Source organism: Bartonella sp. CL436QHHD (assembly GCF_042195105.1).
Lineage (GTDB): Bacteria > Pseudomonadota > Alphaproteobacteria > Rhizobiales > Rhizobiaceae > Bartonella.
Map to the genome: position 1 here is coordinate 1 of NZ_JBHINR010000004.1, position 57,671 is coordinate 57,671.

45 protein-coding genes, 2 tRNA genes and 1 pseudogene (1 of these 48 running past the window's edge) are annotated in these 57,671 nt (G+C 36.1%); 39 read left to right on the top strand and 9 right to left on the bottom strand.

Going from position 1 to position 57,671, the window contains the following annotated elements; all coding sequences use genetic code 11:
• From ACFIKN_RS00930 to ACFIKN_RS00940, 3 genes are all read left to right on the top strand, one after another.
• Window positions 1–202, top strand: a 202-nt coding sequence (locus ACFIKN_RS00930; RefSeq protein WP_375657765.1) for a hypothetical protein, incomplete at its 5' end; no start/stop codon positions are given.
• A gap of 24 nt (window positions 203–226) precedes the next feature.
• On the top strand, window positions 227–1,012 hold the full coding sequence (locus tag ACFIKN_RS00935) for a DNA adenine methylase (protein WP_375643812.1): 786 nt from the start codon (window positions 227–229) through the stop codon (window positions 1,010–1,012).
• A gap of 65 nt (window positions 1,013–1,077) precedes the next feature.
• On the top strand, window positions 1,078–1,470 hold the full coding sequence (locus ACFIKN_RS00940) for a helix-turn-helix domain-containing protein (RefSeq protein WP_375657766.1): 393 nt from the start codon (window positions 1,078–1,080) through the stop codon (window positions 1,468–1,470).
• A 181-nt stretch (window positions 1,471–1,651) separates the two neighbouring features.
• Here the strand turns inward: ACFIKN_RS00940 and ACFIKN_RS00945 are convergent.
• Window positions 1,652–1,727 (bottom strand) — tRNA-Val (locus tag ACFIKN_RS00945).
• Window positions 1,728–1,902: 175 nt separating this feature from the next.
• Between ACFIKN_RS00945 and ACFIKN_RS00950 the strand changes: the two genes are divergently transcribed.
• From ACFIKN_RS00950 to ACFIKN_RS01065, 24 genes and pseudogenes are all read left to right on the top strand, one after another.
• A tRNA-Asp gene (locus tag ACFIKN_RS00950) sits at window positions 1,903–1,979 on the top strand.
• A gap of 298 nt (window positions 1,980–2,277) precedes the next feature.
• On the top strand, window positions 2,278–2,643 hold the full coding sequence (locus ACFIKN_RS00955; RefSeq protein WP_005773599.1) for an NADH-quinone oxidoreductase subunit A: 366 nt from the start codon (window positions 2,278–2,280) through the stop codon (window positions 2,641–2,643).
• Window positions 2,634–3,215 carry an NADH-quinone oxidoreductase subunit B family protein gene (locus ACFIKN_RS00960; RefSeq protein WP_273791282.1) on the top strand — a complete coding sequence of 194 codons (582 nt, stop codon included), beginning with the start codon at window positions 2,634–2,636 and terminating at the stop codon, window positions 3,213–3,215. Before ACFIKN_RS00955 ends, ACFIKN_RS00960 begins: the two co-directional genes overlap by 10 nt.
• Window positions 3,216–3,229: 14 nt before the next feature.
• Window positions 3,230–3,841 (top strand): NADH-quinone oxidoreductase subunit C, encoded by a 612-nt coding sequence (locus ACFIKN_RS00965; RefSeq protein WP_273791281.1) that lies wholly within the window; start codon window positions 3,230–3,232, stop codon window positions 3,839–3,841.
• Between the two features lie 121 nt (window positions 3,842–3,962).
• Window positions 3,963–5,153 (top strand): NADH-quinone oxidoreductase subunit D, encoded by a 1,191-nt coding sequence (locus ACFIKN_RS00970; RefSeq protein WP_375654461.1) that lies wholly within the window; start codon window positions 3,963–3,965, stop codon window positions 5,151–5,153.
• A pseudogene (nuoE, locus tag ACFIKN_RS00975) lies at window positions 5,153–5,825 on the top strand (NADH-quinone oxidoreductase subunit NuoE). The gene ACFIKN_RS00970 and the pseudogene nuoE overlap by 1 nt, the downstream one beginning before the upstream one ends.
• A gap of 145 nt (window positions 5,826–5,970) precedes the next feature.
• Entirely contained in the window at window positions 5,971–7,275 is a 1,305-nt protein-coding gene (gene nuoF / locus ACFIKN_RS00980; protein ID WP_273791278.1) for an NADH-quinone oxidoreductase subunit NuoF, read from the top strand.
• 68 nt (window positions 7,276–7,343) lie between these two features.
• On the top strand, window positions 7,344–9,413 hold the full coding sequence (gene nuoG / locus ACFIKN_RS00985; RefSeq protein WP_375657767.1) for an NADH-quinone oxidoreductase subunit NuoG: 2,070 nt from the start codon (window positions 7,344–7,346) through the stop codon (window positions 9,411–9,413).
• Between the two features lie 27 nt (window positions 9,414–9,440).
• Window positions 9,441–10,487, top strand: coding sequence for an NADH-quinone oxidoreductase subunit NuoH (nuoH, locus tag ACFIKN_RS00990; RefSeq protein WP_375637643.1), 1,047 nt, complete (start codon window positions 9,441–9,443; stop codon window positions 10,485–10,487).
• A 14-nt stretch (window positions 10,488–10,501) separates the two neighbouring features.
• Entirely contained in the window at window positions 10,502–10,993 is a 492-nt protein-coding gene (gene nuoI / locus ACFIKN_RS00995; protein WP_273723184.1) for an NADH-quinone oxidoreductase subunit NuoI, read from the top strand.
• Between the two features lie 94 nt (window positions 10,994–11,087).
• Window positions 11,088–11,708 (top strand): NADH-quinone oxidoreductase subunit J, encoded by a 621-nt coding sequence (locus ACFIKN_RS01000; RefSeq protein WP_375657768.1) that lies wholly within the window; start codon window positions 11,088–11,090, stop codon window positions 11,706–11,708.
• Window positions 11,709–11,721: 13 nt separating this feature from the next.
• Window positions 11,722–12,030 carry an NADH-quinone oxidoreductase subunit NuoK gene (nuoK, locus tag ACFIKN_RS01005; RefSeq protein ID WP_273791275.1) on the top strand — a complete coding sequence of 103 codons (309 nt, stop codon included), beginning with the start codon at window positions 11,722–11,724 and terminating at the stop codon, window positions 12,028–12,030.
• Between the two features lie 6 nt (window positions 12,031–12,036).
• On the top strand, window positions 12,037–14,001 hold the full coding sequence (gene nuoL, locus ACFIKN_RS01010) for an NADH-quinone oxidoreductase subunit L (RefSeq protein ID WP_375631157.1): 1,965 nt from the start codon (window positions 12,037–12,039) through the stop codon (window positions 13,999–14,001).
• Entirely contained in the window at window positions 14,001–15,470 is a 1,470-nt protein-coding gene (locus tag ACFIKN_RS01015; RefSeq protein ID WP_273791287.1) for an NADH-quinone oxidoreductase subunit M, read from the top strand. The genes nuoL and ACFIKN_RS01015 overlap by 1 nt, the downstream gene beginning before the upstream one ends.
• Before the next feature lie 17 nt (window positions 15,471–15,487).
• Window positions 15,488–16,942, top strand: coding sequence for an NADH-quinone oxidoreductase subunit NuoN (gene nuoN / locus ACFIKN_RS01020; RefSeq protein WP_375637640.1), 1,455 nt, complete (start codon window positions 15,488–15,490; stop codon window positions 16,940–16,942).
• Complete coding sequence (locus ACFIKN_RS01025) at window positions 16,942–17,751, top strand: biotin--[acetyl-CoA-carboxylase] ligase (protein WP_375631153.1); 810 nt, start codon at window positions 16,942–16,944, stop codon at window positions 17,749–17,751. Before nuoN ends, ACFIKN_RS01025 begins: the two co-directional genes overlap by 1 nt.
• Window positions 17,752–17,796: 45 nt before the next feature.
• Window positions 17,797–19,473, top strand: a complete 1,677-nt coding sequence (locus ACFIKN_RS01030; protein ID WP_273791272.1) for a ribonuclease J — start codon at window positions 17,797–17,799, stop codon at window positions 19,471–19,473.
• 203 nt (window positions 19,474–19,676) lie between these two features.
• Window positions 19,677–21,002, top strand: coding sequence for a proline--tRNA ligase (gene proS / locus ACFIKN_RS01035; protein WP_375657769.1), 1,326 nt, complete (start codon window positions 19,677–19,679; stop codon window positions 21,000–21,002).
• Window positions 21,003–21,013: 11 nt separating this feature from the next.
• Window positions 21,014–22,282 carry a lipoprotein-releasing ABC transporter permease subunit gene (locus ACFIKN_RS01040; protein ID WP_273791270.1) on the top strand — a complete coding sequence of 423 codons (1,269 nt, stop codon included), beginning with the start codon at window positions 21,014–21,016 and terminating at the stop codon, window positions 22,280–22,282.
• Complete coding sequence (locus tag ACFIKN_RS01045) at window positions 22,282–22,962, top strand: ABC transporter ATP-binding protein (protein ID WP_273791269.1); 681 nt, start codon at window positions 22,282–22,284, stop codon at window positions 22,960–22,962. Before ACFIKN_RS01040 ends, ACFIKN_RS01045 begins: the two co-directional genes overlap by 1 nt.
• A 65-nt stretch (window positions 22,963–23,027) precedes the next feature.
• Window positions 23,028–23,315, top strand: a complete 288-nt coding sequence (locus ACFIKN_RS01050; protein ID WP_273791268.1) for a succinate dehydrogenase assembly factor 2 — start codon at window positions 23,028–23,030, stop codon at window positions 23,313–23,315.
• A 5-nt stretch (window positions 23,316–23,320) separates the two neighbouring features.
• On the top strand, window positions 23,321–26,821 hold the full coding sequence (gene mfd / locus ACFIKN_RS01055) for a transcription-repair coupling factor (protein ID WP_375657770.1): 3,501 nt from the start codon (window positions 23,321–23,323) through the stop codon (window positions 26,819–26,821).
• Between the two features lie 261 nt (window positions 26,822–27,082).
• Window positions 27,083–27,922: a hypothetical protein gene (locus tag ACFIKN_RS01060; protein WP_375631150.1), complete on the top strand. Its 840-nt coding sequence runs from the start codon at window positions 27,083–27,085 to the stop codon at window positions 27,920–27,922.
• A 1,668-nt stretch (window positions 27,923–29,590) separates the two neighbouring features.
• Window positions 29,591–30,202: an invasion associated locus B family protein gene (locus ACFIKN_RS01065; RefSeq protein WP_273791265.1), complete on the top strand. Its 612-nt coding sequence runs from the start codon at window positions 29,591–29,593 to the stop codon at window positions 30,200–30,202.
• A gap of 87 nt (window positions 30,203–30,289) precedes the next feature.
• Here ACFIKN_RS01065 and ACFIKN_RS01070 read toward each other — a convergent pair whose 3' ends face one another.
• Window positions 30,290–32,917: an Rne/Rng family ribonuclease gene (locus ACFIKN_RS01070; protein WP_375643435.1), complete on the bottom strand. Its 2,628-nt coding sequence runs from the start codon at window positions 32,915–32,917 to the stop codon at window positions 30,290–30,292.
• 586 nt (window positions 32,918–33,503) lie between these two features.
• Here ACFIKN_RS01070 and ACFIKN_RS01075 point away from each other — a divergent pair.
• The 3 genes from ACFIKN_RS01075 (at window position 33,504) to prfB (ending at window position 38,666) form a co-directional block, all read left to right on the top strand.
• Window positions 33,504–34,733 carry an N-acetylmuramoyl-L-alanine amidase gene (locus tag ACFIKN_RS01075; protein ID WP_375657771.1) on the top strand — a complete coding sequence of 410 codons (1,230 nt, stop codon included), beginning with the start codon at window positions 33,504–33,506 and terminating at the stop codon, window positions 34,731–34,733.
• Window positions 34,734–34,900: 167 nt separating this feature from the next.
• Window positions 34,901–37,366 (top strand): penicillin-binding protein 1A, encoded by a 2,466-nt coding sequence (locus tag ACFIKN_RS01080; protein ID WP_375657772.1) that lies wholly within the window; start codon window positions 34,901–34,903, stop codon window positions 37,364–37,366.
• Window positions 37,367–37,537: 171 nt separating this feature from the next.
• Window positions 37,538–38,666 (top strand): peptide chain release factor 2 gene (prfB, locus tag ACFIKN_RS01085; RefSeq protein ID WP_375637636.1). Its coding sequence is split into 2 segments (ribosomal slippage): window positions 37,538–37,606 and window positions 37,608–38,666, totalling 1,128 coding nucleotides; the frame shifts between segments, so codons are not numbered across the junction.
• 340 nt (window positions 38,667–39,006) lie between these two features.
• Here the strand turns inward: prfB and ACFIKN_RS01090 are convergent.
• From ACFIKN_RS01090 to ACFIKN_RS01100, 3 genes are all read right to left on the bottom strand, one after another.
• Window positions 39,007–39,492 (bottom strand): peroxiredoxin, encoded by a 486-nt coding sequence (locus ACFIKN_RS01090; RefSeq protein WP_273791260.1) that lies wholly within the window; start codon window positions 39,490–39,492, stop codon window positions 39,007–39,009.
• Window positions 39,493–39,675: 183 nt separating this feature from the next.
• Window positions 39,676–40,929, bottom strand: coding sequence for a tyrosine--tRNA ligase (gene tyrS, locus ACFIKN_RS01095; protein WP_375631146.1), 1,254 nt, complete (start codon window positions 40,927–40,929; stop codon window positions 39,676–39,678).
• 321 nt (window positions 40,930–41,250) lie between these two features.
• Window positions 41,251–41,931, bottom strand: coding sequence for an alpha/beta hydrolase (locus tag ACFIKN_RS01100; RefSeq protein ID WP_273791258.1), 681 nt, complete (start codon window positions 41,929–41,931; stop codon window positions 41,251–41,253).
• 161 nt (window positions 41,932–42,092) lie between these two features.
• Between ACFIKN_RS01100 and ACFIKN_RS01105 the strand changes: the two genes are divergently transcribed.
• The 9 genes from ACFIKN_RS01105 (at window position 42,093) to ACFIKN_RS01145 (ending at window position 54,572) form a co-directional block, all read left to right on the top strand.
• On the top strand, window positions 42,093–43,268 hold the full coding sequence (locus ACFIKN_RS01105) for a cysteine desulfurase family protein (protein WP_375657773.1): 1,176 nt from the start codon (window positions 42,093–42,095) through the stop codon (window positions 43,266–43,268).
• 138 nt (window positions 43,269–43,406) lie between these two features.
• Window positions 43,407–44,918 carry a Fe-S cluster assembly protein SufB gene (sufB, locus tag ACFIKN_RS01110; protein ID WP_375657774.1) on the top strand — a complete coding sequence of 504 codons (1,512 nt, stop codon included), beginning with the start codon at window positions 43,407–43,409 and terminating at the stop codon, window positions 44,916–44,918.
• Between the two features lie 160 nt (window positions 44,919–45,078).
• Complete coding sequence (gene sufC / locus ACFIKN_RS01115; RefSeq protein ID WP_273791255.1) at window positions 45,079–45,834, top strand: Fe-S cluster assembly ATPase SufC; 756 nt, start codon at window positions 45,079–45,081, stop codon at window positions 45,832–45,834.
• Window positions 45,835–45,845: 11 nt separating this feature from the next.
• Window positions 45,846–47,108: a Fe-S cluster assembly protein SufD gene (gene sufD, locus ACFIKN_RS01120; RefSeq protein ID WP_273791286.1), complete on the top strand. Its 1,263-nt coding sequence runs from the start codon at window positions 45,846–45,848 to the stop codon at window positions 47,106–47,108.
• Between the two features lie 10 nt (window positions 47,109–47,118).
• Window positions 47,119–48,363: a cysteine desulfurase gene (locus tag ACFIKN_RS01125; protein WP_273791254.1), complete on the top strand. Its 1,245-nt coding sequence runs from the start codon at window positions 47,119–47,121 to the stop codon at window positions 48,361–48,363.
• Window positions 48,356–48,757, top strand: coding sequence for an SUF system Fe-S cluster assembly protein (locus tag ACFIKN_RS01130; RefSeq protein WP_273791253.1), 402 nt, complete (start codon window positions 48,356–48,358; stop codon window positions 48,755–48,757). The genes ACFIKN_RS01125 and ACFIKN_RS01130 overlap by 8 nt, the downstream gene beginning before the upstream one ends.
• An 83-nt stretch (window positions 48,758–48,840) precedes the next feature.
• Window positions 48,841–50,481, top strand: a complete 1,641-nt coding sequence (locus ACFIKN_RS01135; RefSeq protein WP_375657775.1) for a site-specific DNA-methyltransferase — start codon at window positions 48,841–48,843, stop codon at window positions 50,479–50,481.
• A gap of 22 nt (window positions 50,482–50,503) precedes the next feature.
• Window positions 50,504–53,257 (top strand): DEAD/DEAH box helicase, encoded by a 2,754-nt coding sequence (locus ACFIKN_RS01140; protein WP_375657776.1) that lies wholly within the window; start codon window positions 50,504–50,506, stop codon window positions 53,255–53,257.
• Between the two features lie 376 nt (window positions 53,258–53,633).
• Window positions 53,634–54,572, top strand: a complete 939-nt coding sequence (locus tag ACFIKN_RS01145; RefSeq protein ID WP_375657777.1) for a COG2958 family protein — start codon at window positions 53,634–53,636, stop codon at window positions 54,570–54,572.
• Window positions 54,573–55,114: 542 nt separating this feature from the next.
• Here ACFIKN_RS01145 and sodC read toward each other — a convergent pair.
• The 4 genes from sodC to ACFIKN_RS01165 form a co-directional block, all read right to left on the bottom strand.
• Window positions 55,115–55,642, bottom strand: a complete 528-nt coding sequence (gene sodC / locus ACFIKN_RS01150) for a superoxide dismutase [Cu-Zn] SodC (protein WP_273791249.1) — start codon at window positions 55,640–55,642, stop codon at window positions 55,115–55,117.
• Window positions 55,643–56,051: 409 nt separating this feature from the next.
• Complete coding sequence (locus ACFIKN_RS01155; RefSeq protein WP_375657778.1) at window positions 56,052–56,408, bottom strand: hypothetical protein; 357 nt, start codon at window positions 56,406–56,408, stop codon at window positions 56,052–56,054.
• On the bottom strand, window positions 56,386–56,730 hold the full coding sequence (locus ACFIKN_RS01160; RefSeq protein WP_273791056.1) for a hypothetical protein: 345 nt from the start codon (window positions 56,728–56,730) through the stop codon (window positions 56,386–56,388). The genes ACFIKN_RS01155 and ACFIKN_RS01160 overlap by 23 nt, the downstream gene beginning before the upstream one ends.
• A gap of 427 nt (window positions 56,731–57,157) precedes the next feature.
• A protein-coding gene (locus tag ACFIKN_RS01165) for a UbiH/UbiF family hydroxylase (protein ID WP_375657779.1) crosses the window boundary here: on the bottom strand, window positions 57,158–57,671 show its 3' portion. The gene runs 713 nt beyond the window's last position; the window shows 514 of its 1,227 coding nt (coding positions 714–1,227); the start codon falls outside the window, past its right edge — the gene reads right to left on this strand; the stop codon is at window positions 57,158–57,160.

Sequence of the window (57,671 nt, forward strand, 5' to 3'; positions counted from 1 at the left end):
CAGCAAAGATAAAGATCTTACAGAAAAAGAACAACAGCTCCTTCACGAGATGATAGAGACCTATCAAGGCTTAAAGATGATGTCACGCATCATGAAATTGATAGCCTTTATTGTCTTTATGTTTGTAATAGATTTTTCCCGTTTTGTGGACGCCATAGAGAATAGCTTCTCACATCTTAAAAGATGGTTAACCAAAAGTTAAATATCAAATCTCTCCTTTAAAAATATGATGAAACAAGAATTTACACAAACATTGTTTGCGTGGATGGGTGGTAAACACTATCTGCGTAAGAAAATTATACCGATTTTAAATAATATTGACCATGAAACCTATGTTGAACCGTTTTTAGGCTCTGGTGTTATTTTCCTAAATAAAAGACCAGCAAAATATTCCGTTATTAATGATTTGAATGGAGAGATCACGAACCTGTTTCAATGTGTTCAAAATAACTTTGATGATTTAGCCAAACGACTAGAATGGTTTGTTTGTTCAAGACAGTTGTTTTTTGAACTTGCGGCGATTGATCCAGAAAGCCTTTCCAAAGTTGAAAGAGCCGCACGTTTTTTGTTTCTCCAACGTTGTGTGATGTATGGGAAAAAAGAGTATGTCTCTTTTAGTTTTGGAAGGAAAAGAACGGCAGAGTTTAATCCCGAAAAGCTGTTATCAAGGATGAGGCGTGTTAGACAGAAGCTTCTTGATACGACAATCTTAAATTTGTCGTGGGAACGGGTTATCGAGCTATTTGATGCACCCGACAGTTTATTTTACCTAGACCCGCCTTATCTAGTGAAGAAGAAGTGTTACAGCTCTGGGAATTTTGTTGAAGATGATTTTGTGAGTATGGCAAAAGTTCTCAAAAGCATACAAGGCAAATTTGTCTTGAGTCTAAATGATTGTGATGCGGTTCGAGAGATCTTTAAGGATTTTGACTTTTTAGAATTAGAGACCCTTTGGACCTCTGGTTTTGCTAAAAAACCACCCCGAAAAGAACTCTTGATTCGTAATAATTGAAGAAAATCATAAAAAGATTTGTTAGAATCAGAAGAAAATATTTCTTCTCTAATAGGACTTTTTATATGGTTACATCTTTTGGTAAAATTTTACGGAAACTTCGCATTGATCACTCCGAACGCCTTTTAGATATGGCTAAGAAATTAGACATATCTGTATCATTTTTATCTGCTGTAGAAATTGGCAAAAAATCTGTTCCTGTAGGACTGGAGGAAAAGATAATTGAACTCTATGCTTTAGATCAAGAGGTAGCAGAAATTTTGAGAAGAGAATCGGATGCTTGTCGCAAAAGTTTTACAATCAAGACTTCTGATCCGTTGAGAGGTGAAGCTGTTGGCATGTTTTTTAGAACTTTAAAAGATTTTTCACAAGAGGATTTAGAAGCATTCAAAACATTATTAGAGATGATTAGCGAAGCGCAAAGAAAAGAAAATGCTACTGTTGTAGAGAAATGTTAGAAAATCCTATTCCCTAACTTTTATTTACGCGTCCCTCACTTAAAAAAACATATGAAGAATCAACAGCTTAATAGGAATATAAAGCTATATGGTGGGCGATGAGAGANAACTTTTATTTACGCGTCCCTCACTTAAAAAAACATATGAAGAATCAACAGCTTAATAGGAATATAAAGCTATATGGTGGGCGATGAGAGACTCGAACTCCCGACATCCTCGGTGTAAACGAGGCGCTCTACCAGCTGAGCTAATCGCCCAATGCAATGATCAGCAATTGAATGGAGACTCTTTAAGGAAAAATTTTTCTAAACGCAAGAATAAAGATGGTATTTGATAATTTTTTTTAAAAATGCATAATCCTTCTTGACATAAACGCGTGAACCCCTTACACGACCGCTTGTACCAAATTAAATTGGTTCGAAAAAAAAATGCGCGGGTGTAGCTCAGTTGGTTAGAGTGCTGGCCTGTCACGCCGGAGGTCGCGGGTTCGAGCCCCGTCACTCGCGCCATTTCTTGATTCCTTATGAAATTTCCTTTTTTTAAGTATCCATATGCTATAAGTGAGGTGGTGGAGTATTTGATTGGGGGATAAATATGTTTTTTCTTTCTTTTTATATGGTTTATAAGAATAGGGCTTGCGTCTTTCTTTGCTCTGCGTTACCTATGCCGATAAGAAAAGTATCGCTCTGTATGCCTTTGAAGCAGTATGAATAGAGTTAATAGAGCGATTGTTAAATTTGTCTGTTTGGTCTCGCAATATTGAATCATTGTGTTAACTCAGGCATTTCGTTACGATGGAAGAGGGTTATGGCTTATTTATTGAGCTCTTACTTACCAGTCTTGATTTTCATTATTGTGTCAGCGGTTATTGCTGGAGTTTTGTTGATTACACCTTACATTGTAGCATATCGTTCCCCCGATCCTGAAAAGTTATCGGCTTATGAATGTGGGTTTAATTCATTTAGTGATGCACGCATGAAGTTTGATATTCGTTTCTATTTGGTATCAATTTTATTTATTATTTTTGATCTTGAAGTTGCTTTTCTTTTTCCTTGGGCTGTTTCATTCGAATCAATAGGTATGTTTGGCTTTTGGTCGATGATTGTGTTTTTAGCGATTTTGACTATTGGATTTATATATGAATGGAAAAAAGGAGCTCTTGAATGGAATTAAGATCTAATAATTCAACGATTACAGCTCCAAAACCAAAAGGAATCATTGATCCAAATACTGGTGGGCTGATAGGATCTGATGATAAGTTTTTTCGTGATATCAATGCTGAATTATCAGATAAGGGTTTTTTAGTTACCTCGGCAGATGCTTTGATTACTTGGGCACGTACCGGTTCTTTAATGTGGATGAGTTTTGGTTTGGCTTGTTGTGCTATCGAAATGATGCAATGCTCAATGCCTCATTATGATAATGAGCGTTTTGGATATGCACCACGAGCTTCACCCCGCCAGTCCGATGTGATGGTGGTTGCTGGTACGCTCACAAATAAGATGGCGCCTGCTTTAAGGAAGGTTTATGATCAGATGCCTGAGCCACGTTATGTGATTTCTATGGGATCATGTGCAAACGGTGGGGGATATTATCATTATTCCTATTCAGTAGTGCGGGGATGTGATCGTATCGTGCCTGTCGATATATATGTTCCAGGGTGTCCACCTACAGCAGAGGCATTATTATACGGCATATTGTTGTTACAGAAAAAAATCCGTCGTACCGGATCCATAGAGCGATAGAGAGTTTTCTTGTCATGGTGGATGAAACATTGGTTGAACTTGCTGCTTATTTGGAAAACAAGTTAAAAAATAAGCTTGAAGAGACTGTTCTTGCTTTTGGTGAATTGACCATTGTGGCACGTCTTGATGCAATTATCGATGTCTTAATGTTTGTTCGAGATGATTCTCGCTGTCAATTTATTAATCTTACAGACATTAGTGGTGTGGATTATCCTTCTCGCGATAAGCGCTTTGATGTTTCTTACCAATTGTTATCTCCTCGTGAGAATTTACGCTTACGTGTAAAGGTTCGTACTGATGAAAATACTCCTGTTGCTTCAGCTTGTACGGTTTATCCTGGTGCAGAGTGGTATGAACGAGAAACGTATGATATGTATGGGATTTTATTTTCAGGACATCCGGATTTGAGACGGATTTTAACAGATTATGGGTTTGAAGGATATCCTTTACGCAAAGACTTTCCTGTGACAGGATTTGTTGAATGCCGTTATGATAATGAAGCAAAGAGGGTGATTTATGAGCCTGTTGTTTTGCGCCAAGAGATGCGTAATTTTGATTTTCTGTCTCCTTGGGAAGGAGGACAGTATACTTTGCCACGTGATGGAAAAGCAGATGAAAAAAAATAATATTGGTTTTGATAAGGCATTATATTAGAGTACTGTATTTCTTAAATAATTAAATATTTTTTAGCGTGATAGATTTTTTTGATATTTGATATGAAGTTTTTTAAAAAGCAAGGGGTTGATTGTGGCTGAGGTCAATGTTCGAAACTTTAATATCAATTTTGGTCCGCAGCATCCTGCCGCGCATGGGGTTTTGCGCATGGTTCTGGAGTTGGACGGTGAAGTTGTTGAGCGTGTAGATCCACATATTGGGTTGTTGCATCGCGGTACTGAAAAATTAATGGAAACAAAGACTTATCTTCAAGCGGGTCCTTATCTGGATCGTTTGGATTATGTTGCTCCTATGAATCAGGAACATGCCTTTGTTCTTGCTATTGAAAAGTTATTAGATATTAAAGTTCCTAAAAGAGGGCAATTAATACGTGTTTTGTTTTCTGAAATTGGGCGTATTCTTAATCATTTGCTTAATGTAACGACACAGGCAATGGATGTTGGCGCTTTAACACCACCGCTTTGGGGGTTTGAGCAACGTGAAAGGTTGATGATTTTTTATGAGCGTGCCTGTGGTGCTCGTCTTCATGCAAATTATTTTCGTCCCGGTGGCGTGCATCAAGATTTACCAGAATCTTTAGTTGAAGATATTGGTGATTTTATTGATCCATTTCTTGTTTCTCTCGGAAAACTTGATGCGCTTGTGACCCCAAATCGGATTTTTAAGCAGCGTAATGTGGATATTGGCGTTGTAAGTATTGATGAAGCTTGGGCACGCGGTTTTTCTGGGGTTATGATTCGTGGAGCTGGTGTTCCATGGGATTTGCGTAAAAGTCAGCCTTATGAATGTTACGATGAAATGGAATTCGATATTCCTGTAGGTAAAAATAGCGATTGTTATGATCGCTATCTTATTCGTATGGAAGAAATGCGTCAATCAGCGAAAATCATGCGCCAATGTGTGGAGCGTTTACTGAGTACTGAAAAAAATGGACCGGTTTCGAGCTTGGATCGCAAAATCGTACCACCGACGCGGAGTGAAATGAAAAGCTCGATGGAAGCACTGATTCATCACTTTAAACTCTATACGGAAGGTTTTCATACACCTCCTGGAGAAGTATATGTTGCTGTGGAAGCTCCGAAGGGTGAGTTTGGTGTTTATCTTGTTTCTGATGGGACCAATAAGCCTTATCGTGTCAAGTTGCGTGCTCCTGGGTTTGCTCATCTCCAAGCTATGGATTTTTTAACCAGAGGTCATATGTTGGCAGATGCTACAGCTATTTTGGGTTCGATTGATATTGTTTTTGGGGAGGTTGATCGCTAATGTCCGTACGCCGTCTTGCAGATGATGTTTATCAGCCGGCTGAGTTTTCTTTTACAAAAGAAAATCAGATATGGGTACAAAATACCATAAAAAAATATCCTGTAGGGCGTCAGCAGTCTGCTGTAATTCCATTATTAATGCGCGCTCAAGAGCAAGATGGTTGGGTGACACGTGCTGCGATTGAGCATATTGCTCAGATTCTTTCCATGGCTTATATCCGTGTCTTAGAAGTTGCTACTTTTTATACTCAGTTTCAGCTTAAGCCTGTTGGAACAAAAGCGCATATTCAAGTTTGTGGTACAACGCCTTGTATGTTACGTGGTTCTGATGAATTGATTAAAGTTTGTCAGAAAAAAATTCATCATGAACCTTTTGCGACCAATCAGGATGGAACCTTATCATGGGAAGAGGTAGAGTGTCTTGGTGCTTGTGTTAATGCTCCGATGGTTATGATTTTTAAAGATACTTATGAAGATCTTACAGCTGAACGCCTTGAAGAAATTATTGATGCATTTGAAGCGGGTGAAAGTTCTGAGATAGCGGTTGGTCCACAAAATAGTCGTAAATCGTCGGAACCGATTAGTGGTTTAACTTCTCTTATTGATGATGAGAAAGAAAAAAAGATCTCTCAAGTCTTCACCAAAAAAGGATAAGGAAAGAATGGGAACATAATTAAGTATTTTTCTTGAAAAAATATTTTATTATTCTACCCATGATGGCAACATTTAACGAAAAGTAAGAAGTCTTGAAAAGATATTTAAAAATTGCATTTGAGGAAAAGCGGAAAATGCTATGGGTAATAGAAAAAAGGTGAGGTATGCTAGCTGATAAAGATCGTATCTTCACCAATATTTATGGCTTAAAAGACAAATCATTAAAGGCTGCGATGTTGCGTGGGCATTGGAATGGTCTGAAAGAGATGATTGACAAAGGTCGTGATTGGATCATTGACGAAGTGAAGGCATCGGGTTTACGCGGTCGTGGTGGTGCTGGTTTTCCTACTGGAATGAAGTGGTCCTTTATGCCAAAGCAGAATGATGGGCGTCCTCATTATTTGGTTGTCAATGCCGATGAATCTGAACCTGGAACTTGTAAAGACCGTGATATTTTACGTCATGACCCCCATACTTTGATTGAAGGATGTGTAATCGCTACTTTTGCTATGGGAGCCAATGTTGCTTTTATTTATATTCGTGGTGAATATATTCGTGAACGTGAAGCGCTTCAAGCTGCCGTTGATGAGTGCTATGATGCGGGGTTACTTGGCAAAAAAACGAAATATGGGCATGCTTGTGATATTGTTATTCATCATGGAGCTGGTGCTTATATTTGTGGTGAAGAAACGGCTCTTCTTGAAAGTCTTGAAGGAAAAAAGGGGCAACCTCGGCTTAAGCCACCATTTCCTGCCAATATGGGGGTTTATGGCTGTCCAACAACAGTAAATAATGTAGAGTCTATTGCCGTTGTTCCAACGATTTTGCGGCGGGGTGCTTCGTGGTTTTCATCAATTGGACGAGCAAATAATGTTGGAACGAAATTATTTATGGTTTCAGGGCATGTTAATGCACCTTGTACATTTGAAGACGCTCTTGGTGTTTCATTCCGTGAATTAATTGAAAAACATACGGGTGGTGTTCGTGGTGGATGGAATAATCTTTTGGCGGTTATTCCAGGGGGGGCTTCTTGTCCAGTCGTTCGTGGTGAGGATATGATCGATGCGATCATGGATTTTGATGGGATGAGAGATGTCGGGTCTTCTTTTGGCACAGGGGGAATGATTGTTATGGATAAATCAACCGATATTATCAAGGCAATTTGGCGTATAGCTGCTTTTTTCAAGCACGAGAGTTGTGGACAGTGTACACCGTGTCGTGAGGGGACGGGGTGGATGATGCGTCTTTTAGGGCGTATGGTTGAAGGAAGAGCGCAAAAACGCGAGATTGATCTTTTGTTTGAAGTGTCTAAACAGGTTGAAGGACACACTATTTGTGCGCTTGGTGATGCTGCCGCATGGCCTGTACAGGGGTTGATACGTAATTTTCGTCCGGAAATCGAGCGTAGAATTGATGAATACACGCGAAATGTAGTCCAAAGCAAAAATATTGCTTTAGAAGCGGTTTAATAACGGATTTTGTTCTAAGAGCAACCGAATGCAAATTTTAAGTGGGTTATCCGCAGGTTGGATGGGTGATGATAAATATCAAAGTTGATGGCAAAGAGATTGAAGTTCCTGATTACTACACGTTGCTTCAGGCTGCTGAGGCGGCGGGTGTTGAAGTGCCACGTTTTTGTTTTCATGAATCTTTATCAATTGCTGGAAATTGTCGTATGTGTTTAGTTGAGGTTAAGGGTGGTCCTCCAAAACCTCAGGCTTCTTGTGCTATGGGGGTTCGTGATTTACGAGTAGGGCCTAACGGTGAAGCACCTGAAATTTTTACCAATACGGCGATGGTAAAAAAAGCACGTGAAGGTGTTATGGAATTTCTTCTCATTAATCATCCTTTGGATTGTCCAGTGTGTGATCAAGGGGGAGAGTGTGATCTTCAAGATCAAGCAATGCTTTATGGACGAGATTGTTCTCGTTATACAGAAAATAAACGTGCTGTAGAAGATAAATATATTGGACCTCTTGTCAAAACTGTTATGACACGATGTATTCATTGTACACGGTGTGTGCGTTTTACAACGGAAGTTGCAGGTATTTCTGAGCTTGGTTTGATCGGTCGTGGTGAAGATGCTGAAATTACGACGTATCTTGAAAAAGCTATGACATCTGAGTTACAGGGAAATGTTATTGATCTTTGTCCAGTGGGAGCTTTAACTTCAAAACCTTATGCGTTTCATGCACGTCCGTGGGAATTGGTAAAAACGGAATCGATTGATGTGATGGATGCGCTCGGTAGTGCTATCCGTATTGATAGCCGCGGCCGTGAAGTTATGCGGATTATGCCGCGTACGAATGAAGATGTAAATGAGGAATGGATCTCTGATAAAACGCGTTTTATTTGGGATGGATTACGGACTCAGCGGCTTGATAAGCCATATGTACGCAAAGATGGAAAGCTTCAACCTGTCAGTTGGACAGAAGCTTTTGCAAAAATTAAAATGGTGATCTCTAAAATTTTTCCAGAAAAAATTGGAGCCATTGCTGGAGATCTTGCTTCTGTTGAAGAAATGTATGCCCTTAAAACATTATTGAGCTCTTTGGGCTCAACGCTTTTTGATTGTCGTCAAAGAGGGGGGGTTTTATCGCCAGAGTTTGGACGCTCGAGTTATATTTTTAATCCTACAATTGTAGGTATTGAACAGGCTGATGCACTGCTTATTGTGGGATCTAATCCACGTCATGAAGCAGCTGTTTTAAATGCGCGTATTTTAAAGCGCCAACGGATGGGCAATTTTCCTATTGCATTAATTGGAGAGAAAGTCGATTTACGTTATCCTTATTCTTACCTTGGATCTGGGAGTGATACATTAACGGCACTTATTCGTGGAGAGGATGTTTTTTTTAATGTCTTAAAAGAAGCGAAGAGGCCCCTTATTCTTATCGGAGAGGGGGCTGTTTCAGGAAGTGAAGGTTTATCTGTTTTAAAAAGTCTTGCTAAATTAGCTGATAATATTGGTGCTCTTAGTGAGACATGGAATGGGTTTGGGGTTCTTCATAATGCAGCATCGATTGTTGGAGGGTTAGACATAGGCTTTACTTCTAAGCTTGGGGTTGCAAATATACTTAAAACCTGTGAAGTTCTATTTTTGCTTGGTGCTGATGAAGTAGAATTAGCCAATACAAAAGCTTTTACAGTTTATATTGGGAGCCATGGTGATAATGGTGCACATGCTGCTGATGTTATTTTGCCTGCATCTGCTTACACTGAAAAATCAGGGCTTTATGTGAATACAGAAGGACGTGTTCAAATGACAAATCGGGCTGGTTTTGCTCCAGGTGAAGCAAAAGAAGATTGGGCTATTTTGCGTGCTTTATCGGATATTTTAGGACAAAAACTCCCTTTTGATTCTCTTCCTCAATTAAGGCAATGCTTGTTTAATGATTATCCACACCTTTGTGCTGTTGATGATATAGCGCCTTCTGATATAAGTGGTCTTAAGGCGCTTGGTTCAAAAATGGTTTCTCTCGAGAGTCAAACATTTACTTCTATGGTTAAAGACTTTTATTTAACAAATCCGATAGCACGTGCTTCTGCTGTTATGGCTAAATGTTCATCTCTTGCAAAAAATCGTTCTACGCAAACTGTACTGTAAAGTAAGGGCAAAGGAAAAAGAATAATGATGTATGATTTCTTTATGACTTGGCTGTTGCCATTACTCATTATAATCGGAAAAACACTTCTTCTTTTGGTCGTTCTTTTGGTCTTAGTTGCTTACCTTCTTTACGCAGATAGAAAAATTTGGGCTGCGGTACAATTGCGTCGTGGACCAAACGTTGTTGGTCCATGGGGATTGTTACAGTCTTTTGCAGATTTAATTAAATTTGTTGTGAAAGAACCTATTATCCCAGCAGGTGCAAATAAGGGGGTTTTTCTTTTGGCTCCTTTTGTTTCAGCGACACTTGCTTTATCAACTTGGGCTGTTATTCCTGTCAATGAGGGTTGGGAGGTTGCGAAGATTAATGTTGGCTTGCTTTATATTTTAGCCATTTCATCTCTTGAAGTTTATGGTGTTATTATGGGGGGATGGGCATCAAATTCAAAATATCCTTTCTTAGGAGCTCTTCGTTCGGCGGCACAAATGGTTTCTTATGAAGTTTCCATTGGTTTTGTGCTTGTGACCGTTATTTTAGTGAGTGGTTCGTTGGATCTTACAACAATTGTTCTTAAACAAAGTCATGGTTTTGGTACAACTCTTGGTCTTCCTTTTAACAGTTTTCTCGATTGGAATTGGTTGGTCCTTTTTCCAATGTTTATTATATTTTTTATTTCTGCGCTTGCAGAGACAAACCGTCCTCCATTCGATTTGGTGGAAGCAGAATCTGAACTTGTTGCTGGTCATATGGTAGAATATTCTTCAACGCCTTACATGCTCTTCTTTTTAGGTGAATATGTTGCGATTGTTTTAATGTGCGCATTAACAACCATTCTATTTTTAGGCGGTTGGCTGCCTCCTTTAGATGTTTGGTGGCTTAATTGGGTTCCTGGTATCATTTGGTTTGTTTTAAAAGTCTGTTTTGTATTTTTTTGGTTTGCTATGGTTAAAGCATTTGTTCCACGTTATCGCTATGATCAGCTCATGCGGCTTGGTTGGAAGGTTTTTCTTCCTCTCTCACTAGCAATGGTTGTGATAACTGCTGCTTTTTTAAAGTTTACGGATTTCGTTTAAGAGGAGATTTTACGATGTCAGGTTTCATTCAGGCGGCAAAGTCACTTCTTCTATTGGAATTTGTGAGTGCTTTTTTCTTAGCTATGCGCCAATTTTTTTCACCAAAGCCCACGATTAATTATCCTTATGAAAAAGGTTTTGTATCTCAGCGTTTTCGCGGTGAGCATGCATTGCGTCGCTATCCAAATGGTGAAGAACGGTGTATTGCTTGTAAATTATGTGAAGCGATTTGTCCTGCTCAAGCGATTACAATTGAAGCTGGGCCACGGCGCAATGATGGTACACGTAGAACTGTCCGTTATGATATCGATATGGTTAAATGTATTTACTGTGGTTTTTGTCAAGAAGCTTGTCCGGTTGAGGCTATTGTCGAAGGTCCAAATTTTGAGTTTGCGACGGAAACACGTGAAGAACTTTATTATGATAAAGAAAAGCTTTTATTGAATGGAGATCGCTGGGAGCGAGAAATTGCTCGAAATATATTGATGGATGCGCCTTATCGTTAAGTGTATCGTTAAATGAGGTGTCGGATATTTTTCCGATAAATTGTAATCTGGTATGAAGTTTATACCAATTGTTTGAATAATTAAGGAGAAGCCTATGCTAACAGATCTAGCGGCGGCATTTTTCTATTTGTTTGCTTTTATTATGCTAACAAGTGCAGTTATTGTTATTACAGCACGCAATCCAGTGCATTCTGTTTTGTTTTTAATCCTCGCATTTTTTAATGCAGCAGCTTTGTTTTTACTTGCAGGGGCAGAGTTTTTAGGGCTTATTCTGCTTGTTGTGTATGTTGGAGCTGTCGCTGTTTTATTTTTATTTGTCGTTATGATGCTTGACGTTGATTTTGCTGAGTTAAAGAGTGGAACTCTTCGGTATGCTCCTATTGGAGCTCTTATTGGTGTTATTATCGCTGTAGAATTGATTGTTGTTTTTATGAGTAGCTATTTTTCTCCAATCTTGAGAACGCATGTTACGCAACCAATACCAGATTTAGCCCAGCGAACAAATACACAAGCATTAGGTGATATTCTCTATACGGATTATGTTTTCTATTTTCAAATTGCTGGAATGATTTTATTGGTTGCAATGATTGGAGCTATTGTTCTAACACTTCGTCATAAATTAGGAGTAAAGCGGCAATCTATTGCGGAGCAAGTTTCTAGAACGGTAGAAAGTGCTATTGAAATCAAACAAGTTGAATCAGGCAAAGGTATATAAGGGGGCTATGTAGATGTATATTGATATTACACATTATCTCACTGTTTCTGCTTTGATGTTTACAATTGGTATTGCTGGAATTTTTCTCAACAGAAAAAACGTGATTATTATCTTGATGTCCATTGAGCTTATATTGCTTTCAGTTAATCTCAATTTTGTTGCATTTTCAGCATTTCTTCATGATCTCGTTGGTCAGGTATTTGCTTTATTTGTCTTAACCGTAGCAGCTGCTGAAGCTGCCATTGGTTTAGCAATTCTGGTCGTTTTTTTCCGTAATCGTGGTTCCATTGCGGTTGAAGATGTTAATGTAATGAAAGGCTAACCAGTGATGTATTATACGATTGTCTTTCTTCCGCTTTTGGGTTTTTTAATTGCTGCACTAGGTGGAAAAACGATAGGAGATCGTGCGAGTGAATTGATAACATGTAGCTTTATGGTTGTTGTTGCCATATTATCGTGGATAGCATTTTTCAGTACTGCACTTGGTCATATTCCAGCGATTGATGTATCGGTATTACATTGGATGACTGTTGGTGACTTAAGCTTTAATTGGGCTTTACATGTTGATGCATTAACAGCTGTCATGCTTATTGTTGTAAACAGTGTTTCGGCATTGGTGCATATTTATTCAATTGGTTATATGCATCATGATCCTTCAAGGTCTCGTTTTTTTTCTTATCTTTCTTTATTTACATTTATGATGCTTATGTTGGTCACATCCAATAATTTGATTCAGATGTTTTTTGGATGGGAAGGTGTCGGACTTGCTTCTTATTTACTCATCGGTTTTTGGTTTCAGCGCGATTCTGCTAATAAGGCCGCAATGAAAGCTTTTGTAGTTAACCGTGTTGGAGACTTTGGTTTTCTCTTAGGAATCTTTAGTATTTTTGTTTTGTTCCAATCGGTTGATTTTGCCTCTATTTTTGCAAAAGCTGCCGACAAGAGCTTTATACAAAATGTGACATTTTTAGATTGGCAATTTGATGGGCAGACGGCAATTACCATTACATGTCTTTTATTATTTATTGGTGCGATGGGAAAATCCGCACAATTTCTTTTACATACTTGGCTGCCTGATGCAATGGAAGGACCAACCCCTGTATCAGCGCTTATTCATGCTGCTACGATGGTAACGGCTGGTGTTTTTATGGTTGCGCGTATGTCGCCAATTTTTGAACTTTCTTCGACTGCTTTGACCGTGATTATTATTGTTGGTGCAACAACAGCGTTTTTTGCAGCAACTGTGGGGTTGGTGCAGAATGATATTAAGCGTGTTATTGCTTATTCTACATGCTCTCAACTTGGTTATATGTTTGTGGCATTAGGTGTTGGAGCTTATGGCGCTGCTGTCTTTCATCTTTTTACGCATGCTTTTTTTAAAGCCTTATTGTTTCTTGGTGCAGGTTCTGTGATTCATGCTGTATCTGATGAACAAGATATGCGAAAAATGGGTGGGTTACGCAAACATATAAAGGTCACCTATTGGATGATGATGGTCGGGACCATTGCCTTGACCGGTGTTGGAATTCCAGGAACACTTTTCGGGACTGCAGGTTTTTTCTCAAAAGATGCGATTATAGAGTCTGCTTTTGCATCTCATAATATTGCTTCAGGATATGCTTTTTATCTTCTTGTTTTTGCTGCCTTTTTAACAAGTTTCTATTCATGGCGGCTTATCTTTATGACATTCCATGGTAAACCACGGGCAACAGTTGATGTGATGCATCATGTTCATGAATCGCCTCCAGTTATGTTGATTCCACTCTTTCTTTTATCTATTGGAGCAATATTTTCTGGTGTCGTTTTCCAACCTTACTTTTTTGGTGAGTTGTATAATGCTTTTTGGAAGGGAGCATTATTTACAAGCAGCCATAATCACATTCTTCATGATGCCCACCATGTCTTTAATTGGGTAAAATGGTCGCCATTCATAGCGATGCTTCTTGGGTTTATCTTAGCTTATTTATTTTATGTTTCTATCCCATCTCTTCCTAAGAAAATGGTTCGTATTATGCCAAGAACATATAACTTTCTTTACCAAAAATGGTATTTCGATCAATTATATAACTTTTTGTTTGTTCGTCCTACCTTTAGAATTGGTTCTTTTCTTTGGAAAGTGGGAGACGGTAAGATTATTGATGGTCTAGGTCCTAATGGTATTGCAGCGCGTGTTGTTGATATTACAAATAGAGTTGTTCGAATGCAAACAGGCTATCTTTACCACTATGCATTTGCAATGCTTATCGGCGTTGCATTGCTCATTACATGGATGATGATCGGGGGCGTGAACTAATGACCGATTGGCCTATTCTTTCTACGGTTACATTTTTGCCGCTTGTTGGTGTGCTTCTGATTTTGTTTATCAAAGATGATAGTGAAGTAGCACGCCATAATATACGTAATGTCGCATTTTTTACGACTCTATTTGTTTTTATTATTTCTTTAATTATTTGGATAGGATTTGATTCTAGCAACCAAAATTTTCAAATGGTTGAAAAATCCAGTTGGTTAGGGGGGGGTATTAGCTATCATATGGGGGTTGATGGTATTTCTATTCTTTTTGTTGTTCTCTCGGCTTTTCTTTTGCCTTTCTGTATTTTAGCAAGTTGGGAGAATGTTAAAGAGAGATTAAAGGCTTATATGATTGCGTTTCTTCTTCTAGAAGTTGCGATTATTGGCGTTTTTTGTGCTCTTGATGCAATGCTATTCTATGTTTTTTTTGAAGGCAGCCTTATTCCAATGTTTATCATTATAGGTGTATGGGGAGGAGCACGTCGTGTTTATGCAAGTATAAAGTTTTTCTTATATACTTTACTTGGTTCAGTGCTTATGCTGGTTGCTCTTATGGTTATGTATTGGGAGGCTGGGACACTTGATATACCAACTTTACTCAATTATCAGTTTCCTGCTCATATGCAAATATGGCTATGGCTTGCATTTTTTGCTTCTTTCGCAGTTAAAATGCCAATGTGGCCAGTTCATACATGGCTCCCTGATGCTCACGTAGAAGCACCGACAGCGGGTTCCGTTATTTTAGCTGGTGTCTTACTCAAATTAGGTGGGTATGGTTTTCTTCGTTTTTCTTTGCCTATGTTTCCTATCGCTTCAGCAGATTTTGCGCCTTTTGTTTTCACATTATCGCTTATCGCTATTATTTATACATCACTGGTTGCACTTGTTCAAAGTGACATCAAAAAACTTATTGCTTATTCTTCAATAGCGCATATGGGGTATGTGACAATGGGTATTTTTGCTGCAAATGAACAGGGGATACAAGGGGCTATTTATCAGATGCTATCCCATGGAATTGTTTCAGCAGCATTGTTTCTTTGTGTTGGGGTTATCTATGATCGCTTGCATACACGTGAAATTTCAGCGTTTGGTGGTTTAGTGAATAATATGCCTAAATATGCTGTTGTTTTCTTAATTTTCACTATGGCAAATGTTGGTTTGCCTGGAAGCTCAGGATTTTTGGGTGAGTTTTTAACCTTAATAGGTGTTTTTCAAGTAAATAAATTGGTTGTTGTTTTAGCAACAACAGGTGTTATCTTATCGGCAGCCTATGCCCTTTATCTTTATCGGCGTGTGGTTTTTGGTTCCTTGGATAAAGAGAATTTAAAAGTATTAATAGATCTTTCTTTAAGAGAAAAATTCCTCCTTTATCCAATGGTTATTCTTACAATATTCTTTGGTATCTATCCAACGCCTATTCTTAAGGCAACGGCGTTTTCCGTAGAAACCCTCATCAATAAACTGCACTAGATAAGGGAAGAATGCACATGCAAACTGAAATAATAGCGCAATTAGTCTTAATTCTTCCAGAGCTTTTAATTGCATTAGGAGCTGTCGTGCTACTTATGATTGGTGTTTATTCCAATACACGTGCTTCTTTAACAGTGACAGGTTTAGCCATGGCACTTCTTGTGGCAACCATTATTATTCTTATAGTTTTTCCGAAAAATGGTTCATTTCAAACCAATGCGCTCGTTATCGATTCCTTTAGTCGTTATATGAAAATTTTAATGCTTATTGGTGCACTCTTTTCTCTTATCATGTCTGTTGGTTTTGCCAATGCACAAAAGTTTAATATATTTGAGTTTCCAGTGCTTGTTCTTTTAGCAACCCTTGGAATGATGTTTATGATTTCAGCGGGTAATATGCTGTCGCTTTATATGGGGTTAGAATTGCAATCTTTAGCTTTATATGTTTTAGCAGCGATTAATCGTAATAATGTGAAATCTTCTGAAGCCGGTATAAAATACTTTGTTTTAGGAGCATTATCTTCAGGGTTGCTTCTTTATGGTATTTCTTTACTTTATGGTTTTACCGGTCAAATTGGTTTTCACGAAATTGCTCTTGCTTTAAAAGGTAAGAATGTACAATTGGGGGTCATTTTTGGAATTGTCTTTATTTTAGCTGGTTTGGCTTTCAAAATTTCTGCTGTTCCATTTCATATGTGGACACCTGATGTTTATGAAGGAGCGCCCACACCGATTACAGCATTTTTTGCTGGTGCCCCTAAAGTTGCTGCAATGGCTTTAATCATCCGTATTATTGTGACGACCTTTATTCCCCTAGGGCGTGTTGATAACGTGATGCCTGCATGGCAACAAATTTTGGTGTTCATGGCGATTGCATCAATGATACTGGGTGCTTTTGCTGCAATTGGTCAAAATAATATTAAGCGCTTAATGGCTTATTCGTCGATCAGTCATATGGGCTATGCACTTGTTGGTTTATCTGCTGGAGATATGCTAGGAGTAAAAAGTGTTATTCTTTATATGACGATTTATCTTGGAATGACGATTGGTTCATTTGCCTTTATTCTTGGAATGCGCTCTCAGAATGGCAATGTTGAAAATATTTATGATCTTTCAGGGTTAGCAAAGACGAATCCTTTTATGGCTGTTGTGATGACAATACAGCTTTTTTCTTTAGCAAGCATACCTCCTATGGCTGGTTTTTTTGGAAAGTGGTATACATTTTCTGCGGCTGTCCACGCTGGACTTACTCCACTTGCTGTCGTGGGGATGATAGCGTCTGTCGTTGGGGCTTTTTACTATTTGAGAGTCATTAAAATTATGTGGTTTGATGATGCAAAAGCGCATTTTGTTGCTTTATCGAATGAGCTTCAGTTTTGTCTTAGTCTTTCTGTATTCTTTATTTTATTTTACGCGCTTTTTGGAGTTTGGTTCGCTGAGCTAGCAGAAAAAGCAGCAACAGCATTGTTTTAATGAATATGGTTTATACTTTATCAGATTTTGCACAAAAACAGGGATATACTGTTGAAGCGTACGATAGTGTTGATTCAACAAATCTCATTGCGCAACGAAAAGCGAAAACTGGTCATCAAGGTAATCTTTGGATTGTTGCACAAGAACAATCACAGGGAAGAGCAAGAAGAGGGAGGACTTGGTCTAGTCCAAAAGGGAACCTTTATTCTAGTCTTTTATTAATTGATGATATTGTTCATCAAACTGCGGCTCAACTTGGCTTTGTTGCTGGAGTAAGTGTGGCAGAGGCAATAAAACAATTGATAAAAGAGGAAAAGCAGACAAACAATATTGTGAGCTTAAAATGGCCAAACGATATTTTGCTCAAAGGAGAAAAAAGCTCTGGAGTTTTGCTTGAGATTTTAAAATTGTCATCACAACAATATGCCTTGGTTATTGGTATTGGAATAAATGTGAAATATAATTATGAAGATGCACCTTATTCCACTTCAAGCTTAAAGAATATCGGTTTGCATATTGATGCAGAACAATTATTTACGGTTTTGACGGAGTGTTTTTCTAAAAATTACCTTCTTTGGAAACAACCAAAAGGATGTGAAATAATCCGAAAAAAATGGCTTTTATATTCCGCTCACCTTGGAAAACATGTCAAAGTGGTGAATGATGAAAAAGTCATTGAGGGTATTTTTGATGGTCTTGATAGTGATTTTAACTGCATCATAAAGCAAAAAGACGGTCAGACAGCCATTATAACAGCTGGAGATGTTCATTTTGGTTCCGCTGATTCTATTAATGCAGGTCGTTATTGAAAAATTATTTTATCATCAGATACCTTAATGATTTGGGAGATGTTTATGGTTGCAGCCAATAAGAATGAATTTGTTTTTTTACCTCTGGGAGGTGTAGGTGAGATAGGGATGAATTTAGCTGCTTACGGATTTGGTCCCCAAAGTCTTCGTGAATGGCTGCTGGTTGATATGGGGGTTAGTTTTGCTGGTTCTGAATTACCAGGTGTCGATCTTGTTTTGCCTGATATTCGTTTCCTAGAAAGTGAAAAACATAATATACGGGGTCTTGTTTTAACACATGCACATGAAGATCATTATGGGGCCGTTCTTGATTTATGTCCAAAGTTACAAGTGCCAATTTACTGTACGCCTTTTACGGCAGGGTTATTGGAAACTAAAAAACAATTAGATTTTGAATCTCAAAAAATTTTACTCAATATTTTTCAAGCTGGTGATTGTTTTCAGGTAGGTTCCTTTGCTGTAGAGGCTATAGCCGTTAACCATTCAATACCAGAATCTGTATCTTTAGCAATTACAACCTCTTTGGGGACTGTGATTCATACTGGTGATTGGAAAATTGATCATACCCCTTCACTCGGGGCTGTAACCGATGAAAAAAGATTTCGTGCTTTAGGCAAAAAAGGTGTTTTAGCATTACTTTGTGATTCCACAAATGCATGTCGGGATGGTATATCTCCATCAGAGCAGCAAGTTCAAGCCAGTCTTTCTGAGATTATTTCCAAAGCTGAAGGGCGCGTTGCGATAGCAACTTTTTCTTCTAATATTGGTCGGATACGTTCTATTGCTCTTGCAGCTGAAGCTGCTGGACGTAAGGTGCTTGTCATTGGGCGTTCCCTTAAGCGAAGTATTATGGTTGCACAAGAGCTTGGTTATATGAATGGTTTAGCGCCATTTGTAACGGAAGATGATTATGGCTATATCTCGCGAAAAGATCTTGTTTTAATTGTCACTGGGAGCCAAGGTGAGCCATGTGCAGCTTTGGCTAAACTGTCACGTGATGGAATGAAAAATATTGCACTTTCCGCTGGTGATACCGTTATTTATTCATCACGAAGTATTCCAGGAAACGAAAAAGCGATTATTGAGGTACAAAATCGTTTCATTGATTTGGGTATTGAAATTATTACGAATGAAGATGCGCTTGTTCATGTTTCAGGTCATCCACGTCGTTCAGAACTTTTACAGATGTATGATTGGATAAAGCCACAAATACTTGTCCCTGTACATGGGGAAGCAATGCATCTTAAGGCTCAGGCAACTTTAGCACGTCAAGCAGGTATTAAAACTGTTACGGATATCAGAAATGGACATATTTTACGTCTTGCACCAAAGCCTGTAGAAGTTATTGATCAAGTTCCTGTTGGCCGCATCTATAAGGATGGTTGCTTAATTGGAGATGAAGATGAATTAGGGATTCGTGAGCGCCGCAAACTAAGTTATGCTGGTCATGTTACTATTTCTCTCCATATAAATAGTAAGCATGAATTATTAGGGGATATAGGTCTAACAATATTAGGGTTACCTGAAAGTAATGGAAAGGGGAAAAGTTTAAAAGATATTCTTTTAGATATCGTAGAAAATACAGTTTATAATATCCCACGCATGAAACAGAAAAATAATGAACTTATTCGAGAGGCAACACGACGTGCAGTGAGAGCGGCTGTTCATGAAATTTGGCAAAAAAAACCTATCTGTACAGTTTTTTTACATCGGTCAAAATAAAGAACTTTCATATTACGTTATTTAAAAAGAGAAGAGCATTTTTTATTTTATTGCTAAATAAGAAAAATAGAGAATAAAGCACAATAAATTTTTAAATGATAAGATCGTTATATTTGCAAGTATTCAGAATGCGGCTATAGATGAATAGAGGGTGTGATAAATTGTTCCGATATGATAGATCTGATTAGGAGTTAATTATTTCAATGCGTCTTTCTCAATATTTCCTTCCACTTTTAAAAGAGAATCCTAAAGAAGCAGAAATTGTTTCTCATCGCTTCATGTTGCGCGCTGGAATGATTCGACAACAAACATCAGGGATTTATTCTTGGCTTCCTTTGGGAAAAAAAGTGCTTGATAAAGTTTGTAAAATTATTCGTGAAGAGCAAGAACGTGCGGGTGCAATAGAAATATTGATGCCTACAATTCAGTCTGCTGATCTTTGGCGTGAAAGCGGTCGTTATGATGATTATGGTTTGGAAATGCTCCGCATTAAAGATCGTCAAAAGCGTGATTTACTTTATGGTCCAACCAATGAAGAGATGGTAACAGATATTTTTCGCTCTTATGTTCGTTCTTATAAAGATCTTCCGCTGAATTTATATCATATTCAATGGAAATTTCGTGATGAAATTCGTCCACGTTTTGGTGTGATGCGAGCACGAGAATTTTTAATGAAAGATGCTTATTCTTTTGATCTTGATTATGAAGGCTCTAAAACATCTTATAATCGTATGTTTGTTGCTTATTTACGCACTTTTTCTCGCCTGGGATTAAAAGCAATTCCTATGCGTGCAGATACAGGTCCAATAGGGGGGGAACTCAGTCATGAATTTATCATTTTGGCTGAAACAGGAGAGAGTGCTATCTTCTGTGATAAACAATTTCTTGAACTTACCGTTCCAGATAGTTCAATCGATTTTAGTGATAAAGCTGTTTTAGATGATATTGTTAAGCAATGGACATCTTTTTATGCAGCAACGGAAGAAATGCATAATGAAGAGGAGTGGGCTAAAGTTTCTGATCATAATCGTCTTTCAGCGCGTGGTATTGAAGTAGGTCATATTTTCCACTTTGGTACTAAATATTCTGCTCCAATGGGAGCAAAAGTTATGGGACAAGATGGAAAAGAGCATGTGGTCTCTATGGGATCTTATGGTATTGGGCCTTCGCGTCTTGTTGCAGCCGCTATTGAAGCTTCTCATGATGAAAATGGTATTATTTGGCCAAAGTCGATGGCACCGTTTGATTTTGGGATTATCAATATGAAACCCGATGATGAAAAATGCACACAGGCATGTGAGTTTCTCTATCAGGGATTAAAGGAGGTTGGTTTTGATCCGTTATTAGATGATAGAAATGAACGTCCTGGATCAAAATTTGCAACAATGGATTTGATTGGTTTGCCAATGCAAGTCATTGTTGGCCCTAACAGCATTGCACAAAATGAAGTTGAAATTAAAGATCGAAAAACAGGAATAAAAAAATCTCTAAAGGTTGAAGATGTGCTCAGCCAACTTTCTATAATTTAATAGGAAATGTTATGAAGAGGCTGAAAAACAAATGCTTTTCATCTTATGAGTGGATGATCGCTTTTCGTTATATGATTCCCAATAAAAAACATGTCGTTGCATCTGTTATTTCAATTATTTCTCTTATTGGGATTATGTTGGGCGTATTTGCTCTGGTTGTTGTTATGGCGGTGATGAATGGCTTTCGTACAGAACTTCTCAATCGTATTCTTGGTATGAATGGGCATCTTATTATTCAAACAGTTGATTCTGGTTTTTCTGATTATAAGACTCTTATTTCTTCTTTAGAAACTACAAATGGTGTGAAGTTTGCTTTACCTGTTATTGAAGGTCAAGCGCTTGTTCAAGGTGAAGTTCAAGGTGGCTCTGGCGCGTTAGTTCGTGGTATGCGCAAACAAGATCTAGAAAAGCTTAAAACAGTCTCTCAAAACATTAAATTAGGATCGATTTCTCGGTTTGATCAAGAAGAAGGTGTTGCAATTGGAAGTGGCTTAGCAGAAAAATTAGGACTGACAGTTGGAAGAGATATTCGTATTATTACTCCAGATGGTGATGAGACTCCTTTTGGCGTTACCCCACGTGTGAAAGCTTATAAAGTCGTTGCTATTTTTGAAGTTGGTATGTCTGAATATGATTCAATATTTATCTTTATGCCTCTCCATGAAGCACAAATGTTTTTTAATTTGGGAGATAAGGTTCAGTCTTTGGAATTATTTCTAAATGATCCTGATGCTGTTGATCAAATAAAACCTGTTGTAGAAAAAGCAGTTGAACAACAGGTCTATTTAATTGATTGGCGTACACGCAATCAGGCTTTTTTTTCAGCCTTACAGATTGAACGAAATGTTATGTTTTTCATTCTTTCTCTGATCGTTCTTGTTGCTGCTTTAAATATTATTTCAGGGCTGATTATGCTTGTAAAAGATAAAAGTCATGATATTGCAATTTTACGCACGATGGGGGCTCAACAGAGTGCGATTTTGCGTATATTTATCATTACAGGAATGATGATTGGTTTTATTGGAACTATATTGGGTTTAGTTTTAGGTGTTATCGCGACCGCGAATATTAATCATATCCAAGATTTTATATCTTGGTTATTTAATGTCGACGTTTTTAATCCTCAACTTTATTTTTTAACAAAATTGCCTGCACAAATTGAGTGGAAACAGACCATCTTGGTTGCTATGATGGCTTTATTCTTGTCGTTTCTTGCTGCTCTCATTCCGGCATGGCGTGCTGCTAAGCTAGACCCCGTACAAGCTTTGAGGTATGAATAATGACAGCTATTTTAGAGCTTGTAGAGATTGAAAGACACTTTTTCGAGAGCCATAAGCCGCTCATTGTTTTAGATAAAGCGAATTTTATTCTTAATCGTGGAGAGCTTGTCGCACTTGTTGCACCATCTGGTGCTGGAAAATCAACACTTCTTCATATTGCTGGATTATTAGAAAAACCAACAGCTGGTGATGTGATGTTACGGGGTGTTTCTTGTGCAAAGCGCTCTGATAGTGAGCGAACAGCTATAAGACGGAATGATATTGGTTTTGTTTATCAATTTCATCATTTACTTCCAGAGTTTACGGCGTTAGAAAATGTCATGATACCGCAAATGATAGCAGGATTAAAAAAATCTATAGCAGAAGATCGTGCGCGCAAATTATTGACGTATCTGCGTGTTTCTCATCGTGCGAACCATCGTCCCTCAGAGTTATCGGGAGGAGAACAACAACGTGTTGCTATTGCACGTGCAGTAGCAAATGGCCCTTCGGTTCTTTTGGCTGATGAACCTACAGGAAATCTTGATCCAGTAACTTCAGCTTATGTCTTTCAAGCTTTATCTATCCTTGTTCGTCAGTCTGGTCTTTCTGCTCTTATTGCAACACATAATTACGCTTTGGCTAAGCAAATGCATCGTCGAATTACACTTAAAGAACAAAAGATTATAGAACTTCCTTAAAGCAAGGTACAAATTTTATACGACTAATTGAATAGTTTATATTACTTTATTCAAGGAGATTTTTTATGACAGTTTTTGTCGTTGACAAAAATCAATTAGATGCTCGTCGTCGTCGATTGATTTTTCGTGCATGGCATCGCGGTATTCGTGAAATGGATCTCATTTTTGGACATTATGTCGATGCTCATATTACTGGGATGAATGATAGAACGCTCTCTGAGCTTGAGTATATTATGTCTTTTGATGATCGTGATTTACTGACATGGATTACTGGAGAAATTTTGCCCCCCTCTGAGGTTGATAGTCCACTTTTTCGTGATATTGCCAATTATCGTACTTGCTTAAGTTATTAATCCCGATGCCTATATTTAAAAAAATTGTTATTCCCAAAAATAATTCTGTTCGTATGATTTTAGATGGCGTTACTGATGGATTTGAAGCCTTTGCGCTTGCTAAATTAAGTTCAGAAATTGCACAAGGTAAACCGCTCCTCTATGTTGTCCGTGACGGAACAAAAATTGTGCATTTACAACAAGTTTTAAATTTTATTGAGCCCAATTTACCCGTACTTCAATTTCCTGCATGGGATTGTTTGCCGTATGATCGTGTGTCACCAGGAATTGCTGTTATGGCTCGTCGACTATCAGCATTGGCACACATAGCAAATTTACGTAAAGATCCACATCCTGCAATTATATTAACAACAGCAAATGCGATTATGCAAAAGCTACCTCCTCGTGAAATGATAGAAGCTCAGCTTATTCACGCACGTGTTGGCCAGCGCAATAACATGGGAAATCTTATTCAATTTCTAGAAACCAATGGTTTTGAACGCGTTACGGTTGTCCGTGATGTTGGTGAGTTTGCTGTAAGAGGAGGAATACTTGATATCTTTTCTCCGATGGATGTTGAACCTTTACGTCTTGATTTTTTTGGAGATACCCTAGAAAGTATCCGCGTATTTGATCCAGAAAGTCAAAGGACAACAGGCCAAAAAACTGAACTTTTATTACAGGCAATGAGTGAGGTTGTTCTTACACCAGAACGCATCAATCGTTTTAAAAGCAATTATACCCGTACATTTGGTGTATCACAAAAAAATAACATGCTTTATGAAGCAATTTCTCAAGGTCGGCGTTTTGCCGGTATGGAACATTGGCTTCCATTTTTTTATGAAAACCTTGATAGCTTTTTTGACCATTGTGGCAACTTACCGATAGTTTTTGAGCATCTCATAGAAGAAGTCTTCATTGAGCGCTATCGTCTTATTGAAGACTATTATAACGCGCGCAAAGAGCGCGAAAATGATGAAAAAAATTCTACTTCTTATCATCCAATAGATCCTAGTCTTTTCTATTTAACGCCAAAGCGTGTTTTGGAAGATGTGCAACAATCTTCACAGCGTATTGATTTTTCGCCTTTTAATGTTCCACAAAGTTTGGAACAAACTGTTATTCACACCAATGTTAAACAAGGATATGATTTTGTAAAAGAGCGTAATGCGCAGGAAAAAAATGTTTTTTCAAGTGTTATTGATCATATCGCATCTTTACGCGCTGCTGGTAAAAAAGTGCTTTTAGCGTGTTGGAGTGAAGGATCTCTCAATCGTTTGTTACAAGTTCTCGATGAGCATGGATTGAAAAAAATAGATGTTGCAAAATCTTTGCAAACAGTCAAAGCAACACCTCGAGATCGCATATTAGCAGCTGTTATCATGATAGAACATGGTTTTGTGGCTGAAGATTTGGCTATTATAGCAGAGCAAGATATCCTTGGCGATCGTTTTATAAGATCGCCAAAGCGGCGTAAGAATAATACAAATTTTATTTCTGAAATTTCTGCTTTAAATTCTGGTGATATTATTGTGCATATCGACCACGGTATTGGCCAATTTGTTGGTCTTAAAACCATCAGAACCACTGGAATTTTACGAGACTGCCTTGAAATTAGATATGCTGGAGGTGATTTACTCTTTTTACCTGTTGAAAATATTGAGCTTCTCTCACGTTATGGCTCAGAAGGAACAGAGGTAACTTTAGATAAATTAGGAGGTGTTGCTTGGCAAGCACGTAAAGCTCGGCTTAAAAAACATTTATTGGAAATGGCAGGGCAATTAATCCGTATAGCTGCAGAGCGTATGACTCGTGCTGCGCCTGCTTTACTTCCACCAATTGGACCATTTGATGAGTTTGTTGCTTGCTTTCCCTATGAAGAAACGGAAGATCAAATGAATGCAATTGATGCTGTTTTGGACGATCTAGCCTCAGGTAAGCCGATGGATCGCTTGATATGCGGTGATGTTGGTTTTGGAAAAACTGAAGTAGCTATTCGAAGTGCTTTTGTTGCAGCATTAAATGGATATCAGGTTGCTGTTGTTGTACCGACAACTTTGCTTTCACGTCAACATTACAAAACATTTATTTCGCGTTTTCAAGGATTACCGGTTAAAATTGGACATGCTTCGAGGCTTGTAAAAGCGAAAGAACTTGCACGAGTAAAAAAAGGTGTTTCAGATGGTACAATCGATATTGTCATTGGAACCCATGCATTATTAAGTGGTGCAGTTAATTTTTTACGGTTAGGCCTTCTTATCATTGATGAGGAACAGCATTTTGGTGTCAAACACAAAGAGCGTTTAAAAGAGCTTAAAAGTGATATTCATGTTCTCACACTTTCAGCAACTCCCATACCACGCACTTTAGGGTTAGCTTTATCGGGTGTACGTGAACTTTCATTGATAACAACCCCTCCCATTGATAGAATGGCGGTTCGTACTTTTATTTCACCCTTTGATGCACTTGTTATACGAGAGACCCTGCTTCGAGAATATTATCGTGGTGGACAAAGTTTCTATGTTTGTCCTCGTATTTCTGATCTGGCTTTTGTAGAAGAATATCTCAAAACATATGTGCCAGAACTGAAATTCGTTGTGGCTCATGGACAAATGCCGGCTGGACAACTTGATGATATCATGAATGCATTTTATGATGGACAATATGATGTGCTGCTATCAACAACCATTATTGAATCAGGTCTTGATATTCCAACAGCCAATACCCTAATTGTGCATCGTGCTGAGATGTTTGGTCTTTCTGCCCTTTATCAGTTACGTGGTAGGGTAGGACGTTCAAAACAACGTGCGTATGCTCTCTTTACATTTCCTGCTGGTAAAGTTTTAACAACTGCTGCTGATCGTCGTCTTAAAGTGTTACAATCTCTTGACACCTTAGGGGCCGGTTTTCAATTGGCAAGCCATGACATGGATATCCGCGGTTCAGGAAATTTTTTAGGTGAAGAGCAATCGGGGCATATCAAAGAAGTTGGATTTGAACTCTATCAAAAAATGCTTGAAGAAGCTGTTGCTGAATTAAAAGATGGAGAGCTAAATGAAGATAAGCAATGGTCACCTCAAATTTCTCTTGGTACAACAGTGATGATACCAGAAAGTTTCGTGCCTGACTTATCATTACGTATGGGACTTTATCGTCGTTTAACAGAACTTGATGGTTTAGAACAAATTGATGAATTTGCAGCGGAGTTAATTGATCGCTTTGGTCCTTTGCCCCTTGAGGTTCAACATCTTCTTAAAGTCTTTCATATTAAAACATTGTGTCGAAAAGCACATGTAGAAAAATTAGATGTTGGACCAAAGGGGATTGTCATACAGTTTCGTAATAACTATTTTGCAAATAGTGTTGCTCTTGTTCAGTGGGTGGGAAAACAAGGTTCAATGGCAAAAATTCGACCAGATCAAAGTATTGCTCTTATTCGTGATTGGTCCACAGCGGATGAAAGGCTTGTTGGAGCAGCGAATATTATGACACAGCTTGTCGAAATGGCAGAACAACATTCTGTTTAAAAAATTTCTTTATTGTTTCAGAACTGTTACTCATTTTTATAAAATCATTCTATAAAAACAAACAGTTATTGATTTTGTATAAGAATAAAATTTAAGTTTATAATAAAGAACCCTTTATATATTTATTTGGTTTTTATTATATACGTATTGATATAATGAAGAAAATAGATTAGACGGTTGGACCGCATTAAATAGCACTTTCAATATAATAAGCTAATAAGCTCCTGTAAATTTTTTAGAAAGAATTTAGGTAAAGATAGCATGCTTTCTTCATTACAAAAGTGTCTAACTATCGTTTTTTTATTACTCACTTTAATACATGGCGTAAAAAACGCTTATGCTGAGTTATCTTCTGATGAACAATACCAACATTTAAAAAACAAAAGAAAGAATATTAAAGAGAGCATACAATTTATTGAAGAAAGTATATCTCATTTGGATATTTGGGAAAAAAATATTTCTAAAGCAGAATACTATGAGCGTTTACAGGAACGGAATAAGTTATATAAAAAACTGAAAACTCTGAAGGATGAATATTATAATCTTGGTTCGAAATTACAGGATCTAGCTGAAAAAAAACAAAAAATTATCTCTAGAATACATATAGCGAGAGAGTATGAAGTAGGGGAGTATGAAGAAAAGTTGATTAAAGCAAAAGACTATTTAAAAAAAACTCAAACGTTTAATGAATGGGGAATGAATGAGAAAAGTGGAGGTGATGATGAGATAATGAAAAATTATCTCATGTTTATTATTGCTTGCAATACGTTAGCGGATATATTGCAAAGTGATATAGGTGCTATTTTGCGCAAAGATTTTGATTGGAAAGATAAAGATTTTAGTTGGGCTAAAGGCGCAAATAATTCAATAAGTCCTAGTTTAGTCAGGGATATTAAAGAATTACTAACAGATGGCTCTTATAGTTATGAAAAACAAATATTTGACGATATAAAAAATAGTCTTACAGAAGATAATTGGTTTGTAAAAAGTGCACCTAAGCTTTGTAATACCATTAAAGAAGTACATAATATAATGCTTCCAAACAAGAAAAAGAATATTATAGATCGTATGCGTTTTCATGTTGAAGAATTATTCAATTAAAAATTATTTATTTGATTTATGTTGAATTATATTCAAAATAGAAAAATACTTAATTTTTCGTAACATTATAGTTTAGAAAATTCATAAAAAATAATGCTATGAGAATATCCAATTAAAAATTTACTCATATAAATACAGAGAAATTAAGCTGATATACTAAACAATAGTTAAAACATATTAGTAATAATATATTTTATTTTTTGAGTTATTACTTATTATTTATAATAAAGTAATATTATACACGTAATATATTATCTGTTATTCTTATCATATAAGATTTAATATATATATTAAATAATAAACTCATATATCTTTTTTATGTTTTCTTTTTATGCATAATTTTTTGTGCTTGTAGTTTTTTATTTTTATCTGATTAATTATTTTAATGACGATACATCTCATATCATAAATCTTGTTTCATTAATACGATAAGAGAGATTTTTTATAGCTCTAAGTTGTGTTATATAGGAAAACAAAATGATATTTTGAATTCATTTTTTCTTAAAACTTAAATCATTAACGATTTATATCTTTGATGTTGTGAAAGCTGAAAAGAATTTATCATTTTAGAAGCTTCTTTTATTTGAGAAATAACTTAAAATAAATTGATAAAAGCTACATTTTTTATTCACGTTATAAAGCTGAGAGATGATATTTGTACAGAGATGCAATAATAGATGTATAATATATGAGCATAAATTTATTATGGCTTTAGGCACGTGAGATGATTCATAGGGGGGGCCTTTGTTCAGTAGTTTTATCTATAAAACTAACTCCGCTTGTGATGTACAAGTGGATAAATTTTATTGATTCAATATAAGAGAGGTTTGCGCTATTAGGATCTTTCATACAATATAGAAATAGAAAAAAGATAAATTATTATTATAAATTAATATGTTATTATATTTTAAGAAAGTTTATTATAAATAAAATATTTTCAGCAGTTATAGATTTTCTCTCTAAGAAAATGTGTTGTTTAATTAAGAAAAAAGCACTTCTTTAGTAACGTATTTTTAAACTAAACTTTTTAGTTAAACGCTATGGAATATAAAATTTTTATTACAAAAGCGTATCACCATTGTTTTGTAAACAAGGGAAGAAAATTGTTCATTAGCAAAAAGTTCTCTTACAATTATGCAGAAATTTTAGACAATCAGTGGTTTTAATTCATTAAATGTTTCAATAATATCGTAGATGATTTTGTTTTTGTGTATCACACGAGGCACATAAGGAAAACAGTAAAATTTATCTGATATTTTGGAGCTTCATGCATTGCAACAACCTGTTGCTAAGGCTCTATAAGCTTAACATGAAGAGTAATAAATGTAAAAAGTTTAATTAGTAAGTTTTTTAGAGTAGTATTAGACTTTATTTTAATTAATATTGCAATATTGATTCGTTTGTGTAATCTTAGTTTAAATGCACAGAGGTATTTTATAGATAGATTATATCAAATACCAATGTGATGAAGAGGGGAATTATATGGGTGTATAAAAATAGAATGGCTCATCGTATTTTTTCTCTAAATTTGACTTTTTTTTTTATATTGAAGTAAAAATAGTAAAATTAATTGTTATTTCATTATAATTTAATAAATTTAAGTTGGAATTACATTTAATATTTTTTTTTAAAGTTACTTAAGAGCGCGTTGAAAGGATTAACTTAATCATGTCGCATAAAAATGTTTATTCTGCTGTTTCAGTATTAGTTGGAGCCGCTGCCCTTTTTCTTATAGCTGGTATTTCTGCAAATGCGCAAACTTTATCACAAGGTTGGTACAAAGTTTGCAGTAAGCAGCATGATGTTGATATTTGTAATACAATGAATACTGTATTATCGAATACGGGACAACCTTTAACGGCTTTTAATCTTGTTGAAATAAAAGGGAAGCAAAATGAAAAACGTATAGGTATTCAAGTACCTACTGGGCGTTTTTTGCCAGAAGGTGTTCACATTAAAATCGGTGACGAGTTCTCTAAAAAAATTCCTTATATTATTTGTAATGGACCAAGTTGTATTGCTAATGATGTCTTAGATGATAAGCTTATAGCAGCTATGAAAAGTGGAACAAAAATGGTTGTAACCACAGTTAATTTTCGTGGTTCAGCTAATCCTATTGAATTTTCTCTTAATGGGTTTACAGCAGCCTATACCGGTCCTGGTATGGAGGAAAAAGATTTCCAACAAGAACAAATAAAGCTGCAGCAAGCCATTCAATCAAAGCAAAAAGAAATTGAAGAGCGTATGCGGGCTGAGCAAGAAAAAGCAAAACAAAAGTAATAAACCCACACTATAGAATTGGTTGAAACGTTTTCTATAATTGTTTATTTGAACCGCCACAGTTTTCTGTGGCGGTTTTTTTAATCCTTAATTTTTCGAAAGAATTCTGCGTTTCCACCAACCAATACGTTCAGTTTTGGAAGAATCATTAGGCGTTGATGAAATAACAACGGATTGATTAATTGTTTCTTCAATTTGGGAAGGAGAGGTTTCTACAACTTCCTCCATCTCGATTACAGTTTCTTGCTCTAATATTTTTTGTATTTGCGTCTCTTTAGAAGATGATTTTTTACGTGTTCCACGTGTTGATTTTTTACTCTTTTCAAGAGCTTTATCTTCTACCTCATGAATAGATTTGTCTGCTTTTTTTGTTTTAGCTTTACGCATCGAACTGGTTGTAGGTTTTTCTTCAAGAGATTTTTGTTCTGCAACATTTTGATCATTCTCTAAAGAAAGCTGATTTTCTACTACTTTTGAAGAACGTGTTTTACGTTTTTTAGGTTTAATACTTGTATCAATTTTTTCAGATTCACCCTGTTGTTGTATATCTAGAGCTTGTGTATTATTTGTTGTTTCTTCAAGTTCAAAAGATTTAGTAGGCGAAATACGACGTTTGCGATGCGCTGCTTTAATTTCTGCCAAAGCTTGCTTAGCAAAATCTCCCACTGGTTCTGCGTAAGGAACGCGAATCTGATGAAAACTATTATCTTGATTGCGTCGACCACCACGACGTCCTCGACGACGTCCTCGACGATAAGAATCATCGTTCAAAGTATCTTCTTTTTTATGAACGTTGGAGAGAGAATGATCAGTAATTTCACCGTGACGATTTTTGCGCCTACGCTTTTGGTTTGTTTCAATGGGAGAAGGATTTTCAATAGATTCACTCTTTATGAAAACAGAATCTTCAATTTCTTGCTCATTGGCATCTTCCAATGAAGATCGAGAAATGCTCTCTGCTATTGAGCCTTTAGAAATAACAAGATGTTGCGTTCCAATACTATCATCTGCTTCAATACTAATATTAAGCTTAAAACGAGCTTCTAAATTAACAAGAATGTTGCGTTTATGATTTAATACATAAAGCGCTGTTGCTACGGGTGTGCGCACGATAATATTATATTGCGAATTATGAAGAAGATATTCTTCAATTGAGCGCATGACATGTAACGCAATGGATGATTCAGAACGTATATTTCCTGTTCCTGCGCAATGCGGGCAGGGCTGTGTTGTACTTTCTAAAACCGATATGCGAATACGTTGACGACTCATTTCTAAAAGGCCGAAGTGTGAAATATGACCTACTTGAATACGAGCACGATCGTTTTTTAAACAATCTTTTAATTTTTTTTCGACCAGCTTCACATTGCGTTCTTCAAGCATATCAATAAAATCAATCACAATTAAACCAGCAAGGTCACGCAAGCGTAATTGCCGCGCTACTTCTTCAGCAGCTTCAAGGTTAGTTTGTAAGGCTGTCTTTTCGACAGAGAATTCTTTCGTGGAGCGGCCAGAATTTACGTCAATAGCAACAAGTGCTTCTGTTTGATTAATAACAAGATAACCACCAGATTTTAAAGAAACTTGTGGTTGCAACATTTTATCAAGTTGAATTTCAATATTATTTCTTGCGAAAATGGGGGTAGGATCACGGTAAGGTTGCACAACTTTTGCATGACTTGGCATGAGCATACGCATAAAGTCTTTCGCTTCACGATATCCTTGGTCTCCAGAAACAAGAATTTCACTAATGTTCTTATTGTAAAGATCTCGTATAGAACGCTTGATGAGATTGCTTTCTTCATGGACAAGGCATGGCGCCGTTGACTCGAGTGTCAAAGTGCGAATAGTATCCCATAACCGCATAAGATATTCATAATCACGTTTAATTTCAGCTTTTGTTCTATTGGCACCAGCAGTTCGTAAGATAACGCCCATACCTTTTGGAACAGCTAATTCTTTTACGATTTCTTTAAGACGCTTACGGTCTTGTACGTTCGTAATTTTTCGTGAAATACCACCACCACGTGCTGTGTTGGGCATTAGAACAGAGTAACGACCTGCTAGAGATAAATATGTTGTAAGGGCAGCACCTTTATTACCACGCTCTTCTTTGATAACTTGTACCAACAAAATTTGACGTCGTTTAATGACTTCTTGAATTTTATACTGGCGCCCTTGTTTTCTTTGATAAATTGGGAGCTCTTCACGGATGTCCTCAGCACCGACCATTTCGATCTCATCATCAGAGATATCGGCATTTAATGCTTCTTCTGTATTATCAATTATTGTCGCTTCAGATGTGATGTCACTTTCAATATCGGCTGCTATGACATTGTTTTTTCCATTTTTTTTTGTTCTTCTGGAGCGTTTTTTATTTTTAGTTGCTTCTTCCGTAAAGGTATCTACAGAATTTTCTCCTATAGCTGCTTTTTCCTCTTCTTCAAGAAGAGCAAGTCGATCAGCAATAGGAATTTGATAATAATCAGGATGAATTTCAGAAAATGTTAAAAAACCATGTCGGTTTCCACCATATTCAACAAAAGCTGCTTGGAGAGACGGTTCTACACGCGTAATCCGTGCGAGATAAATATTCCCCTTGAGCTGTTTTCTATGTTCTGATTCAAAATCAAGTTCTTCAATTTTGTTGCCGTGAACAACAACAACACGAGTTTCCTCCGGATGGGAGGCATCTATAAGCATTTTGTTTGACATAAGTTAATATCCTGAAGGCGACATGCACAATTTTATTCAAACGAACGCTATAACTATTCGTAAACATAAAAGGCTGTCTGCCATAAAAGGGAGGTACCAGAAAAACAGGACGGAACACCACGTGCAGAGGCATGACTGCATTTACACCATTTCTCATCATTATTTCCATCTGTTTTTTATGACTCATATTTCTTAAAAGTCTCCGGTAAAATAATCTTTAAAACAGTTCGGATATCCGAACCAACGAATCTTAAGTAATGCAATCCTAATATTATAACATAGAAATTTTTCATCCATAAAAAAGTCTCAACGCATAATAGGCAAAAAACCTCTAAAGACAACTTAATATGAGTTACAGATAATTTAGATGACTATTATCAGCTAGGAAGCATAAATATTCTTTTATGTTGATATCATGCGTTTGGCAAGTAACAATGTAAATCATGTATAATTATAATATCTTTATGACCTTAATTTCGTTTTTGGGTGTTTATTTAGCTTTTATTGAAAAATAGAGAATAAATTGGTGTATCATTTTATATAACCAAGATAAATTATTACAAAGGTAATGTAGAGTATTTTGCTTATGATAAGAGTTTTTTTTACCAAAAAGCTGAAAACAGCTTATGGGGATGTTATTGTGCTCGTCACATACTTTTTATTATCTTTTTTTCTACTCCAAACCAGTGTTCAAGCCGCAGATCCTCTGAGACTTATTAATTTTCGAACCATTGGTGATAGTGTTCATACGCGTATTATTGCGGTTTTTAATTCAAAACCAAATGTTCGTTTACAGATTTTGGACAGGCCAGCACGTTTGGTTATCAATTTACCTACAATTGACTTTTCGATGCAAAATACGCCTTTAAAGAAACGGAATACATTATCCGTTATGCTTTCAGATGTACGTTATGCTTTCTCTGATATACAGACTTCACGCATTATTTTGACAAGTAAAACGGCTTTTGTGGTTGAAAAAAATGTCGTAAAAAAATTAAATAATGGTTTATGGCAGTTGCTGATTGATATTCGTAAAAGTACACAGGAAAAATTTGATGAGATATTAAAAAAACAGCAAAGAAGCAATTTTGATACAAAAACACAGTTAATGCCAGCATATAATTTCCGTGTTGTTCTTGATCCTGGTCATGGTGGTATTGATGGTGGTGCACGGGGTGTTACTGGAATTTTAGAAAAAGATGTGACTTTAGACTTTGCGCGTGCATTGCGAGACGAATTACAAAAGGATTCTCATATTACCGTTGCTTTAACACGAGATTCCAATATTTTTTTAAGACTAAGTGAAAGAGTTAAAAAAGCGCAAGAGTTTGATGCTGATCTTTTTATATCTATTCACGCGGATACGATTGATTTACATTCTCTTCGCGGTGCTACAGTGTATACCATATCAGACAAAGCCTCTGATGCCATTGCAAAATCTTTAGCTGAAAATGAAAATAAAGTTGATTTGCTTGATGGTTTGCCTGCAGATGAAACGCTCGAAGTTACAGATATTTTGATGGATCTTACACGACGTGAAACACATACATTTTCGGTTAATTTTGCAAATAGTGTTATTTCAAGTTTATCAAAGAATCATATTAACTTGATTAATAACCCACATCGGTATGCTAATTTTCAAGTTTTAAGAGCTTCAGATATACCCTCAGTCTTGATAGAGATAGGTTATTTATCCAATAAAGAGGATGAAAAGTTATTAAATGATCCTCATTGGAGAAAACAAATGGCAGCCTCTATTGCTCATTCTATTCGTCAATTTGCTGATTATAGGCAGAAAATGATACAGCCTCTTTAAATTTGTGAGAAAATAGAGTATCAGTATGGGCTTCTAGTGTACCTAGTATAAATAAAAGATAGAAAACAATTTCTCTTGAGCTCAATCTTGTGGTGATATCCACTTGGTGTGTTTGAAGTAACGTATTTTTTCTTTAATTAATTCTTAAGAAAGCGATAGCCGTTTTTATGATGATTTTTTTAAGATATCTTCTTCGTTTTTTTATTGCTATTGGACTTTGTGGTGCAATAACGTGGGGTGTTATGACCAGTGGTCAAGCAAATGCACTCCCTGATTATGAAGTTCTTTCACTTTATGAGCCGCCGGTAATGACCCGCGTCCATGCTTCTGATGGCCGTCTTATGGCAGAGTTTGCAACAAAACATCGCCTCTATTTACCGATTCAATCAATACCAAAGCTTGTTATAAATGCTTTTATTTCGGCTGAAGACAAAAACTTTTATCATCATTTTGGTTTAGATCCTGAAGGACTTTCTCGAGCTTTGATCAATAATATTCGTAATATTGGTTCTGGAAGACGTCCAGAGGGTGCATCAACTATAACGCAACAAGTCGCTAAAAACTTCCTTTTAAGTTCAGAAACAACGTTAGAACGTAAATTTAAGGAAGCTATTTTAGCAATGCGTATTGAGAAAACTTATTCAAAAGATCATATTCTCGAACTTTATCTCAATGAAATTTATCTGGGTCGTGGCACTTATGGTATAGCAGCTGCTTCTTTGACTTATTTCAATAAATCCGTCAATGACCTGACGCTAGAACAATGTGCTTATTTGGCTGCTCTTCCAAAAGGACCAGCAAATTATGATCCATTTAAGAATACACAACGTGCTATTGATCGGCGTAATTGGGTTATAGACCGGATGATTGCAAATGGATATGTAACGCGTGAACAAGGTGAAAAAGCGAAAGCTAAACCTTTAGGAGCGACAATACGTGGGAGTGATAGCTATGTTTTTGCGGCTGATTATTTTACTGAAGAAGTACGGCGTCGTTTAATACATCGCTATGGGGCTAAAACACTTTATGAAGGTGGGCTTTCCATTCGTACAACGCTTGATCCGCATTTACAACTTATTGCGCGACGTGCTTTGCACGATGGATTAATTAGATTTGATCATGCGCAAGGATGGCGTGGAGCTTATGCGCATATTGATGAGAAAAGTGATTGGGGGACAAAACTTGCAAATATCACAGGGCTAAGTGATGTTCCTGAATGGCGTTTAGCTGTTGTTCTTTCTACTAATCCCAACAAAGTAGAGATTGGTTTACAGCCACAGCGCGAAGCTTCAGGTATATTATCAAAAAAACGGGAAATTGCTGTTTTATCTGAAGCTGATTCAAAATGGGCACTCCATGTTGTAAAAGAAAATGGTTATCAAAAAACTGTTCAGAGCTTATCTCATGTTCTGCAAGTTGGGGATGTCATTTTTGTTGAAAAACTACCCAATACAAACAATACTTATCGTTTACAACAAATTCCAAAGGTTGAAGGTGCAATTGTTGCTATGGAACCTCATACAGGGCGCGTTCTTGCTATGGTGGGAGGATTTTCTTTTGCCGCATCTGAATTCAATCGTGCAACCCAAGCTTATCGCCAACCGGGGTCTGCTTTTAAGCCTTTTGTTTATGCAGCAGCTCTTGATAACGGATATACACCAGCATCCGTTGTTTTAGATGGCCCCATTGAAGTTCGTCAATATAATGGTGAAGTTTGGCAACCCAAAAATTATGGAGGTACCTTTGCAGGACCTTCAACATTGCGTTATGGTATTGAGCGTTCTCGTAATCTTATGACAATACGGCTTGCCAATGATATGGGAATGCCTCTTGTCGCTGAATATGCAGAACGCTTTGGGATCGTAGATAAATTGCAGCCTTATCTTCCCATGGCTTTAGGGGCTGGCGAAACAACAGTATTACGAATGGTTACAGCTTATTCAGTTATTGCCAATGGGGGACGCTCTATTAAACCTTCTCTGATAGACAGAATTCAAGATCGTTATGGGAAGACAATTTATCGTCATGATGATCGTATTTGCGAAAATTGTAATACGCATTCATGGAATAATCAAAGTGAGCCCACATTGATTGATGAAAGAGATCAAGTTCTTGACCCTATGACGGCTTATCAGATTACATCGATGATGGAAGGGGTTGTTCAGCGTGGTACTGCGGCACGTTTACGTTATCTTAATCGACATATTGCTGCTAAAACAGGAACAACCAATGACTCTAAGGATGTCTGGTTTATGGGATTTACTCCTGATATTGTCGTTGGTATTTTTGTCGGTTATGATCAACCAGCTCCGTTAGGATATAATGGAACAGGAAGTTCATTAGCTGCGCCTATTTTTGGTGATTTTATGGCAGATGCTCTTAAAGGGAAGCCAGATGTTCCCTTTAAGATGCCAAAGGGCATGATTTTAATGCCAATTAATCGAAAAACAGGAATGCTTGCCGAAAGAGGAGATCAAGATGTTATTATAGAAGCATTTAAACCAGGGACTGGTCCTGCTGATATATATCAAGTTATTGGGAGTACAAATTCTTTTCAAGAAGGTGTTCCTGCAGTAACGACTTCTCCACAAGTCAACAAAGCACTTGAAAGTGGGACAGGTGGGCTGTATTAATCGACAAAATCTCCTTTTGCCATGAGTCATGGTTTTTATCTCTTTTTTACAATGTCGGTTCTGTAAATTAGAGTGATAGAATTGTACCATTTTCTGATAGCAGCTATTAAATTTGTATAAAATGCTAAGAGACACAACCAAAAAGAGTTTTTAAAAATACGGTGTTAAATTATGCGAGCAGAAATAGAAACATTAGTTGATGAAATCCAGAAAGCAATACAATTGCTAAGGGGGCATCTTTGACTGGGATCAATCACTAAAGCGTCTCGAATATCTTAATCAAAAAGCAGAAGATCCATCATTATGGGATGATGCACAACGAGCACAGGATATGATGCGTGAGCGTCAACGTCTTGATGATTCAATCAATGGTCTTTTATCATTTACAAAAACACTTGAAGAATGCATTGAGCTTATTGCGATGGGCGAAGAAGAAAGTGATGTTGAAATTATCGCTGATGCAGAAAGATCAATACGTAATCTTAAAAATGAGATAGATAAAAGGCAAATTGATGTACTTCTTTCAGGAGAAGCAGATCCGAATGATACCTATTTAGAAGTTCATGCTGGAGCAGGGGGAACAGAAAGCCAAGATTGGGCTTCTATGCTCTTACGTATGTATATGCGCTGGGCTGAACAGCATGAAATGAAGGTTGAAATTTTAGAAATTCATGATGGAGAAGAAGCAGGAATAAAGTCAGCGACTATTCTTGTAAAAGGGCATAATGCTTATGGAATGTTAAAAACAGAATCAGGCGTTCATCGTTTAGTGCGGATTTCTCCATTTGATTCGAATGCAAAGCGCCATACCTCTTTTGCAAGCATTTGGGTTTATCCAGTTATTGATGACAATATTGAAGTTGATGTTTCAGAGGCAGATGTGCGTATTGATACATATCGTGCATCGGGAGCAGGAGGACAACATGTTAACACGACAGATTCCGCTGTTCGCATCACGCATATAAAAACGGGTATTGTTGTTCAATGTCAAACAGAGCGCTCTCAACATAAAAATCGCGCTACGGCTTGGTCGATGTTGCGTGCACGGCTTTATGAAGAAGAGCTTAAAAAAAGAGAAGAAGAAACCAATGCTGCTGAATCTTCTAAAACAGAAATCGGATGGGGACATCAAATTAGATCTTATGTTCTTCAACCCTATCAGCTTGTCAAAGATTTGCGTACAGGAATTGAAAATACGGATCCACAATCCGTACTTAATGGTAATTTAGATGCATTTATAGAGGCAGCACTCGCACGGCGCATTTATAGACAAGACAAAAAAATTGAGGATATTCGTTAATTATATATCCTTCCTTCAAGCCATGTAGATTTTTTCTTAAGCTGTTCGTTTTATTGATGTTGTGATGTTACGATAGTCCTTGATACTTTAAAGGTTTAAAGAGGGATTTTCTTGTTTCTTTCTTCATTTTTTTTCTCACACGCCAATTCTGCTTATGATATTGCAAGTGATAGGAAGAATCTGAAATAAGAAAAATTTGGGATATTCGGGGGACTAATATAAATGTAAAACAATTCATTATCCTTATAAATCAATATATTGTAAAAATTGAATCCGTTGAAAAACTAAAATCAATTAAGGAGGATAACTTTTGCTTTTTAAGGCAAATCAAACACTCAATTTACAAGTTACCATTATGATATAAAAGTGTTGCAGTAGCTAAAACATTTTCAGCATGCCCAGATACGCTTACTTTACGCCATTCTTCTGCTATTATTCCATTTGCATCAATTAAAAAAGTGCTCCGTTCAACTCCCATATATTTGCGTCCATACATGCTTTTCTCAACCCAAACACCATAAGCTTCGAGGGTTGTTTTTTCTTCATCAGAAACCAAGATGACATCAAGTTCATGTTTTACTTTAAATTTATCATGTTTTTTTACATTATCTGGAGAGATTCCAATAACAGAAACACCGATTTCATCAAATTTCATCTTTAATTTTGTGAAATCAAGTGCTTCGCTTGTGCAACCACTGGTGTCATCTTTTGGATAAAAATATAAAACAACAGACTTTCCTTTAAAGTCAGAAAGACATACCATCTCTCCTCCATCGCGCGGCAAATTAAAATCAGGAGCAAGAGCACCTTTCATTGGTCTTGTCATTATTTTCATCTTTCTTTCTTGTGTAACAGGTATAAGATATCAGAGTACACAGAAGAAAAGAACTATTCAACTCTCTAGAATATTATTGTTTTGAAGAGACCTTTATTTCCTAACAAAACTCGCCCTATCACAACAATTGAATTGAAAGAACAAGGTCGACAACATAAACAAAACAGCAAAAGATTATACTGGTTTCATCACAACATGTTTTTTCTTACCAAAAGAAAGTTTAACGGTTCCTTCTGCACTGACATCCCCTTCAATAATAAGATGTGTTTCATCCTCAATAATTTGATCATTTACACGGACCCCCCCACCTTGAACGTGTCGGCGTGCCTCACTATTAGATCTAGCGAGTCCTGCTTGTACTAAAAGAGTGAGCAATCCAACACCTTTTTTTAATTCTGAGGCATTAATTTCAACAGTTGGAAGATTTTCTCCTAGAGTTTTTTCTTCAAACGTCTTGCGAGCTGTTTCTGCTGCTGCATCAGCAAGAACACGTCCATGCAACATTGCTGTAATTTCTGTTGCAAGAATTTTTTTTGCTTCGTTAATTTCTGTCCCTTGTAATAGAGAAAGTTTAAGAATCTCATCCATTGGCAATGGAGTATAGAGCTTTAGAAATCGTGTTACATCAGCATCTTCTGTATTGCGCCAGTATTGCCAAAATTGATAAGGTGAAAGCTTATCCGCATTCAGCCATACAGCCCCATTCAATGATTTACCCATTTTGGCACCGGAAGAGGTTGTCAGCAATGGTGATGTTAACGCATATAATTGCGGTGTTCCTAAACGATGCCCTAATTCGATTCCGTTAATAATGTTGCCCCACTGATCAGAGCCCCCCATTTGCATACGCAATCCATAACGTTTATAAAGTTCAACAAAATCATAAGCTTGCAGAATCATATAATTAAACTCTAAGAATGACAAAGAGTGCTCACGCTCAAGTCTGAGTCTAACGGAATCAAATGACAACATACGATTGACAGAAAAATGTTTTCCTACATCACGCAAAAATTCTAAGTAGTTTAAATTGCATAACCATTCCGCGTTATTCACAATACAAGCATCGGTTTCTCGGTCACCGAATGTCAAATAGTTAGCAAATACCTTTTTAATACCATCAATATTTTCAGCAATATCATTTTGTGTCAGAAGGCGTCGCGCTTCATCTTTGAAAGAAGGATCACCAATCAATCCAGTTCCTCCACCCATTAAAGCAATGGGGCGATGACCTGTTTTTTGTAACCAATAAAGCATCATAATCTGAAGAAGACTTCCAGCATGTAAACTCGATGCTGTTGGGTCAAATCCAGTATAAGCGCTTACAGTTTCTTTTGAAAAAAGATCATCTAAGCCTTTTTCATCTGAAATTTGGTGGATAAAACCACGTTCGCTCATAATGTGTAAAAAATCAGATTTAAAGGCAAACACAGATTTAATTTCCTAATTTAAGAGTGCATTATTTTATAGAATAGGCGATTATATAATGAGTTATTAATGCGTTATCTATCATAACTGACACACACCTCACAAGAGAAAGAGACATATTGGTAACATAAAGATAATAATACAGGTATTATTTCCTTTTTACGCTAAAAAAGAGACTTATCAGTGATAGAAAACAGGTATGCTGTTATTCTCATTTCTATCCTGAAATAAAATTTAGAAAAATTTTAAATGCAAACGGAAAAAATTACTTTGTTATGATCAGAAACGACTTTTGCTAATTTTTTATAAATCTATCGTATTTTCCTAAGTTAGTGAAAGTATTTCAGGAGGAGGAGCGAGAAGTTCATTGGAGATATGGTTATCCAAATAGTGGGCACATCGCTCAATAAGTTCTTCATGACATCCACTGAAAAAGTGATTAGCCTCTTCTAATATTTCTTGTGTGATGATGATACCTTTTTGTGTTTTTAATTTATCGACAAGTATTTGAACATCTTTTGGAGGGGAAACTTTATCGATACCGCCATGAATGATAAGCCCAGAGGAGGGACAAGGTGCAAGAAATGAAAAGTCATAAACATTAGGCTGAGGGGCAACTGAGATAAATCCCTCAATTTCCGGTCGGCGCATTAAAAGCTGCATACCAATCCATGCTCCAAATGAATATCCTGCTACCCAACAATTTTTAGAGTCTGGATGTTGTGTTTGCACCCAATCGAGAGCAGCAGCAGCATCTGAAAGTTCTCCTATTCCATAATCAAATTCACCCTGACTACGACCAATACCACGAAAGTTAAAACGTAAAGTTGTAAAGCCACGTTGTTGGAACATATAAAAGAGGTCATAGACAATTTTATGATTCATAGTTCCACCAAATTGGGGATGAGGATGCAAAATAATCGCAATGGGTGCATTTTTTTGTTGTGAAGGTTGATAACGTCCTTCGAGCCGACCCGCAGGACCGTTAAAAATAATTTCTGGCATAAAATGCTCCTTAAATGCAATAAAAGGCTTTCATTGATCTTGGTCGACTTTTACCATAGAATCTCTTAAATAATTATTAGATATTCTTTTTTTAGTGCACTTTTCAAGAAAATTGCGCTATTTTTTTAATCAATTCATAAGATTAATGATTGCGATGTAAAATGGTTATAAAACGCCGATATTTTGATCATAACGCAACAACACCACTCAAAAAAGTGGCACGAATAGCGTTACTGGAATCTTTAGAAATATTTGGTAATCCATCATCTGTTCATAAGGAAGGGCGTGCGGCTAAAACTTTGTTGCAAAAGGCTCGTCGGCAAATCGCTGAAAATCTTAAAACAGATCCAGATCACGTGGTATTTACCTCTGGTGCGAGTGAAGCCGCAATGACTTTGTTAACACCCTTTTACAATATGGGGAATGCAAAAGTTAAATTTTCTCGTCTTTACCTTGGAGCGACTGAACATCCCTCTGTGGCAGAGGGAGGACGTTTTTCTAAAGAGTTGATAAGCGTCATTGCTGTTGATCAAGATGGGCTCATACAACAAGATAAATTAACATCACTCTTAACGGTTCATGATAAAACAAAAGGTTTACCTCTTGTTGCTATTCAAGCTGCAAATAGTGAAACGGGTGTTATTCAACCATTAACAGAAATCGCCGCTATTGTTCGGGATTTAGGAGGCACTCTTATTGTTGATTTGACACAATATGTAGATAAAAATTTTGTGGATATTAATCAGCTAGGAGGAGACTTTTTTATATTGTCTGCACATAAAGTTGGCGGTCCGAAAGGAATCGGTGCTTTTGTTTCATGTGGTAATCTTCTCATGCCACACCCTCTTATTACTGGGGGAGGACAAGAAAAAGGTCTCCGTGGAGGAACAGAAGCATTGCCCCTTATTGCTGCTTTTGGGGCAGCAATAACTGATTGCTTCACACAGGAGGAAATAAAACAGTTAATATATTTACGCAATAAATTAGAAGATGGACTACAAAGAATAAGTAAAAATGTTGAAATTTTTGGCAAAAGAGTTCAACGTTTGCCAAATACAACTTACTTTACCGTGAAAAATATAAAAGCTGAAACGATGCAAATTGCTTTTGATTTAGAAGGGTTTTCTTTATCATCCGGCTCTGCTTGTTCTTCGGGAAAAGTAAAACAAAGCAAAGTGTTGGAGGCAATGGGGTATCATGTTCCAAATGGTGCCATTCGCATTTCGCTAGGGCGTGGCACAACTTCTGAAGATATTGATGATTTTCTGTCGTTTTTTTCTCAAATTATAAGCAGGAAAAAAGGGGAAGGTTTATCATCAGAAAGTTATAAAAATTAGAATTATTTTAAAAATAAAATAAGTTTGATTGAAATTTTTGCACTTTACCTATAGCCTAGAGATAACTTGCTTACTTTAATCTTGTAAAAAACAAGACTTTAGTTACCGGTTTTTGACGCCAAAAAATGGAGAAAATTTATGCCGGCAATACAAGAAACGATACGCCAAGTACGTGAAATAGATGTTGACCAATATAAATATGGTTTTGAAACCAATATTGAAACCGATAAAGCTCCAAAAGGCTTAAATGAGGATATTATCAAATTTATTTCCGCTAAAAAACATGAGCCTGAATGGATGCTAACATGGCGCTTAAAGGCTTACCGACGTTGGCTGACAATGCAAGAGCCTCATTGGGCGCGTCTTGAATATCCTAGAATTGATTTTCAGGAGCTTTATTATTATGCTGCTCCAAAAAATCATACAGGACCAAAATCTTTGGATGAAGTGGATCCTGAGTTATTAGCAACGTACGAGAAACTTGGCATTCCCCTTAAAGAACAAGAGATTTTGGCAGGAGTAAGAAAACAGTCTGATCCCTCCACTTTTGATGACAGTATGTCTGTATCGGGGCAGGTGGCTGTTGATGCAGTCTTTGATTCTGTTTCTGTTGTAACAACATTCAAAAAAGAGTTGGCACGCGCCGGTGTGATTTTTTGTTCTATTTCAGAGGCGATTATTGAACATTCTGAGCTTATTAAAGAATATTTAGGAACAGTTGTACCTATAAGTGATAATTATTATGCGGCCTTAAATGCAGCTGTCTTTACAGATGGTTCATTTGTTTATATTCCCAAAGGGGTTCGTTGTCCTATGGAGCTTTCAACTTATTTTAGGATTAATGAACGCAACACTGGCCAATTTGAACGAACATTGATTATCGCCGCTGAAGATTCCTATGTTTCTTATCTTGAAGGGTGTACAGCACCCCAACGTGATGAAAACCAACTTCATGCTGCTGTTGTTGAGCTTATTGCCCTTGAAAATGCAGAGATTAAATATTCTACAGTACAAAATTGGTATCCTGGCGATAGAGATGGAAAGGGTGGTATTTATAATTTTGTGACGAAGCGTGGAGATTGTCGAGGTGATAGCTCTAAAATTTCATGGACACAAGTTGAGACTGGTTCTGCGATTACTTGGAAATATCCATCCTGCTTACTCCGTGGTGATAATGCGCGTGGAGAATTTTATTCTATTGCCGTTGCAAACGGTCATCAACAAATTGATTCCGGTACAAAAATGATTCATTTGGGAAAAAATACTTCCAGTCGCATTATTTCCAAAGGTATTTCTGCAGGTTTTTCAAATAACACGTATCGAGGACAAGTCACAGCTCATCGAAAAGCACAAAATGCGCGTAACTTTACGCAATGTGATAGTTTGTTAATCGGGAATGATTGTGGTGCACATACAGTTCCTTATATTGAAGCAAAAAATGCAACAGCTCAGTTTGAACATGAAGCCACAACATCAAAAATTTCTGATGACCAACTTTTTTATGTTATGCAGAGAGGAATTCCCGAAGAAGAAGCTATCGCATTAATTGTAAATGGTTTTGTAAAAGAGGTCATTCAAAAACTTCCCATGGAATTTGCTGTCGAAGCACAAAAGCTTATTGGTATTAGCCTTGAAGGTAGTGTTGGATAATTTTATTTAATTAGATAAATAGAAGACTTTATGTAAAAAGGCTGTAACAGTAGCATATAATGCTAAAAATGACCTCTATGCTAATTACAAAAGTAGATGGATGCTAAGGCAAAATAATCCGCATCTGTATCTGAAAAAACAGCCAAAACAGGATTAAATTATGTTAGAGATAAAAAATTTGCACGCCCGTATTGCTGAGACCGATACAAAAGTTATTCGTGGTTTAAACTTGACAGTTCAAGATGGAGAAGTTGCCGCTATCATGGGACAAAATGGAGCCGGAAAATCAACTTTGTCTTATTTACTTGCTGGTCGTGATGATTATGAAATAACAGAAGGAGATATTCTCTATAATGGGCAATCACTTTTAGAAATGGATCCAGCAGAACGTGCTGCATATGGTGTTTTTCTTGCATTTCAATATCCAATGGAAATACCAGGAGTAGCAACAATGGAATTTTTAAAAGTTGCGATGAACTCTCAACGCAAAGCACGAGGTCACGAAGAACTTAAAATTCCTGAATTTATAAAATATGTTAAAGAAGTTTCAGCCAAACTTGAAATAGATATGGATATGCTAAAGCGTCCATTAAATGTAGGTTTTTCAGGTGGAGAAAAAAAACGCGCTGAAATTTTACAAATGGCACTTCTTGAACCTAAACTTTGCATTTTAGATGAAACGGATTCTGGTTTAGATATTGATGCACTAAAAATTGTTGCAGATGGTGTTAACAAACTTCGGGATTCAAAACGTTCATTTCTGGTGATTACCCATTATCAACGGCTACTTAATTATATTATTCCTGATACGGTACATGTTCTTTATAAAGGACAAATTATCAAAAGCGGTGATAAATCCTTAGCGCTTTATTTAGAGGAAAATGGGTATGCTGATCTTATCAGGGAAGCGGTTTGAGGTTATTAAATATGAATGCACAGCAAAACTTGTTAGCGGTTGAAGAAAATATCCTCAGTAATTTTAATCAGTATGTAAACGACTTACCTGGTGATAAAGCTGTACAGGAAATCCGCAAGAAAACTATTGAGCAGTTTCAAATGACACGGCTTCCTTCCCGTAAAATCGAAAGATGGCATTATACCAATCTGCGTACCTTACTGAAGTCTATTAGCAATTTTTCAAAAGTTCAAGACAATCAATTGGTTGATGCATTGCTTTCAGAAAGTGCTGTTTTCTCCATAAACAATGGAAAAACATCGATAGAGTCAAAGGTAGACAATATTACAGTAAAACGCCTTTCAGACGCATTAGAAGATAATTCTGTGCAGATAAATCAAAACATTTCTGATGAAGATTTTATTGGACAGTTAAATACAGCTTTTGTTACAGATGGTTGGCTTTTTCACATCCCTGAAAATACAAAGTTAAATATACCCATTGAATTACAAAATATACAAATGGGGGGACAATCTCATATTTTTTCGGATATAAAAGTTGATAAAAATAGTCAAGTTATGTTTATTGAACATCAGGTTGGCAATGATAAAGATACCTTTGTCAGTTCAATATTTTCATTAAGTATTGCTGCTGATAGTGATGTTACGTGGATTCTCATTCGCAATCGTGATTTTAATTCTACACAATTTGGTCGATTTTGTGCTGTTCTTGATCAAAGAGCGAAGTTATCACTTTATGTCATTAATATAGGGAGCCAATTAAATCGCCAAGAAATCGATATTGAATTACAGGGAGAAGAATCTAATTTTCAATTACGCGTCATAAATTTATTATCAGGACAAACACATAGTGATCTTACAATGACTGTTCGTCATGTGGAAGAAAAGTCAACATCAACCGAAATTATACGCAATGTGGTTACAGATAAGGCTGTTGGTGTTTTCCAAGGAATAATACGTGTTTCTCAAAAAGCGCAAAAAACAGATGCACGCATGGCTTGTAATAGCCTTATTCTTTCAGATGATGCAGAATTTAATGCAAAGCCTGAACTGGAGATTTTTGCTGATGATGTTGCGTGCGGTCATGGTGCAACAGTTGCTAATATTAATCATGATTATCTTTTTTATCTTATGGCGCGTGGTATCCCATTTAAAACGGCTCGTGCACTTTTGATTAAAGGATTTATCTCTGAGCTCATTGATGACATCAAGCAGGATAAGATTCAAATCGTTTTGGAGAATATCATTAGTAAATGGCTTGAAAAAAATGTTTAAGGTAGAAAAAATGGAAAATAACGTACAAACATTTACTTATAATGTCGAAGAAATTCGGCGTGATTTTCCTATTTTGCACCATCAAGTTTATGGAAAGCGATTAGCATATCTTGATAGCAGTGCTTCTGCCCAAAAACCAATGTCAGTACTCAATGCAATGAATAATTATTATCACTATAGTTATGCTAATGTGCATAGGGGAATGTATTTTTTAGCCAATATAGCAACACAATCTTATGAAAATTCTCGTGAAACCGTTCGGGTTTTTCTAAATGCTCAAAAAGCTGAAGAAATTGTTTTTACGAAAAATGCAACAGAAGCTATTAATACTGTTGCTTATGGTTGGGCGATGCCAAAACTCAAAGAAGGTGATGAGATTGTTCTAACGATCATGGAACATCATTCAAATATTATTCCTTGGCATTTTCTCCGTGAACAAAAAGGTGTTAAACTTATTTTTGTTCCTGTCGATGAAAATGGTGTTCTGCACATTGAAGATTTCCAAAAGGCTTTAAGCGAAAAAACGCGGCTTGTTGCTATAACGCATATGTCCAATATATTAGGAACTGTGCCTCCTGTTAAAGAGATTATTAAACTAGCACATCAAAATTCTATTCCGGTTCTTGTTGATGGTTCTCAAGGAGCAGTACATTTAACCGTTGATGTGCAAGATCTCGATTGTGATTGGTATGTCTTTACAGGTCATAAGCTTTATGGTCCCACTGGTATTGGTGTTTTGTATGGTAAAGAAGATAGATTAGAAGAAATGCGTCCTTTTCAAGGGGGAGGGGAAATGATCGAGGAGGTAACAACCGATAAGGTGTTTTATAATGCTCCTCCTTACCGTTTTGAAGCAGGTACCCCTCCTATCGTTGAAGCTATTGGATTAACTGCGGCTATTGATTATATACAAGAGAAAGGTCGTAGCACGATTCATGCCCATGAGAGGTCCCTTTTAGCTTATGCGCAGGAAAAACTTAAAATGGTTGAGTCATTGCGTATTTATGGTCATTCTCCCAATAAAGGAGCTATTATATCATTTACAATTGAAGGAATTCACGCCCATGATATCGCTATGTTTATTGATAGAAAAGGGGTTGCAATACGTGCGGGAACTCATTGTGCACAGCCTTTATTACAGCGCTTTGGTCTAACATCTATTTGCCGCGCATCGTTAGCCATGTATAACACTAAAGAAGATATAGATCAATTGGTAGAAGCATTGCAAGAAACAAGGACATTTTTTAATGGCTGAATTAATTGAAGAGCGTCATTCTACAGAATCTGTTGAAACTGTAAGTGAAAATAAAAAATCTTACATATCAGCAATTCCAGCAGATGAAATTGATCGTATGACGAATGATATTATTGCTGCTCTTAAAACAGTTTATGACCCAGAGATTCCTGCTGATATTTATGAGCTAGGACTGATTTATCGTATTGATATTGAAGATGATCGTTCAGTAAAAATTGAAATGACTCTTACAGCACCGGGATGCCCTGTTGCTGGTGAAATGCCGGGGTGGGTAGAAAATGCAGTCAGTGCAGTTGAAGGGGTTTCGTATGTTGAAGTCACTATGACTTTTGATCCACCATGGACACCTGATTGTATGTCAGAAGAAGCTCAAATTGCTGTCGGATGGTACTAAAAGTATTGTTAAGAGACTCTAATTTAGCCATTCATGAATAAGCTGTTTATTTTTCACAAGCATTTGAATTTAAGGACGATCGCATGAGTTATAATAAACAAAAACTAGAACTTAACTGGATTGGAAAAGAAAAACGCCCAAAACTAGAGCCTCGTATCTTATTAGAGGATCTTGAAAAATCTTATCACGCTTCGCATCAAATATCATCCCAAGATATTTTTGATAATAAACTTATTTTTGGTGACAATTTGCTCGCGCTCAAAGCGCTTGAGAAAGAATATACGGGGAAGGTAAAATGTATCTATATCGATCCACCTTATAATACAGGCAATGCCTTTGAACATTATGAAGATGGTTTAGAGCATTCCATATGGCTCAGTCTTATGAGAGACCGGCTAGAATTGTTACATCATTTACTGGCGGATGATGGAAGTATCTGGATATCAATTGATGATGATGAACAAGCCTATCTTAAAGTGATGATGGATGAAATTTTTGGTCGCCAAAATTTCATCAACAATATTATTTGGCAAAAGAAATATGCTCCACAAAATGATACAAAATGGCTTTCCGATAACCATGATTTTATCATGGTTTATGCCAAAGATAAAACGATTTGGCGCCCTCAATTGCTTCCTCGTTCAAGCGATATGGATGCGCGCTATAAAAATCCTGATAATGATCCTCGCGGTCCTTGGAAATCAGATAATCTTTCAGTTAAGACTATGAATTTAAAAGATGTTTATGAAATCATCACACCTTCTGGGCGCAGTGTGATGCCTCCTGCTGGAACGAGTTGGCGCGTTAGTAAACAAAAATTTGCTAAGCTATTAGAAGATAATCGTGTTTGGTTTGGTCCAACAGGAAGTAATGTTCCTTCTATGAAACGTTTTTTATCAGAAGTAAAAAATGGTATGGTTTCAATGACGATTTGGCTCTATACAGAAGTGGGACACAACCAAGATGCCAAAAGAGAAGTCAAAGTTTTTAATTCTGATAATGTCTTTACAACTCCCAAACCTGAGCGGTTAATGGAACGCATCATTCAACTTGCCACTAATCCTGGTGATCTTGTTTTAGATTCTTTTGCGGGTTCCGGCACAACCGGTGCTGTTGCCCATAAAATGGGAAGAAAGTGGATTATGATTGAACTTGGTGAGCATTGTCACACCCACATTATCCCTCGTTTAAAACAAGTCATTGATGGAACTGATCAAGGGGGAATTTCCAAAAGTGTCAATTGGCAAGGTGGCGGTGGATTTCGCTATTATCGCCTTGCACCTTCTCTGTTACAAAAAGATCCATGGGGACAATGGATTATTAGTCGCGAATATAATGCTGCGATGCTTTCAGAAGCAATGTGCAAACATATGGGATTTACCTACGCACCTGATGAAAATCATTATTGGATGCAAGGGTATTCAACCGAAACAGATTATATTTATGTCACAACAAGCGCTATGACCCATGAACAACTCCGTATAATGAGTGAAGAGGTAGGCTCTCATCGCACGTTGCTGGTTTGTGGTACAGCCTTTGATACAAAATCAGCATCCTTTGAAAATCTGACACTCACTAAAATCCCCCGTGCAATATTAGAAAAATGCGAATGGGGAAGGGACGATTACAGTTTAAATGTAGCCAATCTTGAACCAGTGATTGTGGTAAAAGAAAACAACAAAAATAAAGATATTGCGCAAGCAGAATTAGATCTATTTGAATAATATATAAAAAGCGGAGTTTTTCATGAACACTGTTGAAAAAAGGATTTCTGCTCGCTTATCGTTACGTGATCCTCAACGTGAATCTTTAAATATTTTGGTAAAAATCTTAGAAAATATAGAGCTTTCTAAAAATGCTGATTTGGTTGCAGAGTTAGAAGTGATAAAAAATCTTTATCCTTCTGTGCAAGATTTTGAACGAAACTTTCCCTCTTTTTGTTTTGCCTTAGCAACGGGTGTTGGAAAAACGCGACTTATGGGGGCTTTTATTAGCTATCTTTATTTAACAGGTCGTAGCCGACATTTTTTTGTTTTAGCGCCAAATTTGACTATTTATGAAAAGTTAAAACAGGATTTTAGTCCCCAAAGTCCAAAGTATGTTTTCAGTGGAATGAGTGAATTTATTGCCAATAGACCCGTTATTATTACAGGTGAAGATTATGAAAGTGGTAAAGGTATTCGCGTTGATGAACACCATTTTGAAGGACAAAAGCGTTTGTTTGAGAATAGAGATACGGCCTTTATCAATATTTTTAATATTTCTAAAATTAATACAACAGATAATAAAAAAGGCGCACTAAAATCTAGTATTCCGCGAATTAAACGCTTACAAGAAACGATTGGTGAAAGTTATTTTGATTATCTCGCAAATCTTCCTGATTTAGTTTTGTTAATGGATGAAGCACATCGTTATCGAGCTTCTGCTGGTGCGGCAGCAATTAATGAGTTAAAACCTGTTTTAGGAATAGAGCTTACAGCGACACCAAAAACAATAGGTGCAAAACCCGTAGATTTTAAAAATGTTGTCTATAGTTATTCACTTGCAGAGGCTATGAGGGATGGTTTTGTAAAAGAGCCTGCTGTTGCTACACGTAAAGATTTTCAACCTCAAAATTATACATCTGAACAATTAGAACATATCAAATTACAAGATGCAATTCATGCCCATGAAAACGTGAAAGCAGATTTAATTGTCTATGCAAAAGATTATAACAAAAAGTTCGTTAAGCCTTTTATTTTAGTTGTCGCTCAAGATACAAATCATGCACAGAAATTGCGTGATTTATTGGAATCAGATGATTTTTTTGCAGGAGCTTATAAGGGAAAAGTTATAGAGATTCATACAAAACAGTCGAATATAGAAGAAGATCAAAATATTCAAAAGCTGATTGCAATTGAAGATTCTCATAACCCAACAGAAATTGTTATTCACGTTAATAAATTAAAGGAGGGGTGGGATGTTACTAATCTCTATACTATTGTACCGTTGCGTGCATCGGCTTCAGAAATTTTAACAGAGCAAACAATTGGGCGCGGATTGCGTTTGCCTTATGGGTATAGAACAGGCGTGGAAGCTATTGATCGTTTAACAATTATTGCGCATGATCGTTTTCAAGATATTATTGATCGTGCAAACGATCCAAACTCAATTATAAAAAAGCATATTGAGATTGGAAGAGAGGGGGATGTACCCTCTGAAAAGTCAGATATTGTGACGGTTCCATGTCAAGTAGAAGCTTTATTGATGCAAACGATGGTAACACGTAATTCCGATATAAATGGAGCATCTTCTGATTTACAAGGTATCATATTACGTCATACAGATTCCCCTACATTAACACCTGAAGAGCAAGATATTGTAGCGATCGCGTGGGATCTTATCAAAGAGAATGATAAATTGCCAAGTTCTCAAATGCTTTGTTCTGCACAGATACAAGAAAAAATTGCTAATAAAGTTATGAATATTAAGCCTTCATCACAAAAGTCTCTTGTATCAAAAGTGGTGACAATTCTGACAAAACAATTAACAGAACTGATAATAGATATTCCAAATATTATACTCATACCTTCGCGTGATGTTACTTATGGTTTTTATGATTTTGATTTAAAAAATCTAGAAAGCTTAAATTTTCAACCTGTTAGTAAAGAACTTTTAATTCGAGAATTGCGTACCCATAAAAGCATTTTTCTTACTTCTAAGAATGAATATGTAAAAGAGCCTTATCTTGAAAACTACATCATTCGTGGTTTGATTGATAATGACTTTGTCGATTATGATAACCATACGCTCTTATTACGAAAATTAGCTAGTCAGATAGTAGAACATTTCCGATCTTATTTACCCAATGATACAGCTGTTGAGAACGTATTAATTCACTATCAGCACAAGCTTACTAGTTTTATTGTTGCGCAATTAAGAGAACATCAATGGGAAACGCAAAAAGATTATGCGGTTAAAGTTACACGAGGTTTTGCAACTTTATCACCTATCCATTATGTGTTACCGCAAGGGACGTCTCCTCTTGATTTTCGTAATATTCCTGCCATTAAAAGTGATATTAAAAAACTTGTATTCAGCGGCTTTAGAAAATGCTGTTATCCTTTACAAAAGTTTGATTCAGTAGAAGGGGAATTACGATTTGCTCAAATATTAGAGGATGATGCACAAGTCTTGAAATGGATGAAACCCGCTCGAGGTTTTTTCAGAATAGAATATGATAAAGGATCGACTTATGAACCGGACTTTGTTGTAGAAACGAAGGATGCCAAATATCTTTGTGAGCCTAAAAAAGCCTCTGAAATGCAAAATCCTATTGTTTTAAAAAAGAGAGAAGCTGCAGTTCAATGGTGTTGTCATGCAACGCGCTATGCGGCGACTTATGGCGATAAAAAATGGTATTATGTTCTTATTCCCCATGATGCTATTAAAGCAAATAGTAGTTTTGAAGGTTTGTGTGCAGAGTTTACCATTTCAGAATCTATACTTGAGAGCTCGTAACTTTTTGCTTCAAAAATAAAACACATAAGTTTTTTAATTGACGGGTGTGAGGTTTAATCAAATGTTTGAATAATTATTTTTAACTTTTTTCTAACGACGTTAAAATAAAAAGAAAAATGTATAGAAAAGTTATACAAGATTATGCTTTTGTATGGGGATTTGTAGCACATTTACAATTTTTTATAAAAGTACAATCTTATTTTCGTTATGTGAAAAGATCTTTGAGTTATAGTCATAAATTAAAAAAATATTTTGATTTTATTGAGTAATTTGATAAATGTTCTTTTTTAAAAAAACTTAAACAGTTTATTGTTCTTTCATTTAAAACGCCTGAATATAATGAAATACCCAGAGGATAAAAGGGGGAGTTTTTCATATGACTTTAAATTTAACAAACACTGTTTTTAATTTTTTAAAGAAAAACCCGACGAAAAAGTTTACAGCTCGAGAAATTGCTCAATGGATATTTGAAAATTACCCAGAGAAATGCCGCCAAAAACAAAAGCATTCAACGGCGATAATCAATCCCCTTAATAGTGATGCTGCTCTTATTCAGCAAATTGTTGCTGAAATAGGATCGCAGCGCCCTCAATTACAAAAGCGTTATTCAGAAATTAAAACCACTGAAGGACGACCGCGACAATATTATTTTACTAAACAAACAGATAGTGCTGAAATTGACGCAATAGAGGACAATGCAAAGAGTAGAACAGAAGGTAGCTCTGTTAAAGAGCATGATCTTTATCCGTTATTATCTAAATTTTTATGGTCAGAGCTTGCAGTTTATAGCAAGCGCATTAATGAGAAATGTTCTCGTAATAAACATGGTGCAGGCGGAAATAAATGGCTTTATCCAGATCTCGTAGGGATGCAAGATTTAAGCAAGGAATGGAATCGTGAAATCAAAGACTGTGTTTTGCAATATTTTGATAAAAAGACAAAGCTTTGGTCTTTTGAAGTAAAAATTCTCATCAATCGTTCAAATTTACGAAAAGCATTTTTTCAAACAGTTAGTAATTCTTCATGGGCTAATTTGAGTTATTTAGTAGCTAGTGAAATTGAAGGAGTTGATACATTAAAAGAGCTTCGGGTGCTTTCAAGTTTGCATGGAATTGGATTTATAAGACTTAATAAGGAAAACTCTTCCGAGAGTGAGATCTTAATTCCTGCCAAAGAACGTAGTGATATTGACTGGGATACTGCTAATAGATTAGTGGAGGAAAACAAAGATTTTCTTGATTATATTAAGCTTATTCGTCAATTTTATCAAACTGGTGAGATGCGTTCTCTAGATTGGGATCATATGTATCTATGAGGGGTATTTTTAAAAAGACTCCATTGTTTAAAAGCCCTTTTTTCAGAGTGATGAAAAATTACTCTAACTATTTTGTTTGACTTATTATATTGATATTGTATCAATTAAATTTTTTTCGCGTACCTCATGAGTGGGGTTGAGTCGGGGAAGAGTAAAAATTCTGTTTTAGGCCTGTTCTATTTTGTGCATTGGGCATGATTCCATTAGATACTAGACTTAATGACTATAATTTATTACAAATTTGCTACTTTAGAGAGTGAAATTCGACTTTTTTGCTTTGTTTATATCAAGCATTAAAAATATTACTTTCTCATATTGAAGTCTTCTTACGGAGAATTTACACTACTATTTCTTTAATTTCTACTGCTGTTCATTTTGATCATTATTAAGTTTTTTATTATCCGAAGTAAACATTCAAAAATATTAATTTTATAAAATATTCACACAGTTTACTCAATTTCTTGAAATAGATTTAGAAAATAAATTTTTCTCACATCTTATAGTAAAGGGGTGTACTATCACAGTTTGCCACAATACTCTCTTTATTTTTCAATAATACCGCACGCTAAACGTGCACCACCTCCGCCAAGCGGTAATGGTTTATCTGATTGATTATCAGCCCCTAAATGAATGACTAAAGAGCGCCCTTTAATTTCAGAGATTTTTTTTAATCGTGGAGCAAGAACGCTCATTATGGCATATCCGTGCTTATCAACATAAAGTGCTGGTAAATCACCAAGATGACCATTGACATTATAAGGTCCTAAATGTTTTCCGGTATGTTCCGGATCATAATGTCCACCTGCGCTTCCACCAATTATGCCATCTTTTGTATCACATGAAGGATTCACATGTACATGAAAACCATGCATCCCTTCTGATAAAGTAGATAAATTAGGGATGAAAATCAAACCGTACGTGTTTTCTTCAATTTTAATGCTACCAATAGCCTTTTTGAAATTGTTATCTTCTAATTTATAAATATTTACTTGTGTTGATAGTGCTAATACAGAATTTTTATGAATTAAAAATGCCATAAAAAACAATAATGATAATAATATTTTTTTCATAAAATACCTTTATACTTATTTTTAAATAGATTATTATCTATAATTAATAATATATTATATAAATGTCTTAAATTGAACTTTAACAAAAATAATTTAAATAGAAATATTAGTTATTAGAAAGAGCAAATAAATTAAAGTATGTTTATATATATATTTCTAAACATAACTTTCATTTTTTGATCTATAAAAAATGTAGCTTCCATAGACTGATAATTATATCTCGCTTACATTTCTTCAAGAGATGCTTTAAAAAATCTACTTTTTTGATGTATAATAAAGAATTAAGCAAACAGTTTTAATAAGTTAGATGTTATTTCATTTATAATATGATAATCGTTTCATCAAAAAAAAGAACATATAATTTGTTGATGATTTAATTGTTTTTCATAGAAAAAATGACGAGAAATTTCTATTCATTATGAAATTTATAAGAGAAAGAATTATTATGATTCATATAAATTTCCCATAAAATACAGCATATACCGACACTTCCTCCCATTCCTGATCCTATCAGTGCTCCTATTATTATTCCGGCAGAAAGTGCTACTCCTATACCCATTGCGATAACTGGACCAAATCCTGGAAGAGCAATATAACCATAAGCTGAAAGAATTGCCGCGATAGCTCCTGATATGCTTCCATTTAAACCGCCAATGAAAGCAAATTCTTTAATAGAATGGCAGCACTTTTTTAAGTTTTTTTTCTTACGGCTGTAAAAAGAAATTTTGCTGTAAGTTTTAAAATCAATCATATTCTTTTCTTTCATTTTGAATGCTAACTGTTCCTGAATAGTCAACGGATACGAAAAAATGGGACTTTTTAAATTTTACTAAAGCACGCCAGATGCCATTGTCATCTAAACGCAATCGTTTAATATTCTCAAAACCATTTTGCATAAGACAATTTTTAACTTGTGAAGCAGTAAATGAGTTCTGACCTATTTTAGTGACATTTTGAGTAGAGCTATAGGTAAAGGTTTGACAATAAGGAAGGTGAAAAACTTCACTTATTGAAGTAGTGACTATCAACGAGACACATACAATCATTATAAAAAAAGTACTTAATTTCAAAAATTTATTTAGTGTCATCTTGTTACCATTTGTTAAAACAACACTTCATTAACCTCTGTGTTACTAACAGGTTCCAAAGATGATTTTATTTTTAATATTATACTTAATAATAAAAAGATTTTAAAATCTATTGATTAAATAAAACTGTTTTTTATTATTTATTTTCTTATTAAAATTAATATTATAAAATAACTCTTTAAAAACGGTATTATTTTTCATTTTCTTTATAGTGCAAAATTTAACAGATGTGATTTAGCAAGATATCTTTACAATTTAAGCTTTAGTCTATAATTAAGTTTTATCTTATTTCATATCAATATGCTAAATATATATAATAATTTTTTCTTTCCTAGAAAGAACAAAGATATTTTTCGCATCAGTAATATGATATGATTGCAAAATGCAATTTATTATTTTTTTATTTTACGTTATTATCCATTATTGTTCAGTAGGGCTGTTTTGATGATTTTGTTGGAGATATTTGCATAATTTCCTTGAATCCATAACCCGGATACATTCCTTCGCGCATAAATAAATTACGTAATGGTGGGAAACTATGTAACAAACCAAGCCCAATGCTTCGTATGATATGAACAGGCAACATATGAGAAAGTAGAGCAGAGTTCAGTGTATGAACAGCTCCACTTCGGATTAATATATCTGGTTTGCGACATTTGTTATAATGTGCAACAATCATTTCAGAGTTAGAATTGGATATTTTATTAGGTAAAATATCAATTAAAGTTTGGACATCACGGAATCCTAAATTCAATCCTTGTGCCCCAATAGGGGGGAAAACATGAGCGGCTTCACCGACTAAAATTGTTCGATTAGCAGCAAAATGACGAGAAAGAAGTCCGAAAAGCGGCCATGCTTGAATTGATGTTTCTAAGCTTAGCTTTCCAAGCATTGATTGCATTTTGTTTTCGATCATTTTTGCAATTGTTTTTGGTTCTGTA

Excerpts from the sequence above, each read along its gene's own strand:
- ACFIKN_RS00935 (WP_375643812.1), top strand. The coding sequence starts at position 227 with ATGATGAAACAAGAATTTACACAAACATTGTTTGCGTGGATGGGTGGT.
- ACFIKN_RS00940 (WP_375657766.1), top strand. The coding sequence starts at position 1,078 with ATGGTTACATCTTTTGGTAAAATTTTACGGAAACTTCGCATTGATCAC.
- ACFIKN_RS00955 (WP_005773599.1), top strand. The coding sequence starts at position 2,278 with ATGGCTTATTTATTGAGCTCTTACTTACCAGTCTTGATTTTCATTATT.
- ACFIKN_RS00960 (WP_273791282.1), top strand. The coding sequence starts at position 2,634 with ATGGAATTAAGATCTAATAATTCAACGATTACAGCTCCAAAACCAAAA.
- ACFIKN_RS00965 (WP_273791281.1), top strand. The coding sequence starts at position 3,230 with ATGGTGGATGAAACATTGGTTGAACTTGCTGCTTATTTGGAAAACAAG.
- nuoF (WP_273791278.1), top strand. The coding sequence starts at position 5,971 with ATGCTAGCTGATAAAGATCGTATCTTCACCAATATTTATGGCTTAAAA.
- nuoG (WP_375657767.1), top strand. The coding sequence starts at position 7,344 with ATGATAAATATCAAAGTTGATGGCAAAGAGATTGAAGTTCCTGATTAC.
- nuoH (WP_375637643.1), top strand. The coding sequence starts at position 9,441 with ATGTATGATTTCTTTATGACTTGGCTGTTGCCATTACTCATTATAATC.
- nuoI (WP_273723184.1), top strand. The coding sequence starts at position 10,502 with ATGTCAGGTTTCATTCAGGCGGCAAAGTCACTTCTTCTATTGGAATTT.
- ACFIKN_RS01000 (WP_375657768.1), top strand. The coding sequence starts at position 11,088 with ATGCTAACAGATCTAGCGGCGGCATTTTTCTATTTGTTTGCTTTTATT.
- nuoK (WP_273791275.1), top strand. The coding sequence starts at position 11,722 with ATGTATATTGATATTACACATTATCTCACTGTTTCTGCTTTGATGTTT.
- nuoL (WP_375631157.1), top strand. The coding sequence starts at position 12,037 with ATGTATTATACGATTGTCTTTCTTCCGCTTTTGGGTTTTTTAATTGCT.
- ACFIKN_RS01015 (WP_273791287.1), top strand. The coding sequence starts at position 14,001 with ATGACCGATTGGCCTATTCTTTCTACGGTTACATTTTTGCCGCTTGTT.
- nuoN (WP_375637640.1), top strand. The coding sequence starts at position 15,488 with ATGCAAACTGAAATAATAGCGCAATTAGTCTTAATTCTTCCAGAGCTT.
- ACFIKN_RS01025 (WP_375631153.1), top strand. The coding sequence starts at position 16,942 with ATGAATATGGTTTATACTTTATCAGATTTTGCACAAAAACAGGGATAT.
- ACFIKN_RS01030 (WP_273791272.1), top strand. The coding sequence starts at position 17,797 with ATGGTTGCAGCCAATAAGAATGAATTTGTTTTTTTACCTCTGGGAGGT.
- proS (WP_375657769.1), top strand. The coding sequence starts at position 19,677 with ATGCGTCTTTCTCAATATTTCCTTCCACTTTTAAAAGAGAATCCTAAA.
- ACFIKN_RS01040 (WP_273791270.1), top strand. The coding sequence starts at position 21,014 with ATGAAGAGGCTGAAAAACAAATGCTTTTCATCTTATGAGTGGATGATC.
- ACFIKN_RS01045 (WP_273791269.1), top strand. The coding sequence starts at position 22,282 with ATGACAGCTATTTTAGAGCTTGTAGAGATTGAAAGACACTTTTTCGAG.
- ACFIKN_RS01050 (WP_273791268.1), top strand. The coding sequence starts at position 23,028 with ATGACAGTTTTTGTCGTTGACAAAAATCAATTAGATGCTCGTCGTCGT.
- mfd (WP_375657770.1), top strand. The coding sequence starts at position 23,321 with ATGCCTATATTTAAAAAAATTGTTATTCCCAAAAATAATTCTGTTCGT.
- ACFIKN_RS01060 (WP_375631150.1), top strand. The coding sequence starts at position 27,083 with ATGCTTTCTTCATTACAAAAGTGTCTAACTATCGTTTTTTTATTACTC.
- ACFIKN_RS01065 (WP_273791265.1), top strand. The coding sequence starts at position 29,591 with ATGTCGCATAAAAATGTTTATTCTGCTGTTTCAGTATTAGTTGGAGCC.
- ACFIKN_RS01070 (WP_375643435.1), bottom strand. The coding sequence starts at position 32,917 with ATGTCAAACAAAATGCTTATAGATGCCTCCCATCCGGAGGAAACTCGT.
- ACFIKN_RS01075 (WP_375657771.1), top strand. The coding sequence starts at position 33,504 with ATGATAAGAGTTTTTTTTACCAAAAAGCTGAAAACAGCTTATGGGGAT.
- ACFIKN_RS01080 (WP_375657772.1), top strand. The coding sequence starts at position 34,901 with ATGATGATTTTTTTAAGATATCTTCTTCGTTTTTTTATTGCTATTGGA.
- ACFIKN_RS01090 (WP_273791260.1), bottom strand. The coding sequence starts at position 39,492 with ATGACAAGACCAATGAAAGGTGCTCTTGCTCCTGATTTTAATTTGCCG.
- ACFIKN_RS01100 (WP_273791258.1), bottom strand. The coding sequence starts at position 41,931 with ATGCCAGAAATTATTTTTAACGGTCCTGCGGGTCGGCTCGAAGGACGT.
- ACFIKN_RS01105 (WP_375657773.1), top strand. The coding sequence starts at position 42,093 with ATGGTTATAAAACGCCGATATTTTGATCATAACGCAACAACACCACTC.
- sufB (WP_375657774.1), top strand. The coding sequence starts at position 43,407 with ATGCCGGCAATACAAGAAACGATACGCCAAGTACGTGAAATAGATGTT.
- sufC (WP_273791255.1), top strand. The coding sequence starts at position 45,079 with ATGTTAGAGATAAAAAATTTGCACGCCCGTATTGCTGAGACCGATACA.
- sufD (WP_273791286.1), top strand. The coding sequence starts at position 45,846 with ATGAATGCACAGCAAAACTTGTTAGCGGTTGAAGAAAATATCCTCAGT.
- ACFIKN_RS01125 (WP_273791254.1), top strand. The coding sequence starts at position 47,119 with ATGGAAAATAACGTACAAACATTTACTTATAATGTCGAAGAAATTCGG.
- ACFIKN_RS01130 (WP_273791253.1), top strand. The coding sequence starts at position 48,356 with ATGGCTGAATTAATTGAAGAGCGTCATTCTACAGAATCTGTTGAAACT.
- ACFIKN_RS01135 (WP_375657775.1), top strand. The coding sequence starts at position 48,841 with ATGAGTTATAATAAACAAAAACTAGAACTTAACTGGATTGGAAAAGAA.
- ACFIKN_RS01140 (WP_375657776.1), top strand. The coding sequence starts at position 50,504 with ATGAACACTGTTGAAAAAAGGATTTCTGCTCGCTTATCGTTACGTGAT.
- ACFIKN_RS01145 (WP_375657777.1), top strand. The coding sequence starts at position 53,634 with ATGACTTTAAATTTAACAAACACTGTTTTTAATTTTTTAAAGAAAAAC.
- sodC (WP_273791249.1), bottom strand. The coding sequence starts at position 55,642 with ATGAAAAAAATATTATTATCATTATTGTTTTTTATGGCATTTTTAATT.
- ACFIKN_RS01155 (WP_375657778.1), bottom strand. The coding sequence starts at position 56,408 with ATGAAAGAAAAGAATATGATTGATTTTAAAACTTACAGCAAAATTTCT.
- ACFIKN_RS01160 (WP_273791056.1), bottom strand. The coding sequence starts at position 56,730 with ATGACACTAAATAAATTTTTGAAATTAAGTACTTTTTTTATAATGATT.